Source organism: Thioalkalivibrio sp. ALE14 (assembly GCF_000376845.1).
Classification (GTDB): domain Bacteria; phylum Pseudomonadota; class Gammaproteobacteria; order Ectothiorhodospirales; family Ectothiorhodospiraceae; genus Thioalkalivibrio.
The window spans coordinates 20,001-74,592 of the sequence record NZ_AQXY01000024.1 but is presented as its reverse complement, the minus strand read 5'-3'; the positions used below and the strand labels follow the sequence as shown (position 1 = coordinate 74,592).

Here is a 54,592-nt window from a genome sequence, read left to right as displayed (position 1 = left end):
AGCCCGGGCGTTCGGCACAGGGGCGCGCGAGCACAGCCTGACTCTCGGGATAGTCATGAAGGATGGTCAGCCGGTCCGGCGGGAAGCCGGGGGCAATCACCAGACTGATCAGGGCGTCCAGCCAGCCGTCCCGGTCCAGTTCTCCGCCCACCGTGAGCCCGTGCGCCGCCGCGACCCGTTCCAGCGCCGCGACATCCGCCGCGAGCGGATCCACCCCCAGGGCGGACTGAAACAGCTCCGCGTAAGCAATCTCCTCGCAACCCCGCGGCGCGCGCCATTCGGGGGACAGCCCCGCCTGGTCCGCGATCAGCGCAACCACCTCGCGCGCCAGCGCCCGGTGGTCCAACCCGTGGCGATACCACTCCAGCAGGGTGAATTCAGGGTTATGGCGTGGTCCCGACTCACCCGCGCGGAAGACCCGGGCGATCTGATAGATGTCCGGGGCGCCATCCGCCAGCAGGCGCTTCATCGGGTATTCCGGCGAAGTCTGCAGGAAGCCCCGCGCCCCATCGGGGGCTTGCGCCTCCCAGCTCTCCAGCATCGGGTCCTGGGGCGCGCCCCGGCCGAGGACCGGGGTCTCGACCTCGAGCACCCCGCGCGCCGCGAAGAACGCCCGCAGCCCGGCCAGCAGGCGCGCACGCGCCATCCGGGCCGGCGCTGCACCCGGCCGCCAGTCGCTCATCTCGTGGAGGCCGGCAGGATCGGGATCAGACGCGCGAGACGTATTCGCCGTTGCGGGTATCCACCCGCACCGTCTCGCCTTCCTCGACGAACAGCGGGACCTTGACCACCGCACCGCTCTCCAGCGTGGCCGGCTTGGTGCCGCCCTGTGCAGTGTCGCCACGGACACCGGGGTCGCATTCGGTGATCTTCATCTCGACGAAGGACGGCGGCACCACCGACAGTGGCTCGCCATTCCACAGGGTCACGGTGCAGACATCCTGTTCCTTCAGCCACTGGCCGGCATCGCCCAGCGCGGCCTCGCCCACGGCGTACTGCTCGAAGCTGTCCGGCACCATGAAGTGCCAGAACTCGCCGTCGTTGTAGAGGTACTGCATCTCGGTGTCCATCACGTCGGCGGCCTCCACCGACTCGCCGGACTTGAAGGTCTTCTCCAGCACCCGGCCGGTGCGCAGGTTGCGCAGCTTGACTCGGTTGAAGGCCTGACCCTTACCCGGCTTGACGAACTCGTTCTCGACGATGGCCTGCGGATCGCCGTCCAGCAGGAGCTTGAGACCGGCCTTGAATTCGTTGGTACTGTAGGTTGCCATTGCGTGCTGTTCCTCGAAAAAACGTTGCGCGGGCATACGGCCCCGTCCGGAAACGATCCATGCCCACAAAGCCCGTCATGATAACGCGCGAGCCGCACGGAACCCAGCCATCCGCGCCGCGCGCAACCCCGGCCTGGCAGCAGGCGCTGGCGCGCGCGATCGACAACCCCGACGCCCTGGCCGCACGCCTGGAACTGCCGCGCGAGGCGCTGCCGGGCATGCAGGCCGGGCACCGGCTGTTCCGCACCCGCATCCCGGAGAGCTACCTGGCGCGGATCCACCCGGGCGACCCGCGCGATCCCCTGCTGCTGCAGGCCCTGCCGGACGCGCGCGAGGCGGTCGAGTCCCCGGGGTTCGTCAGCGATCCGGTCGGCGACCACGACGCCCTGGCCGCACCCGGTGTGGTGCACAAATACCACGGCCGCGTGCTGCTGCTGACGACCGGGGCCTGCGCCATCCACTGCCGTTACTGCTTCCGCCGCGAGTTCGACTACGCCGACCACAACCCGGCGCGGGACGACTGGACACCCGCACTGGAGTACATCGCGGGGAACCCGGACATCCACGAGGTCATCCTCAGCGGGGGCGACCCGCTGAGCCTGTCCGACACCCGCCTCGCCCGGCTCGCGGAGCGCCTTGCAGGGATCCCGCACCTCGAGCGCCTGCGCATCCACACACGTCTTCCGGTGGTACTGCCGGAACGGGTGGACGACCGCCTGCTCGCCTGGCTCGGCCAGGGGCGCCTGCAGCACATCCTGGTCCTGCATGCGAACCACCCTCGCGAATTCGCCGCACCCGCCGACGCCGCGTTGCAGCGCCTGCGCGCCGCAGGCGTCACCCTGCTCAACCAGGCGGTCCTGCTGGCCGGCATCAACGACGATGCCGAGACCCTGATCGAACTGCAGGAGGCCGGCTTTCGCCTGGGGGTGCTGCCCTACTACCTGCACCAGCTCGACCGCACCCGTGGCACGGCCCATTTCGAGGTATCGGACGCGCGGGCCGGCGCACTCTATCGCGACCTCCATGCCCGCCTGCCGGGCTACCTGGTCCCGCGCCTGGCACGCGAGATCCCCGGGGAACCCGGCAAGACCCTGCGGGCACCGTGGTCCGGACGTGAATGACGGTCCGGGCCACCCACACCAATTGCACGGTTTGCTGCTAAAGTACCGCCAGATCCGGGGCTGAAGCGAACAGCCCGAGGCCCCACGCAACCGGCTCAGCGACCACTGGACACGCCCATGCTGCAAGCCCTGCCCGAGCTGCCCGCCCATCCGGCCGGTCCCGACAGCTTCCCCCACCAGACGCCGCAAGCCCTGCGGGCCTGGTGCGCCGACCTGCCCGGCAGCGAACCCGAACTCGGCATCCAGCGACTCCGCGAGGCCCTCGACGGACTCAATGCGGTCGCCCTGCGCCCCGGCACGCGCGCCACGCTGGTCGCCATTCTGGAAGACCATCTCTTGCCCCTGCTGCCCGGCATGGAGCGTCTGTTACGCCAGCGCCCCCTTCCGCTGGGCCGTCGCAGTCGCGACCGCGCGGACGTCCTTGGGACGGCCTTGCGCGCGCTGCTCACCGCCGAGTTGCTGGTCGCGCGCGAGCGGCTCGACGAAGAGAGCACCCAGCACGCGGACCGCCTGACCGCCCCTCTGCAGGCCGCGGTCGCGCTACTGGGCGCGCTCGGTGTCCACCACTGGCGACTGTATCAGGGCGTGCCACCCGGCCAGTGGCAGCAACTCTATGACCTGCTGCGCCTGGCGCGCGCACAGCACATCGCCGACCAAGCCCCGGCCATCGACAAGCGCTTCGGCCCGGTCGAGCTGGACCGCATCGAGACCATGAGCGCGCGCATCATGGTGCTCGGAAGCACCGATCCGAACGCCCTCAAGATGGGCGAGATGGACTTGCTGGCCCGCTGGGCCAACTCGATTGCCGTCGCCTGCGCCGCCACACCCGATCCGAATCAGCACCCCGAAATGCCCGTGTTGCGCTGCGACCTCGAGCGCGACCATGCGCCGGGACTGGTGCTGCGTGGCAAACCCGCCACCGAACCCGCGTGCTTCGTGGAGCTGGAACCTGCCCTGGCCGCGCTGCGCGAGAACCCCGAGAACCTCGAACCCGTGCGCAACGGGGATGTTCAACCCCTGGCCGAACACTTGCTGCGCCTCTGGTCACACCTGCCCACCCGCCGCCACAGCCGCGAACGCGCAGGCGACCTCCGGCAGGTCTGCGTCATGGGCCTGGAACGCATCCACGATTTCCTGCTCGCGGAAATGGAACAGCGACGCATGGCCGACGCCCCGGACGCTGCCACCGACGCGACCTCCTCCGGTCTCGAATCCGTGCAGCAACGCGACCGCGGCGTCAGCGTCTTCGAGATGTCGCCGGCGGCGCTGCGCGGCTCCGATCTCGCGCTGGTGGACAGCCCACCCGGCCCCGGTCGCAACAGTGACCTCAGGCCGCTTGCGGACGATACCCCCGGCACCGCCGCGACCGCCTGGGAAGAGGTCGGGCGCGGCCTGGAAATCGCCGGCCACGAAGAACCCGCAGGCCCCATCACCAAGCGCAACCCTCCGGAACACTGGCAGGTCGACGACATCGGGGCCGGGGGCGTTCGCCTGTACCTGGATGCGCCCCAGCAACCCCTGCTGATCGGCGACCTGGTGGGATTGCGCGCCGTCGACGGCCACCGCTGGACGGTCGGCGTGCTGCGCTGGATTCGCTTTGAAGACCCGGACCGCGACCGCATCAGCATCGGCGTGGAGTTCCTCGCCAACCGCTGCCTGCCCATGCAGATCCAGGACTTCCGCAACGGGATCGCCGCCGGGGTCCCGCAGCCCGGCCTGTTCGCCCCGCAACGCACGGATGCCGAAGGGGCCGCGCTATTCCTGCCGGCCCAGGTCTTCGACCATGAAAAACGCGTGGTCTGCTGGCTGAACAACCGCGCCCGCGTTCTGGAACTGGACAGCGAGCGCACGGGCACTACGCTGTTCACCGAGGTCGGGTGCCGCATGACCGCGCTCGAGGTGGGCACCCCCACCGGGGACACACCCGGTACCGAGGCGGACCCCGGCCTTGCGAACGACGACGGACTGTCCTTCACTACCCGCAACCGCGACGATCAAGCCTCATGAACGAGACCATTCGCACCCTCTTCGTCACCAGCAATCCGAACCGGGCGGAAGAGGTCATCAGCAGCATCCGCACCCGCGGGAGCGCGATCCGGCCGGAACAGGTTTCGACCACGGACGCCCTCGCCGAGGCCCTCGAAAACCGGCGCTTCGACGTGATCGTGCTGATCGAGCCCGGCCTGGGCCTGACCCGAGAGCATGTCGACGAGGCGCTGCATGCCTGCGGCCGGCGCACCCCGGTCGTCGTCCTGACCGAGCGCCCGGAGGCGGAGCGCCTGGACGACTACGAGGCGGGCGCCTATGCGGTGGTGGACCACGAGCTGAATGAACTCGCCAGCCTTTTCACGATACGCGCCGCCGAGCAGTTCCAGCTGCGCCAGCGCCTGGGACGCATGGACGCCTCCCTGCAGGAGTCCGAGCGGCGCTGCCAGCTGCTGCTGGATAACTCGCGCGACGCCATCGCCTACGTCCACGAAGGCATGCACATCTACGCCAACGCCTCCTGGCGCGAACGCTTCGGTATTGGCGACCCCGAGGATGTCGACGGCCTGCCCCTGATGGACCTGGTGGCCCCGGAGAGCCGCGATGAGCTAAAGGGCCTGCTGCGCCGCTTCCAGAACGGCGAGGAAGGCGACCAGACACACCAGGCCTTCCAGCTGCAGGCCTTCGACGGCACCCCGTTCGAGGCCAACCTGCGCCTGTCCACCGCCAGCGTCGAGGGCGAGGCCTGTACCCAGGTCCTGCTGGACTCGGCCCAGGAGGACCCCGAACTGGCGGAGAAGATCGACTACCTGTCGCAGCGCGACCTGGTCACCGGTCTCTACAACCGCCAGCACTTCACCGGGATGATCGAGACCGCGCAGAGCCAGGCCGCGCAGTCGGAAAAGCCCTTCGCCCTCGTCACCCTCGCGGTGGATCGCTTTGCCGAGATCCGCGCCAACGTCGGGATGTCCGCCAGCGACCTGCTGCTGGCCGATATCGGCAAGCTGATCGAGGACCAGTTCCCCGAACCGACCATCACCGCGCGGCTGGAGGCCGAACACTTCGGGATCCTCATCCCCGACACCCGACGCAATGAGGTGGAAACCCGCATCCACGGCCTGATGGAGGCCGTTACCGGGCGGGTGTTCGAGCTCGGCAATGCCTCCACCAATTGCACCCTGTCCGCCGGCATCGTGATCGCCGACGAGACCGCAGTGGACACCGAGGAACTGCTATCGCAGGCCGACCGGGCCCTGCAGGAGGCCGTGGAAGCGGGTGGCGGCGCGCACCGTTTCTTCCGCCCCGCGGAGGGCGAGATGACCCAGGGCCAGGCCGATCAGCAATGGAAACTGCGCATCCAGGACGCCCTGGACCACGACCGCCTGGAACTGCTGTACCAGCCGATCGTGAACCTGCATGGCGCCGACCGGCCGCGCTATTCGGTCTTCGTGCGACTGCGTGATGCCGAAGGTCACATCCACGAGCCGGAGGCCTTCCTGCCCAGCGCCGAGCGCACGGAGATGGCCCAGCCAATCGACCGCTGGATCCTGAAGACCGCCCTCGGCGTGCTGGCGGAGCAGTTGAAACAGGATCCCGGTACCCAGTTCTTCCTCAAGCTGACGAACGGCTCGCTGGGCGACCCCTCGGTTGTCAGCTGGCTCCATGACGATCTGCACGCCCTGCGCATCCCGGCCGACAACGTGGTGGTGGAGCTGAAGGAACCCACCGTGGTCACTCACCTCAAGCCGGGCATCCATGTCGCCCGCGGACTGAAAGAGATGCACGGCCACCTGTGCATCGACGACTTCGGCAACGGGCTCAACCCGTTCCAGCTGCTGCAGCACCTGGAGGCCGATCACATCAAGCTGGACCCGTCCTACGTGAAGAACCTGGCGGAGAGCGAGGAGAACCAGCAGCTGATCCGCGAGCACACCGAAGCTGCGCACGCCAAGGGCAAGCAGGTCATCGTGCCGTATGTCGAGGACGCGAGCGTGCTGGCCGTGCTCTACAGCCTGAACGTAAACCTCGTCCAGGGCTACTTCCTGCAGGCCCCGATGCCGGCCCCCACCTTCGACTTCTCCTCGACCTGACCCCGGCACAGGCCGGCGCTCCATTTTTCACCACAGAGCGCACAGAGAACACGGAGAAAAGCGGTCTACAGGAAGACGGGAAGATCGGAAGAGGGATGATGTGGGCGGTCGCGTGGGCACTATCGGTGCCGTGCCACGCGGCGGTCAACGGTCCATCCCTTCACCCAAAAAATCTTCCTGTCTTCCAAACTTCCTGTAAATCGCCCTTGCCCGTTTTTTCTCCGTGGCCTCTGTGCACTCTGTGGTGCAACAAACACGAGTGGCCACCGGCACGACTATGGCGGGGTTACTTGGACCAGAAGTTGAGGTCCTCGAAGAAGCCCTTCACCCCGTCCAGCCAGGAGTGCGCCTGCGGGCTGTGCTTGGTCCCGCCGGCCTGGGTGGATTCGTCGAACTGGCGCAGAAGCTGTTTCTGTTCTTTGGTCAGGTTGATCGGCGTCTCCACCACCACGCGGCAGATCAGATCGCCGACGCCGCCGCCGTGCACCGACTTCACGCCCTTGCCGCCGACCCGGAACTGCTTGCCGGTCTGGGTCTCCGCCGGGACCTTGAGCTTGACCCGGCCATCCAGCGACGGGACCTCCAGTTCGCCCCCGAGGGCCGCGATCGCGAACGACACCGGCACCTCGCAGTGCAGGTCCGAGCCCTCGCGCCGGAACAGCTTGTGCGGCTTGACCCGCACCTGCACGTAGAGATCCCCGGGCGGACCACCGTTCATGCCGGCCTCGCCCTGGCCAGCCAGGCGGATGCGATCGCCCGAGTCCACCCCGGCCGGAATCTTCACATCCAGGGTGTTCTGCTCCTGCACCCGGCCCTTGCCGTGGCAGGACTTGCAGGGGCTGGAGACGATCTTGCCGGAGCCCTCGCAGCGCGGGCAGGTCTGCTGCACCGAGAAGAAGCCCTGCTGGATACGCACCTGCCCCACGCCGTTGCAGGTCGGGCAGGTCTCCGGCGAGGTCCCCGGCTCGGCGCCCGAGCCGTCGCAGGCCTCGCAGCTAACCGTGGTCGGGATGCGGACCTTCACCTCGGTACCGAACACCGCCTCTTCCAGGGTCAGGTCCAGGTTGTACTGCAGGTCGGAACCGCGATAGGCCCGTTGCCCGCGGCCGCCCCCGCCACCCCCGAAGATATCGCCAAAGATATCCTCGAAGATGTCACTGAAATTGGAGGCCCCGGCACCCCCGCCAAAGCCGCCGGCCGAGCCGTCGACACCGGCATGGCCATAGCGGTCGTAGGCGGCGCGCTTCTGGTCGTCACTGAGGACGTCATAGGCGGAACGGGCCTCCTTGAACTTGGCTTCGGCCTCCTCGTCCCCCGGATTGCGATCCGGGTGGTACTTCATCGCCAGGCGGCGAAAGGCCTTCTTGATATCGGCGGCCGAGGCGTCCTTGGAGACACCCAGCACCTCGTAGTAGTCGCGTTGAGACATGGTCATTCCCTGCTGATTCGTGCGCGCGAACGCGGAATGCCTTCACGCAAACGCCCGGAGTCGCCAGGGAAACACTGATTAATGTACACGCTCGCGCTCGAGTCGCTTTTGCGTGCGAACAAGGCGCGGTGACTGCCGTGCAGTCATTCTGCACAAGGGAGCCGCAACGCCGTGCGCGCGCAAAAGCGGCCGAGCCCCTGCTTTTAAATGGATTGTGGGGTTGGTACCCCAGGTTCCCCGATCCTGCGTTGCGCCGCTAGCGGGTAGAACCACTACCCGCTGCACGACGCGCCTTGTCTCGGAAAACCTGGGGTACCAACGCGAGCGTGTACATTAATCAGTGTTTCCCTAATACCCCGGGCGCGGCGTTCGAACCGATCCGGCGGGACGCGAGGTCCCGCCGGTCGTGGCATCAGCCCTGCTTCTTCTGGTCGTCGTCGACTTCCTCGAACTCGGCGTCCACGACGTCGTCACCCTGCTGGCCGCTATCGTCCTGCTCGGCGCCGGCCTCGCCCGCGCCATCAGCGCCCTGGGCATAGGCCTTCTCGGCCAGCTTGCCGGAGGCCTCGGCCAGCTTCTGCGTGGCCTGCTCGATGGCGTCGGCGTCCTCGCCTTCCATCGCGGACTTGACCTCGGCGACCGCCGACTCGATCGCGGAGCGCTCGTCGTCGGAGACCTGGTCGCCCAGATCCTTCAGCGACTTCTCGGCGGAGTGCACCAGGGCATCGGCCTGGTTGCGCGCCTGGACCAGCTGCTGGAACTTCTTGTCTTCCTCGGCATGCGCCTCTGCGTCCTTGACCATCTGTTCGACTTCGTCGTCGGACAGACCGGAGGAGGCCTTGATGACGATCTTGTTCTCCTTACCGGTGGCCTTGTCCTTGGCCGAGACGTTCAGGATGCCGTTGGAGTCGATGTCGAAGGTGACCTCGATCTGCGGCACACCGCGCGGCGCAGCCGGGATGTCCTGCAGGTCGAAGCGACCCAGCGACTTGTTGGCGCTGGCCATGTCGCGCTCGCCCTGCAGCACGTGCACGGTCACCGCGGTCTGGTTGTCCTCGGCGGTGGAGAACACCTGATTGGCCCGGGTCGGGATGGTGGTGTTCTTCTCGATCAGCTTGGTCATCACGCCGCCCATCGTCTCGATCCCGAGCGACAGCGGGGTCACGTCCAGCAGCAGCACGTCCTTGACGTCGCCGCCCAGCACACCGGCCTGCACCGCGGCGCCGACCGCAACGGCCTCGTCCGGATTCACGTCCTTGCGCGGCTCCTTGCCGAAGAACTCCTGCACGGCTTCCTGCACCTTGGGCATGCGGGTCTGGCCGCCGACCAGGATCACGTCGTCCACCTCGGAAGCCGACAGACCGGCATCCTTCAGTGCGACCTTGCACGGCTCGATGGAGCGCTTGACCAGGTCCTCGACCAGACTCTCCAGCTTGGCGCGGGTGATCTTCAGCGCCAGGTGCTTCGGCCCGGTGTTGTCGGCCGTGATGTACGGCAGGTTCACTTCCGTCTGCTGGCTGGAGGACAGCTCGATCTTGGCCTTCTCGGCGGCCTCCTTCACGCGCTGCATCGCCAGCGGATCGCCCTTGATGTCGATGCCCTGGTCCTTCTTGAATTCCTCGACCAGATAATCGATCAGGCGGTTGTCGAAGTCCTCGCCACCCAGGAAGGTGTCGCCGTTGGTCGCCAGCACCTCGAACTGGTGCTCGCCATCCACCTCGGCGATCTCGATGATCGAGATGTCGAAGGTACCGCCACCGAGGTCGTACACGGCGATCTTGCGATCCCCGCGCTTCTTGTCCATACCGTAGGCCAGCGCGGCCGCGGTCGGCTCGTTGATGATGCGCTTGACCTCGAGCCCGGCGATCTTGCCGGCGTCCTTGGTCGCCTGACGCTGGGAGTCGTTGAAGTAGGCCGGGACCGTGATCACCGCCTCGGTGACCTCTTCCCCGAGGTAGTCCTCGGCAGTCTTCTTCATCTTCTGCAGCACGCGAGCGGAGATCTCCGGCGGGGCCATCTTCTTGCCCTGCACCTCGACCCACGCGTCGCCGTTGTCGGCCTTCACGATGTTGTAAGAGACGAGCTTGATGTCCTTCTGGACCTCGCCTTCGTCAAACTTGCGGCCAATCAGGCGCTTGGCGGCGAACACGGTGTTCTGCGGGTTGGTGACCGCCTGACGCTTCGCGGACTGGCCGACCAGCACCTCGCCGTCGTCACTGAACGCAACGATGGAGGGGGTGGTGCGGGTGCCTTCCGCGTTCTCGATGACCTTGGCCTGGTCGCCTTCCATGACGGCAACGCAGGAGTTGGTGGTCCCGAGGTCGATACCGATGATCTTGCCCATGATTGAAATCTCCTGATGCGAAAAATTTTATCCGGCAGAACGTGTTCGTCTGCCAGCTTGTACGGGAATCTGGGGCCTGGGGCCGGGTTTTCAAGGGCAGCGTGTGCGATACCCCGAAACCCGCCCCGGGAAGCAGGGCGTCAGGCGCTCTCGTCGATGTTCGGCGAGGTTGGGGCCTTGGAGACCACCACCATGGCCGGGCGCAGCACGCGGTCCTGCAGCAGGAAGCCCTTCTGCATGGTGGCCACCACGGTGTTCGGCGGGTTCTCCGGGTCTTCCTGCATCGACATGGCCTGGTGACGCTCCGGGTCGAAGCGCTGGCCGGTCGGGTCCTCGGACTGAATGCCGAACTTCTCGAAGACCTTGTTCAGGTTCTTCAGGGTCAATTCGGCACCTTCGATGATGCGCTCGACATCCTTGGACTCGCGCGCCGCCTGCAGGCCCATCTCCAGCGAATCGCTGACCTCCAGCATCTCGGAGGCGAATTTTTCCATCGCGTACTTGTGGGCGTTTTCCAGCTCGCGCTCGAAGCGCCGGCGCTGGTTCTCCAGCTCCGCCTGCGCACGCAGGGCCTGGTCGCGGCGCTCGTCGGCCAGGGCCTCGAGTTCCTGCAGGCGGGCCTCTGTATCGCCCTCGCCACTGCCCTCGACATCGGCCTCCGGGGCCTCCTCGTTCCGGGTCTCGAGCTCTTCCGGCTGTTCCTGGGGTTCCCGCTGTTCGGACATGTTGGCCTCGCGAATCAATGAAAAATGAAACTGCCCGCCCGGTCACGGACCAGCAGGCAGAGTGAATTCAAGTTATCTAGCGGGAGTGTGGGGGCAACCGAGGTGGTTTCAAGGGGCCGGGTTACTTGGTGTCGTCCGCCGGGTCACCCAGCGCCGAACCCAGCAGGCGCGCGGTCACGTCCACGATCGGGATCACCCGGTCATAGGACATCCGCGTCGGGCCGATCACCCCCAGGACGCCGACCACTTCGCCGTCGACGCTGTAGGGCGCAGTCACCACCGAGCAGTTCTCGAACCAGTCGAGCCCGGACTCGCGCCCGATGAAGATCTGCACCCGGTCGCTGCGGATACACTGATCGAGGATACCCAGGATCTCCTGCTTCTCGTTGAAGGCCTCCAGCAGCTGGCGCAGGCGGTCCATGTCCGCCAGCTCCTCGTAGCCCAGCAGATGAGTCTGGCCGGCCACCACCACGTCGTCCGGGTCCTCGTCGCCCACGGCCTTCTCGCCCAGGTCGATCGCGGCCAGCATCATCGCGTCCAGGTCATCGCGCACATCACGCATCTCGCGCAGCAGCTCGGCGCGCACCGCATGCAGGCTCTTCCCGGCCAGGTGGGCGTTGAGGTAGTTCGCCATGCGCTGCAGCTCGTCCTGACCGAAGTCGCGCTCCAGCTCCAGCACGCGGTTCTGCACTTCCTTGCCGTCGATCACCAGGATCGCGAGGATGCGGCCCTCGCCGAGGCGCAGGAACTCGATCTGGCTCAGTGCCACGTTGCGATGCCGCGGCAGGCGTACCATCCCGGCCATGCGCGTGACCCGCGACAGCAGGTTGCTGGTGGTGTCCATCAAGTCCTGGGTGCTGGCGTTCGGATCGAACCCGGACTGGATCGCACGGATCTCCTCCGGCGAGGGGTCACGCACCTCCAGCAGGCTGTCAACGAACAGCCGGTAGCCGGCGGGGGTCGGGATGCGTCCGGCCGAGGTATGCGGCGAATGGATCAGCCCCATATCCTCGAGATCCGCCATCACGTTGCGCACGGTGGCCGCGCTCACGCTGAGACCGGAGGTCCGGGCCAGGGTGCGCGAACCGACGGGCTGGCCATCCCGGATATAGCTCTCGATCAGGGTCCGCAACAGGGTGCGAGCCCTGGCGTCCAGATTGATGAAAGCATTTTCCATGGGTCGTCAGCGCTCCACTCGGTCGAGTGCTACAGGGCTACAGGGCTACAGTCTTGGATGGTGCCGGAATCGGGTCAAGAAACCCCGGGTGCAGTCGCGGTCCCTTTTCCGGATAATGCCCGCATGATGCCAGACTTCAACAAGGTCGGACTGGTCGGCAAGACCAGCGATTCGCGCACCGCCCCGCTGGTCGCGACGCTCGTCGACCTGCTCCGGGAGCGCGGCCGCCAGGTCTTCATGGAGCAGGAGATCGACGGCTTCGAGCGCCCGGAGGATATCGGGCTCCTGCCGCTGGCCGAACTGGCCCATGCGGTCGACCTGCTGATCGTCATCGGCGGTGACGGGACCCTGCTGGCCACCGCACGCGAGGTGGCCGACGCCGATACGCCGCTACTGGGCATCAACCTGGGCCGGCTGGGCTTCCTGGTGGATGTCTCGCCCGACACCGCCCCCGAGGAACTGGGCGAGGTGCTGGACGGGGCCTTCGAACGCGAACCGCGCGCCATGCTGGAGGCCGAGCTGATCCGCGACGGCGTCACCATCCATCGCGGCATCGCCCTGAACGACGTGGTCCTGCACGTGCTGAGCGTGGTGCGCATCATCGAGTTCGACACCGCCATCGACGGCATGGATGTCGGGCGCCTGCGGGCCGACGGCCTGGTAGTCGCGACCCCCACCGGCTCCACCGCCTACGCACTGTCCGCCGGCGGGCCGATCCTGACCCCCCAGCTGGACGCCATGGTGCTGGTGCCGGTCTGCCCGCACAGCCTGAATCATCGGCCACTGGTCGTCAGTGGCCGTTCCACCATCGAGATCCGCCTGTCCAGCGGCAGCCGCTCGCCGGCGCAGATCGCACTGGACGGCCAGGAGAACGTGGACTTCGCCCCCGGCGACCTGCTGCGCATCCATCGCCGCGAACAGGCCCTGACCCTGATCCACCCCCGCGAACATCACTTCCTGCGCGTGCTCCGTACCAAGCTGCGCTGGGGCGAGCAGCCCTGATCCCGCCATGCTGCGACTGATCAGCATCCGCGACTTCGCCATCATCGACCAGCTGGAACTGGAGCTGGACACGGGCCTGAGCGCGCTCACCGGCGAGACCGGCGCCGGGAAATCCATCCTGATCGACGTGATCGGCCAGCTACTGGGCGATCGCGCCGACGCCGGCATGGTGCGCGAGGGCGCCGAACAGGCCGACCTGTCCGCCGAGTTCGCCCTGCCCGAACAAGGCCCGGCCGCCGCGTGGCTGGCCGAGCAGGAACTGGGCGGCGACGAAGACGACCACGTGCTGTTGCGCCGCGTACTGACCCGCCAGGGCAAGAGCCGCGCCTGGATCAATGGCCGCCCGGTCGCGGTCGGGCAGTTGCGCACCCTGGGCGAATGGCTGGTGGACATCCACGGCCAGCACGCGCACCAGCAGTTGCTGCAGCGCGAGACCCAGCGCCACTGGCTGGACGGCTTTCTCGACGGCCACCCGGTCGCCGATGTGCGCGACGCCTACCGCGCCTGGCGCGACGCAGCCCGCGCCCTGGAACAGGCCCGCGAGGCCCAGGCCGACACCTCCGACCGCCTGGATCTGCTGCGTTTCCAGACCGGCGAGCTGGCCGAACTGGCGCCGGTCGCGGACGAATACCCGCAACTGCTGACCGAACAGAACCAGCTCGCCCACGGCACCGAAGTGCTCACCGCGTTACAGACCGCCAGTCAGCAGATCGAGGACGACAGCGGGCTGGACGCGCAGCTCGGCCAGGTCCTGCACGCCCTGCAGGACGCCGCGCAGCATGACGAACGGGTCAACCCGGCGCTCGAGCTGCTGGAATCCGCGCGCATCCAGATCGACGAGGCCGGCGACACCCTGCGGCGTCTGGCCGACGGCATCGAGCTGGACCCGGAACGCCTCGCCGAGCTGGACCAGCGTGTCAGCGAATACCTGCGCCTGGGGCGCAAGCACCGGGTCGAACCCGAGACCCTGCCGGGCCTGTACGACGAGCTGCAGACCGAACTGGACGCGCTGGAGAACGGCGACCAGACGGTCGAGGCCCTGGAGGCACGCGAGCAAGAAACCCGCGCCACGTTCGATACCGCCGCCGCGGCGCTCACCCGCGCCCGCCACCAGGCGGCGGAACGCATCGGCCAGGCAGTCACCGACACCATGCAGGAACTGGGCATGGCCGGCGGCCACTTCGCGATCGGGGTGGAACCGGCCGACAAGCCACAGGCCCACGGCGTGGACCACATCGAGTTCCGCGTGGCCGCGAACCCCGGGGCCGCCCCCCAGCCGATGGCGAAGGTCGCTTCCGGCGGCGAACTCTCGCGCATCGGACTCGCGCTACAGGTGCTGGCCAGCCAGCAGCAGACCGTGCCTACCCTGATCTTCGACGAGGTCGACAGCGGCATCAGCGGCGCGGTCGCCGAGGTCGTCGGGCGCAAGCTGCGCACCCTGGGCGAGCGCCACCAAGTCCTGTGCGTGACCCATCTGGCCCAGGTCGCCGCTCAGGCGCACCACCAGCTCGAGGTGCAGAAGACCCACGCCGAGGACGGCACCCGCACCGCAATCCAGCCGCTGGACGACGAACACCGCGTCGAGGCCCTGGCCCGCCTGATCGGCGGCACTCAGCTCACCGAGACCACCCGCACCCACGCCCGCGAACTCCTCGCCGCCGCCGGCTAGCCCCATCGATACGATCCGCGGGGCTCATCGCATCCTGCGACCTAGGGTCTCCCCTTGGGCTCCATCGGCGCGGGCCATACCCCGTCCGGCAAGTGGCGCGCGCCAGGCGGAAGCTGCGGCATCCAGTACACCCAGAGGGCTCGCGGACCCTCCTCTGTGCTGGCCGGCACCAGCGCGCGGCGGTACTCGCCGCGCCCGTCGGCGCGCACACCCTCCAGGGCGTCCAGTGCCGGGAGGGTTCGGGCGGGGTCCGGCAGGCGAATCCATTCGCCATGGACTGGCTCGCGGCCTTCGCCCTCCAGTCCCGGGGCCCCGGGGTTGCGGACAAGCCGCTGGCGACCCGCATCGCGCACAGGATCGGGGCCCGCCTCCAGCAGGATGCTGTCACCCGGGACCTGCACCGCTGGATAGCCCACGGGCAGATCAAAGATCGCTCCGGCGATCGCCGCGGTGCGTATCCGGATGGCGCGCCGGCAGAACGCGCGGTGGTTGGCGCAGCCCCGCTTGAGCGTTCCATAGACAAACAGGTCCACCATCTCCGGCATGATTATTCGCGCGGCAGGCGAACCACCGGGCGCCACAGGCGCGCGGACTCCGGCACCTCGCCGGGCCAGTCCACGACGTAGTCGATCAGCGGCAGGTCCGGGGCGTCCTGCTCGCGGATCACCCGTCCGGCCACCGACACGCGGGCGCGGCGAACCGTCTCCGGGTCACCGGTCAGCAGCGGATGCCAGGCCGGCAGTGGGTGCCCCTCGAAGCGCAGCCGGTAGGCGCAAGTGGGCGGCAACCAGTGGTAGTGCGGCAGATCCTGCCGGGTCAGCTGGATGCAGTCGGGGACGAAATCCCGGCGGTTCGCATAGTCGGAGCAGTAGCCGGTCTCGCAGTCGAGCAGATCGCAGGCCAGCCAGGTAAAGGCCAGATCGCCCGAGTCTTCGTCTTCCAGCTTGTGCAGGCAGCAACGGCCGCAGCCATCGCACAGCGCCTCCCACTCTTCGTGGTTCAGGGTCTCGAGCGGGCGCTCCCAGAACGGGCGATCATCCGGCGGGGCCGACTCACTCATGATCCCCGTAATCCTCGCCCAGACGGCGCCGCCCCTCGTCGCGCAGGCGCTCCACGGTCTGCCCCCAGCGCTCCTGGGTGACGTAATGCATCAGGACGCGACCGCGCCGCGGGACCAGGATGGCCAGCCCGTCGTCGGGGTAGAGCCAGTAGCTGTGATCGGAATCCATGCGCAGGCGCTCGCGGGGCTCGCCGAAGCGCTGGGTAATCAGGTCCTCGGTCCAGTGCGCGCGCGGGATGTAGCTCATCTCGACGATCGGCACGTTGCCCAGCGAGGTCAGGGCGTCGTCGCTCAGGCCATAGCGCCGGGCCCCGCTGGGCATGGGTCGCTCGGAGGTGGTCTCCGACTCGATCCGGTCCAGCGCCGCCTCGTCCAGGTCCGGGCGCAGGATCAGATTGGCCTCGAACGGCGGGATGCGCGCGTTCACGTAGTAGGCCTCCAGCGAGCGCGTCCCATCGGCATCGACGAACAGGCGGATATCCGGCACCGGCAGGCGGTGCATCAGATCGGCCATGGTGGTCTCGCCCAGCACGACCCCCAGCACCCGCGTGCGCTGCTGGTCCCCCACCTCGATCTGCCAGGGCAGGTCGGAGAACTGCTGGCTGCGCATACCGCCCGGGTTGGAAAAGACCCACATGGCCAGGGCCAGGATAACCCCCAGCACCACCAGCCCGATGATCCAGCGTATGCGCATTCCGCCCTTCCCCTTGATACGACATTCAGCCCGCCCGTGGCGGGCACTGTGCGGCGCCTCGTATAATGCGACGCTTGCCCGACCACCGGATACCAGCCCGCCATGTTCGCACGTTTGTCTGCCTGGATCACCGCCCGCTCCGTCCCCGGCGAAAGCATCGGACGCATCCTGATCCTGGCCCCGCGGGCCACCCTCGTGACCGCCGCCGACTGGCTGCAGGAACTCGCCGCGGGCGGCGGCCCCATCGCGCTGGGCGTAACCGACTGCCGCCAGGACCGCGAGGCCGAGGGCCTGATCGAGGGCGTGCCGGCGCTGGCCATGCATCCCGAGCTGGCCACGACCCGCCTGGGCCGTCTGCAACCGCGGGCCGTCGTGGTCATCGGCCCGCTACAGGCCGGGGATCATGACTTGGGGCCGGCCCTCGATACGCTCACGGCGCCCCGCATCTGGGTCAACGCCGCGGGCGATGGCGCAACCCGCACACAGTGGGATGCCGTGTTCGCCGCGCGCGAGGGCGCCCGGGACGGCGCCGAGGTGATCGGCGATCCGATCGCCGGCGCGGTGGAACTGCCAGCCCCACCGGAAGGCGACGCCGGATTCTGCGAACGTTTTCGCGAGTACCACGAGAAGGGTCATCCGATCCTGCTGGCGCCCAATACCGGCCCCGGCGAGGAGGCCTTCGCCTTCGCCGTATTGTTCGCAGTACTTCGCAAGAGCGCGGCCATCCTGCTGCTGGCACCCGCCGACCCGGCGCGCCACGAGCCGGTCTATCGCGACGCGATCAAGTACTCGCTGCCGATCATCCGCCACAACCGCTTCATGACCTCCTTCGTGCCGCGCAAGAACCGCGTCTACTACATCGAGGACCCGGAGACCCTGCACGCCGCCTACACCTGCGCCGACATCACCCTGCCGGGTGGCACCCTGGCCGCCAGCGAGACCCCTCCGGACCTGGGTCTGCCACTGGCCTGTGGCAGCGCGGTGATCTGCGGCCCGGCGGAACACGAACGCCACCCGGATGCCGCCACCCGCCTGCGCATGGCCGCTGAACACACCGGCCTGGTCGCCCGCGGCGAGGACCCCGAGGCGGTGGCCGAGGAGGTGCTTGCGCGCCTGGCGGAGGGGATCGATCCGTCGGCACGCCGCGCACGCCTCGTGCAATGGCAGTCACGTCAGGCTGGTGCCCGCAACATCGTGCAGAGCCGCCTGACGGACCTCCTCGACACCGCCTGACCCGTGGTTCGGAGCCGGGAGGTGAAGTGCAACTATTTGATCTATAATCGGGTCAGACGCACAAGAGCGAAAGCAACACGGGCTTGAAACCATGATGGACGGAAGCGCCTCTCTCGCAGGCATCCAGAAGGGCATCACCAGCATGCGCCAGCAGGCGCATACGGTTGCCACCGAGAACGCGGGCAGCCGCGAGAGCATGGGCGCCCAGGTGGGCATGATTGCGAGCCAGAACCAGGTCGAGGCCTCGGTCAAGACCCTTCAGGCCGAAGACCGCATGATCGGCTCGCTGCTGGACGTGCGCGCCTGAGCCACCCGGCCACCATGAATTCACGAATGCTCAGGAGGCTCGACGAGTAACGCGATGGAAGTCCCGGTCACCAACCCCTCTGCTGCGGTCCCGGTCGGCACACGCCCGACCGGCAGTGACCGGCTGGGCCTGGGACAACTCGCCACGCCGGCCGATTTCGATCGCCCGCTGAACGACCCGGAGGCCGGCGAGGCCCGCCGGCCGATCGAGGACCGCGCGGAACAGGACGAGAACCGCCGCGGCGAGGCCGAGCAGGACCAGGGCCTGGCCTTCCCGCCGCGCTCGGAGCAGGAAATGGCCTCCCGCGCCCGCGTGGCGGCCCAGATCGAAGCCTTCCGCAGCGGTAACGATACCGCCGAGGCCGCCCCGGCCGACGGCGGCCCGCTGGGCGGGGGCGGTGTCGAGGCCCTGCGTCGCCGCGTCGAGCTCGCGGTCAGTCTGGCCGGCCCGGCCGAGGAGCCGCGCCGCGAACTGAACGTGGTGATCTAGCGAAACACCGTTCCCAGAGCCCTGTTGACCGCGAAGCGGGCGAAGAAGGTCAAGAACGATTCACAGAAAGGCCGGAAGATTGGAAGAAGCGCATTCTGGGGTGTGACGCCGTCCCCTGAATCCCCGCGTGATACGCCATACCCCACGCTTTCGCCATCCCGAATTCCCCCACAGCACTGACTACCTGTCATCGCGAGGCGCTCAGCGCCGTGGCGATCTGCACGAGAGATCCCGCCGCGTCCTTCAGGCTGCAGGCGGCTTGCTCGCAAGAACAACCCGCTAATCCACGTCTCCCTGACAGACGGCCGTACCGGCTACTGCAAGCGCGGCGCGGCCTGTGCCCGACTTTGCAACCATTCCTGGGCGCGCTCGCCCGCGTGCAGGCGCTCGTCGGGGGTTAGCTCCCGGGCGACGCGCTCGCGGTGGCGCGCGGCACTGGCCACGCCCATCTCGGCGGCGATGGCATACCACTTGAACGCCGATACATCGGAGCGCTCGACGCCCTCGCCCATAGCGAACAACCGCCCGAGATTGGCCGCGCCCCGGCCTTCACCCGCCTCGGCCGCGACCAGATACCACTGCGCAGCCTGTTCGGAGTCCTGTGGCAGGCCTTGCCCTTCGTCGTACTTGACCCCCAGGTTGAACATCGCCTGGGCATTGCCGCGTTCCGCCGCGATATGGAACCACCGGGCCGCCTCGTTGGGGTTGGCCGGCACGCCATCGCCTTGCTCGAACAGCACGGCCAGGTTGAAGGCGGCATCCGGAAAGCCGGCCTCGGCCGCCCGCTGGTACCACTGGGCCGCCTCCACCGGATCACGCGGGAGGAACTGCCCCTCGTCCAGCAGCACGCCCAGGTTGTAGGCGCATTGAGGATCACCGCCTTCGGCGCCCTGACGCCAGAGCGTCATCGCGGTGTCATGTTGACCCTGGGCCCAGGCGTCGCGCGCCTGATCCAGCAGGGAGTCGATCGAAGAGGATTGCGCCATCACTGCGGTCCGACATTGCCTTGAGGGCACTGTAGCGATGCCTGAGCGGGGAGTCGACAAACCTCACGGGGATCCGTGACGAGTGCCCGCCAGACAAAAAAATACCCCGGCACGCATCGCGTACCGGGGTCTCGCGCTGGAGGACACCCGGATCAGTTGCTGAAGGTATCCTCCACCTCGTCACCAGCGTCCTCCATGGCATCGCCGGCCTCATCCATGGCGTCGTCGATGTTCTCGCCGGCCTCTTCCGCCGGGCCCTGGTTGTCACAGCCCGCGAGGGTCGCGCTGCCCAGCGCCATCATCAGGGCGAGTACCAGGATCGTCAGTCGTGATTTCCACATAGGGGTCTCCTTTTGCCGTTGCGGTGCGTATCGAAGCGTTTCCTGCGAATGACTGGCCGCGGCTTCGCAGCCCATCTCGGGGGATAAGGCCGAAACCGTTGCGTTTCGTTCACCCCGGCCGGGTAGTGGGAACACGAAATGTGACGCACAGCGCGCTGGCCGCACCCACAAAAAAGGCCGCGGACACTGCCGCGGCCAATACGGAGGCACGAGCGAACCGTGCAGACCGGCCCCTAGAAGCGGTGCGTCAGGCCCACCGAGAACGTACGCGGTTCATTGGGTCGAGCCCCATCCGGAGAGCGCGAGATGATCTTTTGCTCATCCAGGACATTGCTCACGCGGGCATAGAGGTCGGTGTTGCGGCCCAGGGGGTACTGGCTCACCAGGTCGATCGTGGTCAGCGAGTCGGTGCGGTTGAACGCCCCACCCTCCTGGTTGCAGCCATCACTGCTGCAGGTCTCGTCGATGTATTTCACGATCGCGTAGTTGTTCCAGCCACTCGCATGCTCGAGCCCCCCTCGCAGGCTGAACTGGTGACGCGGAATACCCTGCAGCCGATCACCCTTCTGCTGTCCCGAGGCCGGGTTATCCGCGCTGGCCTCGGCGCTGGTGTAGGTATAGCTGGCCTCCAGAGGCGCGTGGAACGAGCCCAGGTCCAGCCCGGTAGATGCCCGCAACTCCAGACCGGAGATAACCGCCTCCCCGGTCGTGAAGGTCCCCGTGGTGGAACCGTCCGAGCAGGGCGTGGCCACCGAGCAGTTCTGCACGAAATCGGAGAAATCGCTGTAGAACCCGATCGCCTCGACAAACGCGTTGTCACCCTGGTAGCGGGTACCGAGTTCCCAGTTGGTACTGGTTTCCGGATCCTGTTCTTCGGTCGCGCCGCCCCCGAGAGGCGCAAAGCCGCGGTGAACCCCGGCGAGCACCTGCCAGCGATCGGTGAAATCGTAGGTCAGCGAGGCCCCCGGCAGCCAGACGCTGCTCGAGTTGGAGCGCCGGGAATCCACGACGTTACGCTGCGTATCGGCATACTGCGTGCGCGACGTCTCGACATCCTCGTAGCGCAGCAGGAGGTTGGCGGTCAGCCGGTCGTTGACGTACCACTCGTCGGCCACCCAGAAGCTCCACGCCTGCGCGTCTTCGAATCGGTTGTCGCCGCCGGTAGGCATGATCGTGTTCTGATACACCAGCGAGCCATTAACCTGGTCGTATTCATCCACGGGCTGGAAGCGGTCCATCTCATCCTGGTGGTAGCGGGCCCCGACGCGCAGCCAGTGATCGCCCAGGTCCATGCCCACTTCGGTCTGCACACCTTCCGAGACGTACTCGCGATTGTTGTTCTTGTACTTCAGCTCGGTCTCGTCCAGCTCGCCGCGCAGGATTCTTCGGGCCGTCGCATCTCCCTGGTTGGCGGCGTCAATATAGTCACCGCCACCGCTCAGCTTGAACCAGTTGCGCGCAAACTCGTTGCGGTAAAGCGTCGTGGTCATGCGAACCCGGTCGGTCCAGTCGATATCGTGCGTCAGTGCAAACCCGAGGTGGTCATTGTTCATCTGATCGATCTCGGACAGGCCGTAGCGCCGGTTGGGGTCCCGCGAGAAATCCTCGTCAGTCAGGCCGAGATAGGTCATGTTCGAGGTCTCCTCGGAATACTGGATCTTCGCCTCGATGCTCTGGCGCTCACCGTCCCAGCGGAGCTTGCCGACATAGTCCTGGAGGTCGAACCCGGTGTCCCGGTTGCTGCGATCGATATCCTTGAAGCCGGAATCACGGCGCTGGACGGTCTCGATCATGTAGCTCCAGTCACCGGAGCGGTCGCCGAACATCGCATGCACGTCGGTGCCGCCCCGGTCGTTCACCACCGTCTCGATGGAGCCTGCGCGTTCCTGGGGGATCGGCGTGGACACCAGATTGATCACGCCACCGGTCGTCTGCGGCCCGTGACGCAGCAGGGGAGCCCCCTTCAGGACCTCGATCTCGTTGATTCGTTTGGTGGTCGGAAAGTAGTAGGCCGCCGGGTTGGAATACGGTGCCGGGGCAATCAGCACGTTGTCCTCCATCAGGGTGACCTTGCTGCTGCGCCCCGGAGGAGCCGCGCGGATGCCAATGTTGGGCCGCAGCCCGAACCCTTCTTCTTCCTGAACGTATACGCCGGGCACGGTCTTGAGCGCCTGATGGATATCCGTGGTCCCTTCGATTTCCAGCTGCTCGCGGCCGACCACGGCCGCCGAGCCGGGCAGTCGCTGCGTCGCGGTCACATCCCCAAGGATCTGCACGGGCGCAAGCCGGGCCTCGGTTCCCGTGGTGGCCCCCGGGGCGGAGTCTTCGGCGTGGACTGCGGGAATCCCCACGATCCCCGCAATCGCGAGCACGATCGCCCGTCGTTTCCATGCCCCGGTGTCGCGCGAACGGGTCGCGCGTTGTTCGATGCGGGGGGGTGTCAGGTGGTTTCGAGCCATTTGTTGTCTCCCTTGAATAGGCCAGCATCAACACCGGCGCGGACGCCGAAGCGCCGCGGATCGGTGACGGATTGGAGGCTGGCTGAGGGAGAGGCTCCCCTGGCTGGCAGTGCCACGGTCCTCACCGTGGCGGGTGTTTCGCAGGTATTATTTAGTCAGGATCAGCTTGTCATTCGCGGTGCGGCGCAGGGTGTACCACTCGCCGCGGTGGCAGATACGGATCTGCCGCGCGGGGCCCAGCAACTGCTCGCTGGCAATCTCGCGCGGGCCCGACTCCTCGCGAGCGACAGTCTTGACCGCTTCAGGCGTTCCGGAATTCATCGTTCCCCCTCCGGTTCGGAGACGAAGGCCATGCGGCTCACGCCCGCCTGGCGCACCTCGGCCATCACCCGGGCCAGGCGCTCGTAGCGGGTGTCACGATCCGCACGCAGATAGACCGCGACGTCCGGTTGCGCATCCAGCGCCTCGCGCAGGCGCGTCGGCAGCTGCTCCAGCGCGACCGGTTCGTTGTTCCAGTAGAGATCGCCTGCCCCGTCCAGAGACAGCGTGACGCTGTCCGGCCGCTCGTCCACCGGCTCGGTGGTCGCCTGAGGCAGGTCCAGGTCCACCGAATGGGTGATCACCGGCGCAGTGATGATGAAGATCACCAGCAGCACCAGCATCACGTCCACCAGCGGGATCACGTTCATGTCCGACATCGGCTCGTTGGAATCACCCATGCGTCCGAAGGCCATGGCTCATACCCCCTGATGCAGGCCGTCGTCCGGCAATGCATGCGGATCGGTACGGCGGTCACGCGCCTGGCGCGCATTGCCCGGCGTCAGGTCCGAGTGCATCAACAGGGCATGCACGTCGTGCGCGAAGGCCTCGAAATCCTGGTGCAGCAGGCGCTGGGCGCGATTGAAGATATTGAAAAAGGCCACCGCCGGGATCGCCGCGGCCAGGCCGGCAGCGGTCGCCACCAGGGCCTCGCCGAGCGGCCCCGCGACCAGGTCCATGGACACCGACGACTCCTGCGAGATGTCGATCAGCGCGCCGTGAATACCCCAGACCGTACCCAGCAGCCCGACGAACGGTGCCAGCGCCCCGACCGACGCGAACACGATGTTGCCGGCCTGCATGCGCAGCAACTGGCGGTCCATGGCCTGGCGAATCCGGCGCACCACGTGGTCGTCCAGACGCTGTTCGGCCTTGTCCGAGCCGTCACGTACCCCACGGTAGTCGTCGAACGCCGCGAACGCCTCCTGGCCAATCGCCGCCAGCGGACCGCGCTGGTCGTGGATCGCATCGTGGAAGGCCGGCGCCGTCTGGCTGGCATCGAAGGCCGCCAACGCGGCGCGGTTGTCGCGGCGCACACCGAACAGCGTGAACAGCTTGCTCGCGGCAATCGCCCAGGTCGCCACCGACATCACCAACAGGACCAGGAAGACCACGATCAGCACCGGGTCGCCATGGCGAAACACATAGAAGACATCGAACTCGTTCATGCAGCCATCCTCGACGGCGCCCTACACAGCGCGGGCTCGCCCGTTTATCGAATCGAAAATTCCATCGGCACCAGGACCACGCCTTCCACTGCGTGGCCGCCGCGACGCGCCGGCTCGAACTCCCAGTGCTCGATCGCCGCCTGCGCGGCCTCGTCCAGACGCCGGTGGCCACTGCTCTCCTCCACCGACCAGTCCAGCGGCTGTCCCTGTGCGGAGACCCGGACCCTCAGCAGCACGACCCCCTCCTCACCTCGGCGCAAGGAGATCCGCGGGTAGTCCGGCGGCGGATTGTTCAGATACCCCGCCCCGAACCCGGGCTCCTCGAAGCGGGCATCCTCCCGCCCCGCTGGCCCGCCAGCGGGTTCATCCATGGCCCGGTCCTGGTCGTCTTCGTCCGCAATGCCGTCGCCAAAACGCGGCTCTGGCTCTGGCTCTGGCTCTGGCTCTGGCTCTGGCTCTGGCTCTGGCTCTGGCTCCGGCTCTGGCTCTGGCTCTGGCTCTGGCTCTGGCACTGGCTCTGGCACTGGCTCTGGCTCCGGCTCCGGCTCCGGCTCCGGCTCCGGCTCTACCGAATCAGTTGGCGGGGCGTCGGCGACCATCTCGTCCGGTCGGATGGCATCGAGGTCCACCCAGTGGGCCTGCATACCACCTCCGCCTCCCGTCTCCAGCAAACGGGGCTCGCTGTCACGCGCAAGCCAGAGACCTGCAAGCACCGCTCCATGCAGTGCGACACTGACCGCCACCCCCAGCACCAGGGGCCGTGACCAGCGAAGGGCCATGATGGAGTCGGAGTGTTTCGACATTGACGGAAATCACAGCCGACCTCAGCTGTTGGCGGCCCCCATGTGGCTCTGTTCGTAGTTGGCCAGTCCGACGCGGTCGATAAGCGCAATGTTGGTTTCCAGCCAGTCCACGTGCTCCTCTTCGCTGTCGAGGATCGACTGCAGGAGATCCCGCGTGACGAAATCGCGCACCGATTCGCAGTGGGCAATGGCCTCGCGGTACAGCGGGATGGCTTCAAGCTCCATTGCGAGGTCGGCCTCCAGGATCTCGCGAGTATTTTCGCCAATCCTCAGCGCCCCGAGGTCCTGCAGATTCGGCAGCCCCTCCAGGAACAGGATGCGATTGATGAGCTGATCGGCGTGCTTCATCTCGTCGATCGACTCGTTGTATTCGTACTCGTCCAGCTTGTGCAGCCCCCAGTCACGGAACATGCGCGCATGGAGAAAGTACTGATTGATCGCGGTCAGCTCGTTTTTCAGGGCCTTGTTGAGATAGCGAATAACGTCCTGGTCGCCTTTCATGTTCGGACTCCTCTTCTTGCCAGCGGATTGCGCCGGGCCTCGTCTCAGACCGCCGCCGGGGATGCCGCCGGGGCCAGTGGTTCATGCGGGGTTGTGGGACCGGCCAGGGCCGTGCCGGCCATGGCAAAGCTTTCCGCCCGTTGACGCAGCAGACACTGCGCCTTGCGCGCGCACTTCCCGCATTCCGAGCTTACGCCCAGGCGCTCCCGCAGATCACGCATGCGCAACCCGCGCTCGCTGCTCTCGACAAGTTCCAGGATCTCTCGCTCTCGAACCGCCCTGCACACACAGACAATCATCGCCATGCCTCACATCCAGTCGACAAAGCGGACGATACCGATAACGAGAATGGTTTGCAATACCATTCGTTTGTAAAAGCGGTTTTCGATCGAGATCGAGCAAACGGGAGCGGAAACGTCTCCCCCTGAACGACAAAAACCCGCCCCGGCGGCACCGGGGCGGGTCATACAGGCGAGCCTTCACGCCTGGCGGTCGGGCCGGCGCAGCGCCGACCCGATGCGATCAGTGCTGGTGACCGCCCTCGCCGTGGGCGTGGCCGTGTTCCAGCTCTTCGGCGGAGGCCTCGCGGACCTCGACGATCTCGACGTCGAAGTTCAGGGTCTCGCCGGCCAGCGGATGGTTCCCGTCGACCGTGGCGGTGTCACCCTCGACCTTGGTCACGGTGACGGTCAGCGGGCCGTTCTCGGTCTGCGCCTGGAACTGCATGCCCGGCTCGACGGATTCGACGCCCTGGAAGGCATCCATCGGGATCTCCTGGACCATGGCATCGATCTTCTCGCCATAGCCTTCTTCCGGGGTCACCTTCGCCTGGACCTTGTCGCCGGCGGCCTTGCCTTCCAGCTCCTTCTCCAGGCCCGGGACGATCTGGCCCTGCCCGTGCAGGTAGGCCAGCGGCTCGCGGCCTTCGGAGCTGTCGATTTTCTCGCCAGCGTCGTTGGTCAGGGTGTAGTGGATGGCCACCACGGCGTTCTGCGCGACTTGCATGGGCTTTGCCCTCTTAATACATGAACTTGTAAGGGTAACGCGGAACACGGCCCCACGTCAGGTCCACCCGCCGGCGATGCGGTTTCCGGCGGGTGGCAGTCCGGCTCAGGCGGCCTTCTGCAGCAGGAGCCGGTTGAGCCGTGCAACAAAACCGGTCGGATCCTCCAGCTGCCCACCCTCGGCCAGGAGCGACTGTTCGAACAGCAGCGAGGCGAGGTCGTTGAAGTCGTCGCCCTCGGCAGTCTTCAGGCGCTCGACCAGCGGGTGCCCCGGGTTGACCTCCAGCACCGGCTTGCCGGAGAAGGTCTCCTGGCCGGCCTGCTTGAGCAGTTCCTGCAGGTACAGGGCCATCTCGTGCTCGCCGAGCACAATGCAGGCCGGGGACTCCACCAGTCGCCGTGACGGCCGCACGCTGTCGACTCGGTCACCCAGCGCCGCCTGCAGGCGTTCGGGCAGATCGCCCAGGTCGTCGTCAGGCGCCTGGTCGTCGCTACCTCTCTTCTGGTCCGCGTCCTCGCCGATGATCTTGTCGAGGTCCAGATCGCCCTTGGCGACGTTCTTGATCGGCTTGCCGTCGAACTCGCGCAGGTGCGAGAGGAGCCATTCGTCGACCCGGTCGGACAGCAGCAGCACCTCGACCCCGTGCTTGCGGAACACCTCCAGGTGGGGGCTATTGCGCGCGGCGGAGGCATTGTCAGCCGTGATCACGTAGATCGCCTCCTGGCCTTCCTTCATGCGCTCGACGTAGTCCGCCAGCGCCACGTTCTGGCTGTCGTCGCTGTTGTGCGTGCTGGCAAAACGCAGCAGCTTCGCGATGGCCTCCTGGTTGGCGAAGTCCTCGCCGGGGCCTTCCTTCAGGACGCGGCCGAAGTTCTTCCAGATCTCGGCGTACTTGTCGGGTTCGTTGTCGGCGATCGACTGCAGCAGCCCGAGGATCTTCTTCACCGAACCGGAGCGGATCGAGTCGACCAGGCGATTGTCCTGCAGGATCTCGCGCGAGACGTTCAACGGCAGGTCGGCCGAGTCCACCACCCCGCGCACGAAACGCAGGTAGTTGGGCAGCAGCTTCTCGGCGTCGTCCATGATGAACACGCGCTTCACGTAGAGCTTGACCCCGTGGCGGGCGTCACGGTCCCACAGGTCGAACGGGGCCCGCTTGGGGATGTAGAACAGCGTAGTGTATTCCTGCCGCCCCTCGACGTGATTGTGGGTCCACGCGATCGGATCCTCGAAGTCGTGCGCGACGTGCTTGTAGAACTCGCGGTACTCCTCGTCGCTGATCTCGCTCTTCGAACGGGTCCACAGCGCGCTGGCGCGGTTGACCGTCTCCCATTCATCGGTCGGGTTGCCCTCGTCATCCGACTTGCGCATGCGGATCGGGAATGCCACATGATCCGAATACCGCCCGATGATGTGGCGCAGACGCATGGGTTCGAGGAACTCGTCGGCGTCCTCCTTCAGCGTCAGCGTGATCTCGGTGCCGGCCTCGGCGCGCTCGCAGGGCGTGAGGGTGTATTCGCCATCCCCGCGCGACTCCCAGCGGGTGCCCTCGCCGGGCTCGCTGCCGGCCCGACGCGTCTCCAGGCGCACCTGATCCGCCACGATGAACGACGAATAGAATCCGACCCCGAACTGCCCGATCAGCTGCGAATCCTTTTTCTGGTCGCCGGTCAGCTTCTCCAGGAAGGACTTCGTGCCGGAACGCGCAATGGTGCCGATGTGTTCGACCACCTCGTCGCGCGACATACCGATGCCGTTGTCGCGGACTGTCACGGTCCTCGCCTCGGGGTCCACTTCAACATCGATCGCCAGTTCGGCCGGCTGCGGGATCGCATCCGGCTGGGCCAGGGCCTCGAAGCGCAGCTTGTCGCAGGCATCGGCACCGTTGGAAATCAGCTCGCGCAAGAAGATCTCGCGATTGGAATACAGCGAGTGGATCATCAGCTGCAGGAGCTGGCTGACCTCGGTCTCGAAGCGGCGGGTCTCGGGTTTCGGTTCGGTCTGGGTTTCGCTCATGGCCTGCTCGTCCCTTGATTGGTGTCGACACGTCGCAAGGTAGGGTCGCCCACGCCGTTTTCAAGGACTGCGGCCTGGTACAACCCGCCCGCACCTTCCGGATCCAGCACCTGCCAGACCGGGGCCAGCAATTCGGGCAGGCGCACCTCCAACTGCCACGGCGGGCGCAGCACCAGCATCCCGGAGCCCGCCAGCCCGAGGTAGCGTTCGGGGTCGGCCGCGATACGCAGCTCGCTGACCAGCCAAGGCTCATCGAGCTCCGCGCGCAGCTGCTCCCGCATCGCGTGGTCCGGGCGTCCAGCGAGGATTGGGTACCAGACCAGGATGATCCCGGTGTTCCAGCGCCGACGAATGGTCGTCACCATCTCGGCCACTTCGCGGTATTCCGCCTTCCGCTCGTAGGACGGATCCAGCAAGGCCAAACCGCGTCGCGGTTCCGGCGGAAACAGCGCACGCGCCGCCTCGCGCGCATCCCGCTTGTGCACATGGCAGCGCGGATCGCCCGCGAGTCGTCCCTGCAGCCGTTCACAGGCCTCGGGATGAAGCTCGCAGGCGATCAGGCGGTCACGCTCGCGCAAGCGTGCCTGGATCAACAACGGGGAGCCCGGATACTCCGTCAGGCGCGGGGGCCGCGGCTGCATCGCGCGCAGCGTATCCAGGAAATCGCGGACCGATGGCGGTAGCTTGGCCACCGCACCCCACAGGCGCGCGATGCCGGCGGCAGCCTCGTCGGTCTTGCGTGCACGCGCGCCGGTCAGATCGTACCCGCCGGCGCCGGCGTGCAGGTCCAGCGCCACGAAAGGCTTGTCGCGCCCCCGCAGGGATTCCAGCACCTGCCAGAGGATCAGGTGCTTGTGCACGTCGGCGAAATTGCCCGCGTGATAATCGTGTTGGTAGCTGAGCATGTGTCCCTCAAACAAAAAGCCACCGCGAGCGTACCCGCGGTGGCTCAAGAAGGGCAGCCGACTGGACTACCCTCGACCGTGTGACCGGATTACTGGTTGACGGGGGACTCCGGATCCAGCAGATACGCCATCACATGCGCGATCTGCTCTTCCGTCAGGAAGTTGTTGTGTCCGAAGCGCGGCATCTTCGTGCACGGGAAGTACTGGTGGGGATTCGAGACCACCTGGTGCACATAGTTCACTACCGAGCTGTCGTTCCCCCGAGTCGTCCCATAGCCTGCCAGACTCGGGCCCAGCGTACCGTAGAGTTCCTCGTTCGGATCCATCTGGTGGCAGGCGTAGCAGTTGCCACCGGGCTCGCGCTGACCGTGGTCGTCGTTGCGATGCCCGATACGGTAACCGTAGCCGGAACGTGCCAGTTCGGCCCCGCGTCGCCAGTTCCCCAGACGCGGGCCCCCAGGCGGTGCCTCGTAGCTCTCGCGGGCCATGGCGATCACCTCGCCGGCTGTTTCCGCATCGGGATCACCCTTGATCGAGCAGGCCGCCTGAATGCCGTCCTGCACCATGCGTTCACGGGCCGACCCGCCTTCCTGCGCCTCCTGATCGAAACGGTAGCTGTCCGTCTCGAGCACCAGGTAATCCGCATATTCTTCGGCGCTCATCGCCGACACGTCGACTTCGCCGCTGCTCTGGTCCATCCAGCCATCGCAACCTGCAATCAGCACCGTGGACGCCACAATGGCCAAGCCTGCCCCAACTGTCTTGTTCCTGAGCATCCCTGAAATCTCCTCTTGCGTCGGCTGTTGCCGCTTCTTCCCCCGGCGACCACATCGCCGTGTTCAAGCCTCTCCGCCCAGCGGGCTTGAAACCTTTCAGGCCCCGCGCAGGCCGGGACGAGCGGCCGGTGTGACCGCAGATTCGCGCATGGGACCCTTTTTTGAACCACCGCGAGCGATCAGGTGGTGATTCAAAAAAGGGCAGTCCGTCAGGACTGCCCCCAATCCAGCAAGTGGCTTACTGGTTGTTGACCGGCGACTCCGGATCGAGCAGGTAGGCCATGATATGGCTGATCTGCTCGTCACTCAGGAGCTGGTGACGGTCGGAGTTGAAGCGCGGCATCTGCGTGCACGGGAAGTACTGGTGAGGATTGGAAATCACCTCGTGCACATAGCGCAGAACCGCTTCGCTGGTACCGCGGTTGGCACCGTAGTTCTGCAGGCTCGGGCCAACCGTGCCCTGGTCGGACACCCGCGGGTCGAACACGTGGCAGTTGTAGCAGTTGCCACCCGCCTCGCGCTGGCTGTGGTCGTCCGTACGATGACCCTGGCGGTAGCCATAACCGGAGTCGGCCAGCTCGGCCCCCTTGCGCCAGTCACCCAGCTCGATGCTCTCCGGCGCCTCGTAGGAGGCACGGGCCATCGCGACGACCTGGCCGGCGGTTTCGCCATCCGGATCGCCCTTCAACGAGCAGGCCTTCTGCAGATCGTCCTGGGTCATACGGTCACGCCAGTCACCGCCTTCCTGCATCTCCTGATCACGGAAGCTGTCCGTCTCGAAGATGAGGTGCTCGGCGAGTTCATCGGCGCTCATCGCGGTGATGTCGACATCCGAACCCTTGCTTCCATCGGCAACGGCGCAACCTGCGGTCAGGGCGACGGATGCGAACGCGGCCATGCCGGCCGCAACAGCATTCTTCTTAAACATACTTGGTGTCTCCTATTGCGTCCGTAGGTTACCGCTTCAGGTCAGGCAGGATGGCCGGTTCGCCGCGCGCCTGATCGTTCCAGTACGAGATCAGGGCGGTGTTGACCGGGGTATCGGCCTTGATACCGGCGTGGCGCATCTGCCACACGCAACCACGGATACGGTGGTTCTGGCTGCGCACGTTGTCGTGACCGGCACGGTGCGCGGGCCAGGAGACAGCCTTGGACCACTCGGGACCGGCGCCCACATGCGGGAGCACCGAGGCGCGGATCTGCTTGCCGACATCGCCGTGGCAGGAGGCGCAGTTGAAGTCCATCGCGCCACCGCGACGATAGAACAGCTTCTCGCCCGCGTCACGCATGGCCTGTTCCTGCGGATGATCCAGCGGCGGGTTCCACGCCATGCCGGAGGACTGGTGGGCGATAAAGGTGGTCAGCTTCATGATGTCGGAGCCGCTGCCGTGACGACGTGCGACCGCGGCGTCATCGCTGGTGAAGCCCTGTAGTTCCTTCATGCAGTGCACCAGGCGCATCTCGAAGTCCATCACCTTGCCGGTGTCTTCGAAGTAGCGCGGCAGCTCGACGTACGCACCGTCCAGCTCGCCCGGGCCCTTGCCGAAGTCGCAGCCTTCCAGGGAGACGTTGTTCGGGCCGCGCTGGGCGTAGAACAGGTCCTCGCCTTCGTCGACCAGCCACAGGGCGGGGTTGTCCGGCATCATCATGATGTTCATTTCACTCTGATGCAGGTAGGCGGAATCGGGGTTTTCCTGCAGGAACTGCTGCAGGACATCGTTGGGGTCCTGCCATTCGCCGGCCTGAGCCGTAGCCCCAACAGCCATTGCTACGGGCAACGCAAGCAATGCTTTCTTGAACATGGAAACCTCCATCACACGGGTTTTTTTCGATTGAGCCCGGGACTCTTGTGGCCCGGACCTGTGTAGCAGAGTGCTGAACCCGAGTCCGTGCTGTCAACACAAAAGACTATATTAGCGTTTCCTAAAAGTCTGTTTTTGAAAGGTTCTTGGGCATCAGCACCGAGAGTCAGACGAGACAGCCACGGGTTCTATTCCCGGTTGTGGGGATTTTTTTCAGACGCCGCCCGGGGCACGCCAGCCCCCCCCCCAAATTGCTGAAAGCCGGAAGGAAGATTTCGGGGATGACGCCGAGCTCAAACCTGCCCAACCAGAACAGGTTTGGCAGATTCATAAAAAGGGAAGAGAAACAGGAAGGCGGAGAGGCCAGGGGCGGCCTCCGAATTCAGTCACGCTGGAGGACCCCCTCGTGGACCAGCAGCAGGCGCTTCACCTGGGCCAGCTCGCCCACCTGATCGCCAGCGTAGCCGCCAACGTCGCGGGTGCTGCGAAAACGCGAGGACACCACTCGGTGGCAGGGGATGAACAGCGGCCAGGGGTTGGCACGGCAGGCCTGCCCCACCGCGCGGGGGGCAGACCCCACGCGGGCGGCGATCTCGGAGTAGGTACGGACCTCGCCGACGGGGATCTCCGACAGCGCGGCCCAGACCCGACGTGCATGGGCAGTCCCGGGCGGCACCGCAGCGGTCGGGCGCCAGGCGCCGGCATCCTTGCCGTAGGCCGCCGGGTCAAACTGCGGGGGCTGCAGGTCAGCCCCGGGGATATCCGCGAGCGGTGACAGGTCCTCAGGGTCGTCAGGGTCCTGCCAGCCACAGGCCAGGAGCTCGCCATTGGGGGATTCCAGCCACACAAAAGCCAGCGCCACTCCGGGGAGGAGGCAGCGCTGGCTTCGGGTCGTCGATCCAGCCGGCATCGAATAGCGAAACGCACGGGGTGACGGGGTCACGGCCGTTTGCCGCGCCCCGCCGGCCGGCGCTACTTCGCCGCCTTGACGTCTTCCTTGATACGGGCGGCCTTGCCGGTGCGGTCGCGCAGGTAGTACAGCTTGGAGCGACGCACCTTGCCGCGGCGCTTCACCTTGATCTCGGCGATCTGCGGGCTGTGGGTCTGGAACGTACGCTCCACACCATTACCGTAGGACACCTTGCGCAGCGTGAAGGCGGAGTTGAGGCCACGGTTGCGCACGGCAATCACCGCACCTTCGAAGGCCTGCAGGCGCTCGCGTTCGCCTTCGCGCACCTTTACCTGCACCACCACGGTATCGCCGGGCCCGAAGTCGGGCACGTCCGACTTCATCTGCTCGGCTTCCAGTTCCTGAATGACGTTATTCATTGCTCGACCTCAATCATCGCTTTCGGTGCGCGAGCCGCCGTTATGGCCACTCACACGGTATTCATCCAACAGGGCCGCATCCTCGGCCCCGAGTTCCAGCCGGGCCAGCAGGTCCGGCCGCCGGCTCCAGGTCCTGCCCAGTGCCTCGCGGCGGCGCCAGCGCCGAATCGCGCCGTGGTCACCCCCCAGCAGCACTGGCGGTACGGCCCGCCCGGCGACCGTCTCCGGACGGGTGTAGTGCGGGCAATCCAGCAGCCCCGCACTGAAGGAATCCTGGTCGGCGGAATCCGCGTGCCCGAGAACCCCGGGAAGCAGCCGGGCACAGCCATCAATCACCGCCATCGCCGCGAGTTCGCCGCCCGAGAGCACGAAGTCGCCGAGCGACCATTCCTCGTCGACCTGCGCCTCGATGAAGCGCTCGTCGATGCCCTCGTAGCGCCCGCAGACCAGCGCCACGCGCGGCCGTGCGGACAGCTCCTGCAGCATCGCCTGGCGGATCGGCCGCCCCTGCGGGGTCAGCGCGATCACGTACAGCGGCGTTGCCGCATCCGCCCGCGCCGCGTACAGCGCGGCCGCCAGCGGTGCGTATTGCATCACCATGCCGGGGCCCCCGCCGTACGGGCGATCGTCCACGGCCTGGTGGAAACCGGCGCCCCAGGCGCGCGGGTTCCAGGATTTCAGCTCCAGGCGGCCGCGCTCAACGGCCCGCCCGGTCACGCCGGATTCGCCAACCGCCGCGACCAGTTCCGGGAACAGCGAGATAACGTCGAAACGCACCGGCGCCGCTTCAGAAATCCGGATCCCAGTCGACCCGCACGCGGCGGGCCTCCAGATCCACGTCCAGCACGTACTGCTCGCGCACCCACGGAACCAGGCGTTCGCGATCGCCCCGGACCACCAGCACATCGTTGGCACCGGTCTCGATGAAGCCCGAGATGGTCCCCAGCGGCGTGCCGTCCTGATTCTCCACCGCCATGCCCAGCAGGTCGGCCCAGTAATAGGCCCCATCCTCGGCCGGCGGCAGCCAGTCGCGCTCGATCGCGAGCTCGGAACCGATCAGACCGTAGGCCGAATCGCGGTCCGCGGCTTCGCGGAACTTCATCACGACCCCTTGCCCGTGGGCGCGCCCACCCTCGATCTCGACCAGGCGCCAGTCGTTCCCGTAGTGCATCCACAACTGCGGGAACTCGGTGATCGCGGCGCGGGGCTCGGTCTCGGAAAAGACCCGGACCCAGCCCTTGACGCCATAGACCCCGGAGACACGTCCGACGCGGATGCGCTCACCCGCCTCGTTCATGACCGCAGCCAAGCGTCAGTACAGCGACCGGACGACCTCAGGCCGCCGCGGACTGCTGCTGCTTACGGTAGCCCTTGACCAGGTGGTTCACGCGCTCGGACATGCCGGCGCCGTGACCCAGCCAGTAGTCCACGCGCTCGAGATCGATGCGCAGCGGTTCTTCCTGACCGCGGGCCACCGGATTAAAGAACCCGATCTGCTCCTTGTAGCCGCTATCGCGACGAGCGCGGGAATCGGTAACCACGATCGAATAAAACGGGCGCTTCTTGGCGCCGCGGCGTAGCAGGCGAATCGTAACCATGTAGTGTTGAACCCCGTGAGTCCGTTTTCTCGAGAAAACGCGCGATTATAACGAATCCGGCCAGTAACACAAGGGAAGCCCCGGGCCTCCCTCGCGTAACGGACCGTCGTTCGCGCGCACATTAATCACTAGCGGAACGGCATCCCGCCGCCGGGGCCACCCATGCCCCCCATACCGCCCATCTTGCCCCCCAGGGCCCGCATCATCTTCGATGCACCGCCCTTGGAGAATTTCTTCATTGCCTTGCTCATCTGCGTGTGCTGCTTGAGCAGGCGATTCACATCCTGGATCTGGGTGCCGGAACCGGCCGCGATGCGGCGCTTGCGCGAACCCTTGATGACATCCGGGTGGCGCCTTTCGTGCTCCGTCATCGACGAGATCACGGCCATCATGCGGCCGATCTCCTTGTCGTTGGCCTGATTCTTTACCGCATCCGGCAGCTTGCCGCCACCGGGGAGCTTCTCGAGCATGGAGCTCATGCCGCCCATCTTCTGCATCTGCCCCAGTTGGTCGCGCAGGTCGTTCAGGTCAAACCCGCGGCCCTTCTTCAACTTGCGGGTCAGCTTCTCGGCCTGATCCTGGTCGACCTGGCGGCTGGCCTCCTCGACCAGCGACAATACATCGCCCTTGCCCAGGATACGCGAGGCGATGCGCTCGGGGTGGAATGGTTCCAGGGCGTCCGGGCGCTCGCCCATGCCGATGAACTTGATCGGCACGCCCGTGATCTGGCGCACCGAAAGGGCCGCGCCCCCGCGGGCATCACCATCCGCCTTGGTCAGCACCACGCCGGTCAGTGGCAGCGCCTCGCCGAAGGCGCGCGCGGTGTTCGCGGCGTCCTGCCCGGTCATGGAATCGACCACGAACAGGGTCTCGATCGGGTCGATCGCCTGATGCAGGGCCTTGACCTCGGCCATCATGTCCTCATCGACATGCAGGCGACCGGCGGTGTCCACCAGCAGCACCTCGACGCCCTCGCGGCGGGCGCGGGCAACCGCGTCGCTGGCGATCGCCTCGGGCTTCTGGCTGGTATCGCTGGGATAGAACGTGACTTCGACCTGACCGGCCAGGGTCTCCAGCTGCTGAATCGCCGCGGGACGGTAGACGTCGCAGCTGACGACTGCGACCTTTTTCTTTTCGCGCTCGCGCAGCAGGCGCGCGAGCTTGCCGATACTGGTGGTCTTGCCCGCGCCCTGGAGACCGGCCACCAGCACCACCGCAGGCGGCTGATGGGCGAGATTCAGCGAGGCGTTCTCGCCCCCCATGGTCGCGATCAGTTCATCGTGGACGACCTTGATCAGGGCCTGGCCCGGCGTCAGGCTGCCGATGACCTCCTTGCCCAGCGCCTTTTCCTTGACGTCCTTGATGAACTCGCGCACTACCGGCAGGGCCACGTCGGCCTCCAGCAGCGCCATGCGCACCTCGCGCAGGGCGTCCTGGATGTTGTCCTCGGTGAGCCGCGCCTGACCCTTCAGGCGCTTCATGGTCTCCTGCAGGCGGCTGGAAAGGCCGTCGAACATCGTCTGTCCTCGTCTGGATCGTCGGTGACCGGCGGTCTGCACCGGCCACGGGACCGAACAGTATACCGGTCTCGCACCCTTGCATGCAGGCCCGCGGGAGAGAGCGGCCGACGCGCGCCCCGGAACGACCGCCGGCATGTGCAATCCGCCCGCGTAGCAGCGATAATCCGGCGTCATGAGCATTGCCATCGGACTCCTCGCCGTCGCGCTGTATCTCGTCACCGCGGGCTACCTGGCTGTCACCGCCCGGCGCCAGCCGCTGACAGCCGGCCAGCCGCGAGCGGCCCTGGGCCTGTGGGGACTGGCCCTTGTGGCCCATCTGGGTGCACTGCTGCCGATGGTGCTGACCGAGGCCGGGCTCAACCTGTGCCTGGGCAACGCCCTCTCGGCCTCGCTGTGGCTGGTGGCCGCACTGCTGTGGCTGACGAGCTGGCGCCACCCCCTTGCCATCCTCGGGGTCGTGATCCTGCCGCTGACCGCGCTGGCCGTCCTCACCGCCCTTTTGTGTGACGGCGATACGCGCTACGCCACCTCGGCCGGGATCGACCTGCACATCCTGTTCTCGGCACTGGGCTGGGCGTTCCTCGCGCTGTCCACCGCACAGGCCGCGGTGATGGCCGCCCAGCATCGTGCGCTGCACAATCACCATGCCTCGGGTTTCGTGCGCGCCCTGCCGCCCTTGTTCTCGATGGAGGTCTGGCTGTTCCGGATGATCTTTATTGGCTGGCTGTTCCTCGGGCTCAGCCTGCTGTCCGGTCTGGTATTCGTGGACAACCTGTTCGCCCAGCACCTGGTCCACAAGACCACGCTGTCAATCCTGGCCTGGCTGATCTTCTCGACCCTGCTGATCGGGCGCTGGCGCCTGGGCTGGCGCGGCACCCGCGCGCTGGCCTGGACCACCGGCGGCTTCGTGGTGCTGGTGCTGGCCTATTTCGGCTCCAAGCTGGTGCTGGAAGTGATCCTCGGGCGCGTCTGAACGCAGCGGGGGCGGCTTGACACCCCGGCGGCCCTTGCCTGAAATGAACCCGACCATGGCATCCCGCCCGCTCGATCAACCCTGACCGCAGGCCGCGCCGTTGCAAGAGATCCCGCTGTACGTCCTGTTCGGCGCCCTGGTGGTGCTGTTCCTGCTGTCGGCTTTCTTCTCCGGGTCGGAGACGGCGCTGATGGCGCTCAACCGCTACCGCATGCGGCACCGCGCGCAGACCGGACATCGGGGCGCCCAGCGGGCTGCGCAGCTACTGGACAAGCCGGATCGGCTGATCGGCCTGATCCTGCTGGGCAACAACTTCGTCAATATCCTCATCGCCCAGATCGCCACCTTCATCGGCTGGCGCCTGTTTGGCGATACCGGGGTGGCCATCGCCACGGGCGTCCTGACCCTGACCCTGCTGATCTTCGCCGAGACTGCGCCAAAGACCCTCGCAGCCCTGCACAGTGAACGCATCGCCTACCCGGCCGCCTGGGTCTACTCCGGGCTGATCAAGTTCATGTGGCCGGTGGTCTGGCTGATCAACCTGATGGCGAACGGTGTACTGCGCCTGTTCGGCGTCCACATGAATGCCGGCCAGCGCGCCGCCCTGAACACCGACGAGTTGCGCAGCGTGGTCTCCGAGGCCGGCGCGCTGATCCCGGCCAACCACCAGCGCATGCTGCTGAACCTGCTGGACCTGGAACGCACCACCGTCGAGGACATCATGATCCCGCGCAACGAGATCGTGGTGATCGACCTGAACGAGCCCTGGAACGAGGTCGAGGATCAGCTGATCCACGGCAGCTTTACCCGCCTGCCGGTGGTGCAAGGCGAGCTGGACCACATCGTCGGCTTCATTCACCGCCGCGACGTGCTGCCGCTGGTCGAGCGTGACGCGTTCGGTCCCGACGACCTGCGCCAGATCGTGACCCCGCCCTATTTCATCCCGGAGGGCACGGCGCTCAACCGCCAGCTGATCAACTTCCAGCAGCAGAAAAAGCGCATCGGCCTGGTGGTGGACGAATACGGCGACATCGAAGGCCTGATCACGCTGGAGGATCTGCTGGAGGAAATCGTGGGCGAGTTCACCACCGACTCCCCGGCGATGAGCGACGACGTGCTGCGCCAGGAGGACGGCTCCGCCATGGTCGACGGCGGCATCCACCTGCGCGAACTCAACCGCGCCCTCGGCCTGGACCTGCCGCAGGACGGCCCCAAGACCCTCAGCGGCCTGATCGTCGAGCACCTGGAGAGCATCCCCGAGGCCCCGGTGAGCGTGAAGATCAACGGCGTGGTGATGGACATCGCCCAGATCAAGAACAACACCATCCGCACCGTGCGCGTTGTCGCGCCCGACCTGCCGGAAGCCCCGACAACCCGGACCCCCTGATGGCCAAGAACAAAACCCAGTACGTCTGCCAGGCCTGCGGCGCAATCAGCCCCAAGTGGGCCGGTCAGTGCGGCGACTGCGGCGCCTGGAACACCCTGGAAGAAGCCGCACCGGCCGCCAGCGCCGGGCCGCGCGGCGGCTATGCGGGCGAGGTCGCGGGCATCACCCGGCTCGGCGAGGTCGAGATGGCCGAGGTGCCGCGCACCAGCACCGGACTGTCGGAACTGGACCGCGCCCTGGGTGGCGGCCTGGTGCATGGTTCCGTGGTCCTGCTGGGCGGCGACCCGGGCATCGGCAAGTCCACCCTGCTGCTGCAGACCCTGGCGATGCTGCCCGTCGGCGACACCCTCTACGTGACCGGCGAGGAATCGGCCCAGCAGATCGGCATGCGTGCCCGGCGACTCGGGCTGGAGGTCGACGGGCTCCGCCTGCTGACCGAGACCCAGGTGGAGAACGTGATCGCCACCTGCGAACGCGAACGCCCGCGCGTGCTGGTGATCGACTCCATCCAGACGCTCTACACCGCCGCGCTGCAATCCGCCCCCGGCTCGGTCGGCCAGGTTCGCGAAAGCGCCGCGGCCCTGGTGCGCATGGCCAAGCAGCGCGGCATTACCGTGATTCTGGTCGGGCATGTGACCAAGGACGGCCAGCTCGCCGGCCCCCGCGTGCTCGAGCACATGGTCGACACCGTGCTGTATTTCGAGGGGGACCCGGACGGGCGCTACCGCATGCTGCGCGCGGTCAAGAACCGTTTCGGCGCCGTCAACGAGCTGGGTGTGTTCGCCATGCTGGAGAACGGTCTGAAGGCGGTCTCCAACCCTTCCGCGATCTTCCTGTCGCGACACCAGGGCCCGGTGCCCGGCAGCGTGGTCATGGTGACCCGCGAGGGCACGCGCCCGCTGCTGGTCGAGGTGCAGGCCCTGGTCGCCGAGAGCCATGCCTCGCAGCCGCGGCGCATCACTGTCGGGCTGGAGCAGAACCGGCTGACCATGCTGCTGGCCGTGCTCCACCGGCACGGGGGCGTGGCCCTGTTCGACCAGGACGTATTCATCAATGTGGTCGGGGGCGTGCGCGTGACCGAGACCGCCGCCGACCTGCCGATGCTGGCGGCCGCGCTGTCCAGCTTCCGCGACCGCGCCCTGCCGCAGGAGCTGCTGGCGTTCGGCGAGGTCGGCCTGGCCGGCGAGATCCGGCCGGTCCCGAACGGCGAGGAACGCCTGCGCGAGGCGGCCAAGCATGGCTATACCCGCGCCATCGCGCCGGCGGCGAACGCGCCGCGCAAGCCGATCAAGGGGATGGAGGTCATCCCCGTCTCGCGCCTCTCCGAAGTCCTCGACGCCCTGTAGCGCTTTCCGCCTGCCGCTGTGAGGCTGGCCTTGGTTCATCATCCGGTGTTTACGTGCCTTCGGTCCGCCGCCTGCCTGGCGCTGACTCGCCAGCGCGCCGCGAGGTCCTTTCTTGCTTGCCCAAGAAAGGACCCAAAGAAGGGCACCCGGATTCCGCCCGGGAACCTTGCTCCAGGGCCCTCGGGCCGGCGGCGCTGAACTCGCGACGCTGCGCTTCGCTCAGACATCCAGCGCCCCGAATTTGTATAAAACGGGCCGGCCCGAGCACCCTTCCGCAAGGGGCTCCATACGGGAGGAGTAGGTCAAAACCGACCGTATCCCTACGCTTCTGCCTAACCATAGGCATCGCCACCCGAAAGCCCCCGGCGCCCGCTTCGCGGGCGCGGCACGCAACGGCCGAAGGCCGAGCGTGCCCAGATGTCCGAAGACCTAGCCTTCGTCTACTCGCAATATCGTCGGGACGGCCGTTGTTTTGACCTGCCTCCCCGTTGTCGTCGCGCCGAGCGGAGAGGGTTTTCGCGGGATCAGAGGCGCTGGATGTCTGAGCGGAGCCGAAGGCGCAGCGAGTTCAGCGCCGCCCGCGAAAAGCCTCGGAGCGAGGGAAACCCCGGCCCGCGCAGCGGGCCGGGGTCGCGGCAGTCGGGCGTGTTTCTTGGGTACTTCTTTGCACGAGCAAAGAAGTACCTCGCGGCGCGCTGGCGAGTCAGCGCTCGGCAGTATGCGGACCGAAACCACCGTAAACACCAAACGATGGACCAGGACCAGCCTAACCCGGCAGGCGGCCGGACGAAGGCACGCAAACACCGGATGCCGGGCCACGGCCAGCCTGTTGGCCGGCATCATGGAGACACAAAAAAGGCGCCCGGAGGCGCCTTTGCGATGCGCGGGAACGCGCGGCGTTAGTTGACGGCGTCGAGGTCGGCCACCAGCGATTCGCGGGTGCCTTCGGCGACCGCGTCCAGCCGATGGTTGTAGTTCTCGTGCTCCACCCCGATGGCGATCGCCGCCCCCGACTTGGCCGCGGAGACCATCTCCGGCGTCAGCTCGAAGCGCAGGAAGTGCACCGAGGAGGTCTTGTCGTCGGTCTCGCGATCGAGGTCCTCGTTCGCAATCGGGTAGACCTTGTCATGGCCCGCGACCTGCACGTAGGTCTTGCGCTCGATGCCAATCAGCTTGGACAACTGCACCTTGCGCTCGTCCACGTCCGGGTACTCGACCATCATGGTCGCCTTCCAGTTGGAACCATCCGGGATCAGCGGGTTGTAGGCGTCCAGCTCGTCCTGGATGCCCTCGGCATCGAAGATCTTCTCGACCCGCAGCATCTCCTGGATCTGGTACTGCATGGTGGTGCGATCCTCGAAGTGCAGGGTCACGGCCGGGCCCACCTGCACGACGCGGTTGCGCTTGTGCTGCATTACTTCGCTACGGAACTGGGACCGCACCTCGTGGTACTTCTCCAGCGTATACAGGTCGTCACGACTCAGCTTGTCCACACTTGCCTCCATCTGCATCTCGATACCTCCGTCTCGTCGGACAGGTCCGCCAGGACCGGCACCCCTCAGTGATCGTGGTGCCCCGTCTTCGTATAGTCCTTGTCGGACCAGAGGTTGTCTTTCAATTCGTGGTCGAACACCGGGTTATGGCGGCGGATCCACTCCAGCACCATCGCGGCATGCTCGATCTCCTCGTCACGGTTGTGCGCGAGGATCGCCTTGAGTTCTTCGTCCTTGCAGCCGTCGATGCGCTGCTGGTACCAGTCCACCGCTTCGAGCTCTTCCATCAGCGAGACGATCGCGCGGTGCATTTCGCGCGACTCGTCGCTCAGTTCCTCGACCGGTTCGTGGTAGCTGTCACTGGCCATGTGTTCTCTCCGTTCATGGGCGCTTGTTCACGCCCTTGCCTGATCCTGTGTGCCGTTCGAAACGGCGCTTACAGCCCGTAGGCCTGGCGCAACAGGGTCAGCGGGTGCTCGGGCGCCTTGTCCTCGCCCTTGCCCTGCAGCCCGTTCTCGATCATGTGGCCGGCCATCGGGCAGTCGCTCGAGTAGTGATCCGACTCGGCCTTCTGCACCCGGCTGACCACCGGCCGGCAGATCTTGCTGGCCGTCTCGTAGAACTCGCTCTTCACGCCGTAGGTCCCGTCGTGCCCCGAGCAGCGCTCGATCACGTCAATCTCGGTATCCGGTACCAGCTTGAGCAGGTCGCGGGTCTTGAGCCCCATGTTCTGCACCCGCAGGTGGCAGGCGGCGTGGTAGGCGATCTTGCCCAGCTTCTCGGGGAAGTCGGTGTTGAGCTTGCCGTCCTTGTGCCGTTCCATCAGGTACTCGAACGGATCGAAGATACGGTCGCGAACGGTGATCACGTCGGCGTCGTCCGGGAACATCAACGGCAGTTCCTGCTTGAACATCAGCACACAGGACGGCACCGGGGCGACGATGTCGTAGCCCTGGTCGATCATCCGCTTCATCGCCGGGATGTTCGCGTCCTTGGAGGCCTCCACCGACTCCAGGTCGCCCAGCTCGAGCTTGGGCATGCCGCAGCACTGTTCCTTGTCGACCAGGGTGACCTCGATACCGTTGTGCTCGAAGACCTTGACCAGATCCTCGACCAGGTGCGGTTCGTTGTAGTTGCCATAGCAGGTCGCGTAGAGGGCCACCTTGCCCTGCGTGGCACCAGCCGGCTCGGGATTGCTGACGCCCTTCGCCGTCTTGGCCAAGCGCGAGCGGCCCTTGCTGGAGTGGTATTCGGGGACCGGGGCATCGGGATGCACGCCCATGGTCTTGTCCAGCATCTTGCGCACCGCGCCGTTCTTGTTCGCGGCGTTGACCGCGCCGGCCACCACCGGGATGCCGGCCAGCTTGCCGACCATGTCCGTGCTGGACATCAGCTTGTGCGAGGTCTTGGCGCCCTCGTTCTGGTAGCGGAAGGCCTTGGCCCGCAGCATCAGGTGCGGGAAGTCCACGTTCCACTCGTGCGGCGGCACGTAGGGGCACTTGGTCAGGTAGCACAGATCACACAGGTAGCAGTGATCGACCACCTGCCAGTAGTCCTTCTTGTCGACCCCGTCGACCTCCAGGGTCTCGGACTCATCGACCAGGTCGAACAGGGTCGGGAAGGAGTTGCACAGGCTTACGCAGCGACGGCAGCCGTGACAGATATCAAAGACCCGCTCGAGTTCGCTGAACAGCGATTCCTCGTTGTAGAACTCGGGGTTCTTCCAGTCCAGCGGATGACGGGTCGGGGCTTCGAGACTTCCTTCACGTTGGTGCGTCGGCGCAGACATGCATCCCTCCGGTGTCCGTATCAGTACGATGCTTCGGGGGAAACACGGAACAACATGCGGGCCCGGCCTTCAGGTACCGCCCACAGGCTGTTCCGTGTCTCCCGGAAAACGGGGCCGGTAACCGGCCCCGCATACTTCCCAGGCAGGAGACGATCAGTCGTCCAGCTGGTCCAGCGCCTTCTGGAAGCGGTTGGCGTGGGAACGCTCCGCCTTGGCCAGGGTTTCGAACCAGTCGGCGACTTCGTCGAAGCCTTCGTCGCGCGCGGTCTTGGCCATGCCCGGGTACATGTCGGTGTACTCGTGGGTCTCGCCGGCCACGGCGGTCTTCAGGTTCGCGGAGGTGGAACCGAATTCCAGGCCGGTGGCCGGGTCGCCGCAGCTCTCGAGGTACTCGAGATGGCCGTGGGCGTGGCCGGTTTCGCCTTCCGCGGTGGAACGGAACACGGTGGCCACGTCGTTGTAGCCTTCGACGTCCGCCTTGGAAGCGAAGTACAGGTAACGGCGATTGGCCATCGATTCGCCGGCAAAGGCCTCTTTCAGGGCTTCTTCGGTCTTGCTGCCTTTCAGATCCATGGTGCTCTCCTTCTCTCTATGGGTTCTACACAACCACAGGAATGCCTGTGCAGACGGCGGTTTAGACTGGGTCTAAACTGTACGAAAACTCTAGTCCGCGCCCGGTTCAGTGTCAACCGGAAGCCCTCCGCATCATGGGGGCGTCTGTCCCATAATCAAGGGCGGACCGGCGGTACGTCTTTCCTCGCCGCAGCGGATCGGATACTTTCTCACCTTTTCGACCCGGTGATCCATCATGACCGACCCTTCCAGCGCCGACAGCCCGGCGGAATTCGAAGCCAGCCTGGAAGCCCTGGAGGCCCTGGTTGCCCGGATGGAGTCCGGCGAGCTGGGCCTGGAGCAGTCGCTGGGCGAATTCCAGCGCGGCATGGAACTCGTCAACCGCTGTCAGCGCGCCCTCGACGATGCTCAGCGCCGCATCGAGGCCCTGGCACAAGAGACACCGGCGGACGCCTCTGCCCAGAATGACCACGGCGGGAACACGAACGTTCCCCGGACAGCGGAGCCGAACGACAGCACGGATCCCGATGTCCCGTTCTAGCGAAATGCCGTTGACCGCCATCGATGCCGAACAGGCCCTGTCCCACTACCAGCAGCGCATCGAGGCCGTTCTCGACCGCCACCTGGCCGTAGACGGCGCCCCGGACCCGCGCCTGATCGAGGCCATGCGCTACGCCACGCTGTCCGGTGGCAAACGCCTGCGCCCGGTACTGGTGTACGCGGCCGGACGGACCACCGCCGCCCCGGACGCGGCCCTGGACGCAATGGCCGCGGCCGTGGAGATGATCCACGTCTACTCCCTGATCCACGACGACCTGCCGGCGATGGACGATGACGACCTGCGCCGCGGCCGCCCCACCTGCCACAAGGCCTTCGACGAGGCCACGGCCATTCTGGCCGGGGACGCCCTGCAGGCGCTGGCCTTCGACGTGCTGACCGGCGGCGTGGCGGAACTGCCCGGGGCGACAGGGCTGCACGCCGTGCGCGAACTGGCGGGGGCGGCCGGCCTGCACGGCATGGCCGGCGGTCAGGCGATCGACCTCGGCGCCTGCGGCCAGCCCATCGACCTGCCGGAGCTGGAGCGCATGCACCGGCTCAAGACGGGTGCCCTGATCCGCGCCTCGGTCCGGCTGGGCGCCCTGGCGGGCACACCGGACCCCGAGGCGCTGGGGCGTCTGACACGCTATGCCGAATGCATCGGCCTGGCGTTCCAGATCCGCGACGACGTCCTCGACGTCGAAGGCGATCCCGAGGTCCTGGGCAAGGCCTGCGGCGCCGATGCACGCCTGCACAAGCCCACCTTCCCCTCGCTGCAGGGCCTGGAGGCGTCGCGCGAGCGGGCGGTGGCGCTGATCGACGAGGCGCTCGCCGAACTGCAACCCTTCGGCCAGGAGGCGGACTTGCTTCGCTTCCTGGCGCGTTACATCGTCGACCGCATGAATTGAACCGGCCTCTGCGATGACCCCCACTCCCCTGCTGGATGCAATCGAATGGCCCGCCGACCTGCGGGAACGCCCGGCCTCGGACCTCGCCGCGGTGGCCGGCGAGCTGCGGCAGTTCCTGATCGAGAGTGTCTCGCGCACCGGCGGGCATCTGGCCGCGAACCTGGGAACCGTGGAGCTCGCCATCGCGCTGCACTACGCCTTCGACACTCCCGATGACCGCATCGTCTGGGACGTCGGCCATCAGGCCTACGCCCACAAGATTCTGACCGGACGCCGGGAGGGGATGGCCAGCCTGCGCCAGTACGGCGGTCTGGCCGGCTTCCCCAAGCGCGCGGAGAGCGAGTACGACGCCTTCGGGGCCGGCCACTCCAGCACCTCGATCAGTGCCGCCGCCGGCATGGCCCTGGCGGCGAAGCACGCGGGACTGGACCGGCGCCACGTCGCGGTGATCGGCGACGGGGCGATGACCGCAGGCATGGCGTTCGAGGCGTTGAACCATATCGGGGATCTCGACTGCAATCTGCTGGTGATCCTGAACGACAACGACATGTCGATCTCGCCCAACGTCGGCGCGCTGAACCAGTACTTCACCCGGTTGCTGTCCGGCCCGCTGTACAGCTCGGTGCGCGAGGGCTCCAAGCGCATGCTGGAATTCGTGCCGCCAATGAAGGCCTTCGCCCAGCGCGCCGAGGAACACATGAAGGGCATGTTCGTGCCCGGGACGCTGTTCGAGGAACTGGGCTTTCGCTACTTCGGCCCGGTGGACGGGCACGACGTCAACGGGCTGACCTCGATCCTGAAGAACCTGCGCACCACCCAGGGCCCCCAGCTGCTGCACGTGGTCACGCGCAAGGGCCAGGGCTACGCGCCGGCCGAGGAAGACCCCTGCCGCTACCACGGCGTGTCCAAGTTCGAGCCGGAAAATGGTCTTGCCCCGTCCGGTCCGAAGGCCCCCAGCTATACCGACATCTTCAGCCAGTGGCTGTGCGACCAGGCCACGGCCGACGAGCGCCTGCTGGGCATCACGCCGGCGATGCGCGAGGGCTCCGGCCTGGTAACATTCTCGGAGCAGTTCCCCGGGCGCTATTTCGACGTCGGCATCGCCGAACAGCACGCGGTCACACTCGCCGCCGGAATGGCCTGCGAGGGCCAGAAGCCCGTCGTCGCGATCTACTCGACGTTCCTGCAGCGGGCGATGGACCAGGTGATCCATGACGTCGCGCTGCAGAATCTGCCCGTACTGTTCGCGGTGGACCGCGCCGGGATTGTGGGCGCCGACGGCCCGACCCATGCCGGCACCTTCGATACCGCGCTGCTGCGCACGGTCCCGAACATGCTCTTGATGGCACCGGCCAGCGAGCGCGAGTGCCGCCAGATGCTCTCCACCGGATACGCCCACAACGGCCCGGCAGCGGTACGCTACCCGCGCGGCGGCGGGCCCGGCGAGCTGCCGGAAGGCGGCCCCGAAGACCTGGAGACCCTGCCGGTCGGCCGCGCCGAAGTGGTTCGCGAGGGCCGGGGCCTGGCCATCCTCAGCTTTGGCGCACTGCTGGAGACCGCCCTGGAGGCCGGCGAGGCGCTGGATGCCACCGTGGTCAACATGCGCTTCATCAAGCCCTTGGACACGGGGCTGCTGGCGCAGCTGGCCGCCAGCCACGAGGGCTTCGTCACGCTCGAGGACCACGCCCGCGCCGGGGGCGCCGGCAGCGCCGTGCTGGAATGGCTCTCCGCCGAGGGCGTGACGCTCCCCTGCCAGGTGCTGGGCATCCCGGACCAGTTCACCGAGCACGGCTCGCGCGAGCAGATCCTGGCCGACTGCGGCCTCGATACCGCGGGTGTCCTGGCCGCGATTCGCCACGCCTTCGGGCAGGAGAATTGCGCGGACGACGGCGGCCGGCTAGGCTTCGCGGGCTGAACATCCCCGCGGCCGCGACGGTCGCGCTAGCCGGAATCGATCCATGAGTGCCCGTTATACCCTCCGCGTCCTGACCGACTTTGCCTCCGCGCATACCCTGCGCGACTACCCGGGGCAATGCGCGAACATGCACGGGCACAACTGGAAGGTGGAGGCCGAGGTCCAGGCCGAGACCCTGGACGATTCCGGCATGGCGGTGGACTTCAAGGTGGTCAAGACCGCCGCGCGCGAGATCGCCGGGCAGCTGGACCACCGCTACCTGAACGACGTCCCGCCGTTCGACACGGTCAACCCGACGGCCGAGAACATCGCCCAGTGGTTCTTCCGCGAGATGGCCGGGCGCCTCAACCGCCCGGGCCTGCGCATGCACGCCCTGACCCTGTGGGAGACCGACCGCGCCTGCGTGCGCTACAGCGAGGACGGCTGACGCCCCATTCGCCCCCCCGCGCCCCGCCAATAGCACCGTCATTGCGAGGAACGCAGCGACGCGGCAATCTCCCGAAGCTGGCAACGAGCTAGGGCCTGGTGGTTCCGGATGGAGGTTGCCGCGTCGCCTTCGGCTCCTCGCAATGACGGGGGGAAACCCGAACCCTACAAGTGATTCGAGGCGTAATCCGCGAGCCGCGAGCGCTCCCCGCGGGTCAGCGTGATGTGTCCGCTGTGGGTCCAGTTGCGGAACCGGTCCACTACATAGGTTAGCCCGCTGGAAGTCTCGGTCAGATACGGGGTGTCGATCTGCGCGATGTTGCCCAGCGCCACCACCTTGGTCCCCGGCCCGGCGCGGGTGATCAGGGTCTTCATCTGCTTGGAGGTCAGGTTCTGGGCCTCGTCGAGGATGATGTAGCGGTTGAGGAAAGTGCGCCCGCGCATGAAGTTCAGCGAGCGGATCTTGATGCGGCTGGTCAGCACGTCGTTGGTCGCCGCGCGCCCCCAGTCACCGGCGCCCTCGGACTTGGCCAGCACCTCGAGGTTGTCCATCAGGGCCCCCATCCACGGGGTCATCTTTTCCTCTTCGGTCCCGGGCAGGAAGCCGATGTCCTCGCCCACCGGGACCGTGACCCGGGTCATGATGATCTCCTTGTAGGTATTGTCTTCCAGAGTCTGCGCCAACCCGGCGGCCAGGGTCAGCAGCGTCTTGCCGGTGCCGGCGGCGCCCAGCAGCGAGACGAAATCCACCTCCGGGTCCATCAGCAGGTTCAGGGCGTAATTCTGTTCGCGGTTGCGAGCATTGATGCCCCAGACGCTGTGGCGGGGGGTCATGTAGTCGTCGACCAGCTCGATCACCGCCGACTCGTTCGGCTGGTCAATCTCCAGCACGATCGCGGATAGCGGGTTCTCGCCCTCTCGGTAGACGAACTGGTTCGGCTGCCACTCGCCGACCAGCGGGCCGGTCACGCGATAATACGTGCGGCCGGATTCCTGCCAGGAGTCCATCCTGGACCCGTGCGTCTCCCAGAAGTCCTCCGGCAATTCGGTCATGCCGGAGAACAGCAGGCTGACGTCGTCCAGCACCTGGTCGTTGTAGTAGTCCTCCGCGTGCAGGCCGATCACCGCGGCCTTGATGCGCAGATTGATGTCCTTGGACACCAGCGTGACCGGGGTGTCGGGGTATTCTGTCTTCAGGGCCTGGGCGGTGGCGAGGATGTCGTTGTCGGCCGAGGAGCCTGGTAGCGAGGACGGCAGGGTGGAGGCGAGGTTGCGCGTCTGGAAGAACAGGCGCCCGGTGGGGGCGAAGGTCGACTCGCTGAGGGAGTCCGCCTGCAGCGGCAGCCCGGCGGCGATCTGCTCGTGCAGGGCGCCGGTGGTCAGTTCATCGATGAAGCGCGAGACCTGGCGCACATTGCGCGCGACCTCGGAAACCCCCTTCTTGCCCCGGTCGAGCTCCTCGAGCACGACCATCGGCAGGAAGATGTCGTGTTCCTTGAAGCGGAACAGCGCCGTCGGGTCGTGCATCAGGACGTTGGTGTCCAGGACAAGCAGGCGTTTCGGATCCTGGTCGGTCGCGGTCATGGCGCCTCCGGAACGGGGATAGGGAAAGGGGTCAGCTCCCGGCGAGTTCGCGCACCGTGGCGAGGACCTCGTCCACGTGCCCCGGCACCTTCACCTTGCGCCACTCCTTGCGCAGCACGCCGTCGGCATCGATCAGGAATGTGGAGCGCTCGATGCCTCGTACCTGCTTGCCATACATGTTTTTCATCTTGATGACATCGAAGGCGTTGCACAGCGTCTCGTCGCCATCGCTCAACAGGTCGAATGGCAGTTCCTGCTTGGTGCGGAAATTCTCGTGACTCTTCACGCTGTCGCGCGACACGCCAAGGATCACGGCCCCGGCCGCATCGAAGGCATCCAGGTTGGCGGCGAAGTCACGGCTCTCGTTGGTACAGCCCGGCGTGCTGTCCTTGGGGTAGAAGTACAGGACCACGATACGGCCCTTGAAGTCGGCCGGCCCCAGAGTCTGGTCGCTGGTCGCCGGGACGCACAGGTCGGCGGGAACGGGCTGGTCGATTGCGATGCTCATCAGGCGTTTCTCCTCGAATCGTGAAACTTAAGGTGGCAATGCGTGGACTGCGACGCGAAAGGCCCGGCCACATCAGGCCTTGATCGGGTCCAGCACACCATCCACGTTCAGTTCGTCACAAAAATCCATGAATTCGCCACGCAGACTGGCAAGGTGCTGTCCCGCGGGGATGTCCACCACCATGTTGGCCGCGAACATGCGCGCCCCGGTCTGCTGGGCGATATAGACCCGGGTCTGGACGTCACGCAGATTGACGCCGCGACTGGTGAAGAAGTCGGCCAGGGCATTCAGCAGGCCCGGGGCGTCCAGCGCCACCGCGTCCACGGCATAGGGCATGGCCGCCTCGGGGCGCTCCTCGAGGGGGCCACGACGGGCCACCACGACCAGGCCCATCTCCGCCTCCAGGCGCTCCAGGCGCGATTCCAGCGTGCCCAGGGTCTTCCAGTTGCCGCTGGCACTGAGGGCCATGCAGCAATAGCCGCCCACGACCGTGATCCGGCTGGATTCGAGATTGCAGCCGGTATCGACGATTACGCGCGTCACACTGGAGACCAGACCGGGTTGGTCCGGTCCGATCAGGTTGAGGATCAGGTGGGTGTGAGCACCCGCGCCAACCACTTCAGCCATACGCCACCTGCCGGCTGCTCGCGGGGCCGGGGGCGGGCAGTCGCCCGATGGGGCTTGGCATGAAAGCGGCAACAGGCATGATGGCTCGCAACATACCACCTTGCCCCGGCGGCGCCAACGGCGGCATGGCGCCCGAAACCGGCGGTCAGTACGACCGCGGGGCCGGGAATCTTGAATGCCTTGTCACCCGCCCGTTAGACTGCACCATTCCCGTTGTTGGAGGAGTCGATGTTTCAAGGCAGCATGGTCGCACTGGCGACCCCGATGCACGCGGACGGCAGCCTGGACTGGCCCGCGCTGGATCGGCTCCTGGAATTCCACATCGAGGCCGGCACCGATGCCATTGTCGCGGTCGGCACGACCGGCGAATCCGCGACCCTCGATTTCGACGAGCACTGCGAGGCCATCGCCCATACGGTGAAGACCGTGGGCGGGCGACTCCCCGTGATCGCGGGCACCGGCGCGAATTCCACCCGCGAGGCCATCGCCCTGACCCGCTGCGCGAAGGAAGGCGGCGCAGATGCCTGCCTGCTGGTGTCGCCGTACTACAACAAGCCGACCCAGGAAGGCCTTTATCTGCATCACAAGGCCATCGCCGAGGCGGTCGACATCCCGCAGATCCTGTACAACGTACCCGGCCGGACCGCGGTGGATCTGCTCCCCGAGACGGTGGAACGCCTGGCCGACATCCCGAACATCATCGGGATCAAGGAAGCCACCGCCAGCAACGAGCGCACCGCCGAGCTGGTCGCCCGGGTCGGCAATCGGATGGACCTGTACAGCGGCGATGACGGCAACGGACTCGCCTTCCTGCTCGCGGGTGGCCACGGGATCATCTCCGTCACCGCGAACGTGGCCCCCCGGCTGATGGCGGCCATGTGCCGCGCCGTGCGCGAGGGCCGCTCCGACGAGGCGCGCGAGATCAACCGTCAGCTGGACGGCCTGCACTCGGCCCTGTTCCTCGAGGCCAATCCGATCCCGGTCAAATGGGCACTGCATCGCATGGGGCTCATGGAGGAAGGCATCCGCCTGCCTCTGACTCCGCTGTCCGAACCCTTCCATGCGCCGGTCCTGGACGCCATGCGTCAGGCCGGCATAGAGGTCTGAACCCCGACATGAAACAGTCTGCCAAGCTCCATCGCCACGCGACCCGCACTGCCCTTGCCCTGGCCACGGGGCTGGCCATCGCCGGGTGTTCGACCTCGGGCGATCGCCAGTCCGGCCCCGAGTACGAGATGAGCCGGCAGATGGACAACCTCGAGGTCCCGCCGGACCTGATCGCGCCCGACAGCGAGCGCGCCTACCGCATCCCGGATGCACCGGGCGAACGGGTCAGCGCCCGCGAGATGCAACAGGATTCCGCCGCCCGCCAGCAGCAGCGCCAGCCCGCGGGCACCACCGCCCCGGTCCGCAGCGACGCACGAGTGCTTCCGGAGACCGCCGAGGTCGAGCTGATGCGGGAGGGCAGCGTCCGCTGGCTGAGCGTCGAGGCCACCCCCGAGGAGCTCTGGGATCGCCTGACGGCCTTCTGGGACAGCCAGAACCTTCGTCTGGAGCGGAACGAGCCGCAGGTCGGCATCATGGAAACCGAATGGGCCGAAGACCGCGCCGGGATCCCGCTGCGTGGGACGCAGAACATCTTCGCCCGCGCCCTGGGCAACGTCTACGACGCCAACACTCGCGACAGGTACCGCCTGCGCGTGGAACGTGAAAACGGTCGCTCCGCGATCTACATCTCCCACCGGGGCGCATCGGAAGAACCCGAGGGCGAGACCTGGCGCTGGGCGATGCGGCCGTCCGACCCGGAACTCGAGGCCGAGATGCTCAATCGCCTGCGGGTCTTCCTCGCCACCGGCGAGATGCCCGAAGGCGGCACCCGGGTCGCTGAAACGCCAGGCGACCGCCCCACCGAACTGCACCAGACGGACCACGAAGGCCAGCCGGTGCTGGTCATAGGCAGCGATTTCGATCGTATGTGGTCCCGGATGGGTACCCTCCTCGATCGCGCCGGCCTGCTGGTTGACGAACAGGACCGCAATACCGGGACATTCGAAGTCACCTATCGGCCCGACGTGGTGGGCGAAGGCGAACGCGGCGGGTTCTTCAGCCGCATCTTCGGCCGCGGTGGCGACCGGCGCGAGAACGAGCGCTATCAGGTGCGGCTAAGCGATATCGGGGACGGTGACCTGCGCATCGAGGCGCGCGACATTGAAGGCGACTCCCTGCGCCGCCGCGATGCCGAGTTCGTCCTGGAGCGGATCGAGCAGCAGATCCTCCGCTAAGCGCGCAGCCGGGCGACCCACACCATGATCCGCTTCTGCTCCCTTGGCAGCGGCAGTTCGGGCAATGCCCTGATCGTGGAGATCGGCTCCACCCGTCTACTGGTGGACTGCGGCTTCTCCATACAGGAACTCGAGCGCCGCATGGCCCGGGTCGATCTGGCGCCAAGCGACCTCACAGCGGTCCTGGTCACCCATGAACATGCCGACCACATTGGTGCGGCCGCCCCGTTATCCCGGCGCTACGACCTGACCGTCTTTACCAGCCCCGGTACCCGGCTCGCCGCCCGCGACGACGGCTTCGCCCACGTCCAGGAAATCACGGCGGATGCGCCGCTGGACATCGACGACGCATGGATCCAGCCGTTCACGGTGCCGCATGACTCGCGAGAGCCAACCCAGTTCGCGTTTTCGGACGGCGACCACCGGCTGGTCCTGATGACCGACGCGGGTCACATCTCGCCGCACATGGTCGAAATAGCCAACGGCGCGGATGCGCTGTTGCTCGAGTGCAACCACGACCCGGCGATGCTGGCCGCAGGACGCTACCCGGCCTCACTCAAACGGCGCATTGGTGGCGGGTACGGCCACCTTCCAAACCACGCCGCCACCAGCCTCCTGAACCAGATCGACCGCGCGCGACTCCGGCACGTCGTGGGCATGCACCTCTCCAGCGACAACAACCACGAGGAACTCGCACGCCAGGCGCTTGCGGCCGGTCTGAACTGCGATCCGGCCGAGACCACGATCGCCACCCAAGACACAGGCTTTGACTGGCGCACCACGGCACCCTGTTGAGCCTCGCGATCGTCTCCCCACGCCCAGCCTCTTCTTCGCTGGCACTCCTCAGTCCTGCCCACTCCCAAGCACACTATCTTGCATCACCAGCCTGGCCCTCTTGGGGATCGCATCCCCGAGGTTCCAGCCTACCGCCGGGATTCGCGCAGGAAGTACAGACCACCAATGACGAACGCGACGCCGATGATCGTCGCCAGAGGCCCCCCAAAGCCCGCACCCTCGCGCGGCGCAATCGGGGTAAAGGCCAGTTGCCCGCCGAAGATCGCATACAGCCCAATCCCCAGTAGAACAAGACCCACAATCACCAGCCCGCCATCTGTTCGCTTGCCTCGCACAGAAGCTCCTTCACCTTGACCCTCAAAACGCATGTGCCCCTCCCGTGGGGGCACCATGCGCGAACAGGTTGCCCGACCACCAGGCATAAAAAAAGCCCGACCCCCAAATTGGGAGCCGGGCTTCGGATCAATGCCTGGCGGTGACCTACTCTCACATGGGGAGGCCCCACACTACCATCGGCGCAGAGCAGTTTCACTTCCGAGTTCGGGATGGGATCGGGTGGTTCCTACTCGCTATTGCCGCCAGACAAACTGGCCAGATCACACGGTTGCGACCATGTCATCTGAATTCGGAATGCATTCTAGGCTTGTGTACTTCGTGATGTGTCAGACGAGACCACCAACACTTTGGGTGTTATATGGTCAAGCCGCACGGGCAATTAGTACTGGTTAGCTACACGCGTTACCGCGCTTCAACACCCAGCCTATCAACGTTGTAGTCTTCAACGGCCCTACAGGGACCTCAAGGGTCCAGGGAGATCTCATCTTCAGGTGGGTTTCCCGCTTAGATGCTTTCAGCGGTTATCCCTTCCGCACTTAGCTACCCGGCAGTGCCACTGGCGTGACAACCGGAACACCAGAGGTGCGTCCATCCCGGTCCTCTCGTACTAAGGACAGATCCTGTCAAATCTCCGACGCCCACGGCAGATAGGGACCGAACTGTCTCACGACGTTCTAAACCCAGCTCGCGTACCACTTTAAATGGCGAACAGCCATACCCTTGGGACCTGCTTCAGCCCCAGGATGTGATGAGCCGACATCGAGGTGCCAAACACTGCCGTCGATATGGACTCTTGGGCAGTATCAGCCTGTTATCCCCGGAGTACCTTTTATCCGTTGAGCGATGGCCCTTCCATACAGAACCACCGGATCACTAAGACCTGCTTTCGCACCTGCTCGACGTGTCTGTCTCGCAGTTAAGCACCCTTATGCCTTTGCACTCGTCGCGCGATTTCCGACCGCGCTGAGGGTACCTTCGCACTCCTCCG

The 54,592-nt window shown here is 66.5% G+C and carries 57 protein-coding genes and 2 rRNA genes (2 of these 59 only partly in view); 18 read left to right on the top strand and 41 right to left on the bottom strand.

Annotation, left to right across the window (positions count from 1 at the left end):
- On the bottom strand, positions 1–682 hold the 5' portion of the coding sequence (epmA, locus tag F572_RS0104775; protein WP_017940649.1) for an EF-P lysine aminoacylase EpmA. 284 nt of this gene lie to the left of the window's left edge; the window shows 682 of its 966 coding nt (coding positions 1–682); its start codon is at positions 680–682; the stop codon falls past the left edge of the window.
- Positions 683–707: 25 nt separating this feature from the next.
- Positions 708–1,271, bottom strand: coding sequence for an elongation factor P (gene efp, locus F572_RS0104770; protein ID WP_026142888.1), 564 nt, complete (start codon positions 1,269–1,271; stop codon positions 708–710).
- Between the two features lie 77 nt (positions 1,272–1,348).
- Here efp and epmB point away from each other — a divergent pair, with 77 nt between their 5' ends.
- The 3 genes from epmB (at position 1,349) to F572_RS0104755 (ending at position 6,468) form a co-directional block, all read left to right on the top strand.
- Entirely contained in the window at positions 1,349–2,392 is a 1,044-nt protein-coding gene (gene epmB, locus F572_RS0104765) for an EF-P beta-lysylation protein EpmB (protein WP_017940651.1), read from the top strand.
- A gap of 117 nt (positions 2,393–2,509) precedes the next feature.
- Complete coding sequence (locus F572_RS0104760) at positions 2,510–4,399, top strand: hypothetical protein (protein ID WP_017940652.1); 1,890 nt, start codon at positions 2,510–2,512, stop codon at positions 4,397–4,399.
- Positions 4,396–6,468 carry an EAL domain-containing protein gene (locus F572_RS0104755; protein WP_017940653.1) on the top strand — a complete coding sequence of 691 codons (2,073 nt, stop codon included), beginning with the start codon at positions 4,396–4,398 and terminating at the stop codon, positions 6,466–6,468. The genes F572_RS0104760 and F572_RS0104755 overlap by 4 nt, the downstream gene beginning before the upstream one ends.
- A 286-nt stretch (positions 6,469–6,754) precedes the next feature.
- Here F572_RS0104755 and dnaJ read toward each other — a convergent pair whose 3' ends face one another.
- The 4 genes from dnaJ to hrcA form a co-directional block, all read right to left on the bottom strand.
- Positions 6,755–7,903, bottom strand: coding sequence for a molecular chaperone DnaJ (gene dnaJ / locus F572_RS0104750; protein WP_017940654.1), 1,149 nt, complete (start codon positions 7,901–7,903; stop codon positions 6,755–6,757).
- Positions 7,904–8,309: 406 nt separating this feature from the next.
- A complete protein-coding gene (gene dnaK, locus F572_RS0104745; RefSeq protein WP_017940488.1) occupies positions 8,310–10,241 on the bottom strand; it encodes a molecular chaperone DnaK in 1,932 nt (643 codons plus the stop codon).
- A gap of 140 nt (positions 10,242–10,381) precedes the next feature.
- The gene (grpE, locus tag F572_RS0104740) at positions 10,382–10,966 is read right to left on the bottom strand and encodes a nucleotide exchange factor GrpE (protein ID WP_017940489.1); all 585 of its coding nucleotides are present in this window, start codon (positions 10,964–10,966) and stop codon (positions 10,382–10,384) included.
- A gap of 121 nt (positions 10,967–11,087) precedes the next feature.
- Entirely contained in the window at positions 11,088–12,143 is a 1,056-nt protein-coding gene (gene hrcA / locus F572_RS0104735) for a heat-inducible transcriptional repressor HrcA (protein WP_017940490.1), read from the bottom strand.
- 123 nt (positions 12,144–12,266) lie between these two features.
- On the opposite strand from hrcA, the gene F572_RS0104730 reads away from it, so the two are divergent.
- Together F572_RS0104730 and recN are read left to right on the top strand one after the other, a co-directional pair.
- On the top strand, positions 12,267–13,145 hold the full coding sequence (locus F572_RS0104730; protein ID WP_017940491.1) for an NAD(+) kinase: 879 nt from the start codon (positions 12,267–12,269) through the stop codon (positions 13,143–13,145).
- 7 nt (positions 13,146–13,152) lie between these two features.
- On the top strand, positions 13,153–14,814 hold the full coding sequence (recN, locus tag F572_RS0104725; protein WP_017940492.1) for a DNA repair protein RecN: 1,662 nt from the start codon (positions 13,153–13,155) through the stop codon (positions 14,812–14,814).
- Between the two features lie 41 nt (positions 14,815–14,855).
- On the opposite strand, the gene F572_RS0104720 is transcribed toward recN, so the two are convergent.
- Genes F572_RS0104720 through F572_RS0104710 form a run of 3 tightly spaced genes read right to left on the bottom strand, consistent with a single transcriptional unit; the run spans position 14,856 to position 16,568 of the window.
- The gene (locus F572_RS0104720; protein WP_017940493.1) at positions 14,856–15,359 is read right to left on the bottom strand and encodes a gamma-glutamylcyclotransferase; all 504 of its coding nucleotides are present in this window, start codon (positions 15,357–15,359) and stop codon (positions 14,856–14,858) included.
- Positions 15,360–15,361: 2 nt separating this feature from the next.
- Positions 15,362–15,874: a YcgN family cysteine cluster protein gene (locus tag F572_RS0104715; RefSeq protein WP_017940494.1), complete on the bottom strand. Its 513-nt coding sequence runs from the start codon at positions 15,872–15,874 to the stop codon at positions 15,362–15,364.
- Positions 15,867–16,568, bottom strand: a complete 702-nt coding sequence (locus tag F572_RS0104710) for a hypothetical protein (RefSeq protein WP_017940495.1) — start codon at positions 16,566–16,568, stop codon at positions 15,867–15,869. The genes F572_RS0104715 and F572_RS0104710 overlap by 8 nt, the downstream gene beginning before the upstream one ends.
- Before the next feature lie 102 nt (positions 16,569–16,670).
- On the opposite strand from F572_RS0104710, the gene F572_RS0104705 reads away from it, so the two are divergent.
- The 3 genes from F572_RS0104705 (at position 16,671) to F572_RS0104695 (ending at position 18,597) form a co-directional block, all read left to right on the top strand.
- Positions 16,671–17,801 (top strand): hypothetical protein, encoded by a 1,131-nt coding sequence (locus tag F572_RS0104705; protein WP_017940496.1) that lies wholly within the window; start codon positions 16,671–16,673, stop codon positions 17,799–17,801.
- Positions 17,802–17,892: 91 nt separating this feature from the next.
- The gene (locus tag F572_RS0104700; protein WP_026142872.1) at positions 17,893–18,108 is read left to right on the top strand and encodes a hypothetical protein; all 216 of its coding nucleotides are present in this window, start codon (positions 17,893–17,895) and stop codon (positions 18,106–18,108) included.
- Positions 18,109–18,162: 54 nt separating this feature from the next.
- Positions 18,163–18,597, top strand: coding sequence for a hypothetical protein (locus F572_RS0104695; RefSeq protein WP_017940498.1), 435 nt, complete (start codon positions 18,163–18,165; stop codon positions 18,595–18,597).
- Positions 18,598–18,911: 314 nt separating this feature from the next.
- On the opposite strand, the gene F572_RS0104690 is transcribed toward F572_RS0104695, so the two are convergent.
- The 21 genes from F572_RS0104690 to ffh all read right to left on the bottom strand — a co-directional run bounded on the left by F572_RS0104690 (position 18,912) and on the right by ffh (position 36,122).
- Complete coding sequence (locus F572_RS0104690) at positions 18,912–19,583, bottom strand: tetratricopeptide repeat protein (protein WP_017940499.1); 672 nt, start codon at positions 19,581–19,583, stop codon at positions 18,912–18,914.
- Between the two features lie 152 nt (positions 19,584–19,735).
- A complete protein-coding gene (locus F572_RS0104685; protein ID WP_017940500.1) occupies positions 19,736–19,924 on the bottom strand; it encodes a hypothetical protein in 189 nt (62 codons plus the stop codon).
- Positions 19,925–20,157: 233 nt separating this feature from the next.
- Entirely contained in the window at positions 20,158–22,275 is a 2,118-nt protein-coding gene (locus tag F572_RS0104680) for a TonB-dependent receptor domain-containing protein (protein WP_038034086.1), read from the bottom strand.
- Between the two features lie 255 nt (positions 22,276–22,530).
- Positions 22,531–22,704 (bottom strand): hemin uptake protein HemP, encoded by a 174-nt coding sequence (gene hemP / locus F572_RS15085; protein WP_017940502.1) that lies wholly within the window; start codon positions 22,702–22,704, stop codon positions 22,531–22,533.
- Complete coding sequence (locus F572_RS0104670; protein ID WP_017940503.1) at positions 22,701–23,117, bottom strand: biopolymer transporter ExbD; 417 nt, start codon at positions 23,115–23,117, stop codon at positions 22,701–22,703. Before F572_RS0104670 ends, hemP begins: the two co-directional genes overlap by 4 nt.
- Before the next feature lie 3 nt (positions 23,118–23,120).
- Positions 23,121–23,870, bottom strand: a complete 750-nt coding sequence (locus tag F572_RS0104665; RefSeq protein ID WP_017940504.1) for a MotA/TolQ/ExbB proton channel family protein — start codon at positions 23,868–23,870, stop codon at positions 23,121–23,123.
- A gap of 44 nt (positions 23,871–23,914) precedes the next feature.
- Positions 23,915–24,673, bottom strand: coding sequence for an energy transducer TonB (locus tag F572_RS15900; RefSeq protein WP_231410890.1), 759 nt, complete (start codon positions 24,671–24,673; stop codon positions 23,915–23,917).
- A 21-nt stretch (positions 24,674–24,694) separates the two neighbouring features.
- Positions 24,695–25,174, bottom strand: a complete 480-nt coding sequence (gene bfr, locus F572_RS0104650; RefSeq protein WP_017940471.1) for a bacterioferritin — start codon at positions 25,172–25,174, stop codon at positions 24,695–24,697.
- A gap of 44 nt (positions 25,175–25,218) precedes the next feature.
- The gene (locus F572_RS0104645; protein WP_026142869.1) at positions 25,219–25,473 is read right to left on the bottom strand and encodes a bacterioferritin-associated ferredoxin; all 255 of its coding nucleotides are present in this window, start codon (positions 25,471–25,473) and stop codon (positions 25,219–25,221) included.
- A gap of 223 nt (positions 25,474–25,696) precedes the next feature.
- The gene (locus tag F572_RS0104640) at positions 25,697–26,179 is read right to left on the bottom strand and encodes a peptidylprolyl isomerase (protein ID WP_017940473.1); all 483 of its coding nucleotides are present in this window, start codon (positions 26,177–26,179) and stop codon (positions 25,697–25,699) included.
- A gap of 105 nt (positions 26,180–26,284) precedes the next feature.
- A complete protein-coding gene (htpG, locus tag F572_RS0104635) occupies positions 26,285–28,195 on the bottom strand; it encodes a molecular chaperone HtpG (protein WP_017940474.1) in 1,911 nt (636 codons plus the stop codon).
- A complete protein-coding gene (locus F572_RS0104630) occupies positions 28,192–29,100 on the bottom strand; it encodes a 23S rRNA (adenine(2030)-N(6))-methyltransferase RlmJ (protein WP_017940475.1) in 909 nt (302 codons plus the stop codon). Before F572_RS0104630 ends, htpG begins: the two co-directional genes overlap by 4 nt.
- Before the next feature lie 89 nt (positions 29,101–29,189).
- Positions 29,190–29,876, bottom strand: a complete 687-nt coding sequence (soxX, locus tag F572_RS0104625; RefSeq protein ID WP_026142870.1) for a sulfur oxidation c-type cytochrome SoxX — start codon at positions 29,874–29,876, stop codon at positions 29,190–29,192.
- 238 nt (positions 29,877–30,114) lie between these two features.
- A complete protein-coding gene (gene soxX / locus F572_RS0104620; protein ID WP_017940477.1) occupies positions 30,115–30,804 on the bottom strand; it encodes a sulfur oxidation c-type cytochrome SoxX in 690 nt (229 codons plus the stop codon).
- A 28-nt stretch (positions 30,805–30,832) separates the two neighbouring features.
- On the bottom strand, positions 30,833–31,642 hold the full coding sequence (gene soxA, locus F572_RS0104615; RefSeq protein ID WP_017940478.1) for a sulfur oxidation c-type cytochrome SoxA: 810 nt from the start codon (positions 31,640–31,642) through the stop codon (positions 30,833–30,835).
- Positions 31,643–32,060: 418 nt separating this feature from the next.
- The gene (locus F572_RS0104610; RefSeq protein WP_081601972.1) at positions 32,061–32,588 is read right to left on the bottom strand and encodes a methylated-DNA--[protein]-cysteine S-methyltransferase; all 528 of its coding nucleotides are present in this window, start codon (positions 32,586–32,588) and stop codon (positions 32,061–32,063) included.
- Positions 32,589–32,650: 62 nt separating this feature from the next.
- Entirely contained in the window at positions 32,651–33,007 is a 357-nt protein-coding gene (gene rplS / locus F572_RS0104605) for a 50S ribosomal protein L19 (RefSeq protein ID WP_017940480.1), read from the bottom strand.
- Positions 33,008–33,016: 9 nt separating this feature from the next.
- On the bottom strand, positions 33,017–33,784 hold the full coding sequence (gene trmD / locus F572_RS0104600) for a tRNA (guanosine(37)-N1)-methyltransferase TrmD (protein ID WP_017940481.1): 768 nt from the start codon (positions 33,782–33,784) through the stop codon (positions 33,017–33,019).
- Positions 33,785–33,794: 10 nt separating this feature from the next.
- Complete coding sequence (gene rimM / locus F572_RS0104595) at positions 33,795–34,304, bottom strand: ribosome maturation factor RimM (protein ID WP_017940482.1); 510 nt, start codon at positions 34,302–34,304, stop codon at positions 33,795–33,797.
- A 37-nt stretch (positions 34,305–34,341) separates the two neighbouring features.
- The gene (gene rpsP / locus F572_RS0104590; RefSeq protein WP_017940483.1) at positions 34,342–34,605 is read right to left on the bottom strand and encodes a 30S ribosomal protein S16; all 264 of its coding nucleotides are present in this window, start codon (positions 34,603–34,605) and stop codon (positions 34,342–34,344) included.
- A 128-nt stretch (positions 34,606–34,733) separates the two neighbouring features.
- Positions 34,734–36,122, bottom strand: a complete 1,389-nt coding sequence (gene ffh, locus F572_RS0104585; RefSeq protein WP_017940484.1) for a signal recognition particle protein — start codon at positions 36,120–36,122, stop codon at positions 34,734–34,736.
- 175 nt (positions 36,123–36,297) lie between these two features.
- Here ffh and F572_RS0104580 point away from each other — a divergent pair, with 175 nt between their 5' ends.
- The 3 genes from F572_RS0104580 (at position 36,298) to radA (ending at position 39,831) form a co-directional block, all read left to right on the top strand.
- On the top strand, positions 36,298–37,098 hold the full coding sequence (locus F572_RS0104580) for an inner membrane protein YpjD (protein ID WP_017940485.1): 801 nt from the start codon (positions 36,298–36,300) through the stop codon (positions 37,096–37,098).
- 100 nt (positions 37,099–37,198) lie between these two features.
- Positions 37,199–38,485: an HlyC/CorC family transporter gene (locus F572_RS0104575; RefSeq protein WP_017940486.1), complete on the top strand. Its 1,287-nt coding sequence runs from the start codon at positions 37,199–37,201 to the stop codon at positions 38,483–38,485.
- Positions 38,485–39,831 (top strand): DNA repair protein RadA, encoded by a 1,347-nt coding sequence (gene radA, locus F572_RS0104570; protein WP_017940487.1) that lies wholly within the window; start codon positions 38,485–38,487, stop codon positions 39,829–39,831. The genes F572_RS0104575 and radA overlap by 1 nt, the downstream gene beginning before the upstream one ends.
- Positions 39,832–40,050: 219 nt before the next feature.
- On the opposite strand, the gene F572_RS15895 is transcribed toward radA, so the two are convergent.
- The 5 genes from F572_RS15895 to F572_RS0104550 all read right to left on the bottom strand — a co-directional run bounded on the left by F572_RS15895 (position 40,051) and on the right by F572_RS0104550 (position 43,686).
- Entirely contained in the window at positions 40,051–40,248 is a 198-nt protein-coding gene (locus F572_RS15895) for a hypothetical protein (protein WP_081601973.1), read from the bottom strand.
- A gap of 482 nt (positions 40,249–40,730) precedes the next feature.
- Entirely contained in the window at positions 40,731–41,342 is a 612-nt protein-coding gene (locus F572_RS0104565) for a DUF3501 family protein (protein WP_017940766.1), read from the bottom strand.
- Between the two features lie 47 nt (positions 41,343–41,389).
- Positions 41,390–41,692: an encapsulin-associated ferritin-like protein gene (locus F572_RS0104560; protein WP_017940767.1), complete on the bottom strand. Its 303-nt coding sequence runs from the start codon at positions 41,690–41,692 to the stop codon at positions 41,390–41,392.
- Between the two features lie 68 nt (positions 41,693–41,760).
- The gene (locus F572_RS0104555) at positions 41,761–43,113 is read right to left on the bottom strand and encodes a heterodisulfide reductase-related iron-sulfur binding cluster (RefSeq protein ID WP_017940768.1); all 1,353 of its coding nucleotides are present in this window, start codon (positions 43,111–43,113) and stop codon (positions 41,761–41,763) included.
- A gap of 153 nt (positions 43,114–43,266) precedes the next feature.
- The gene (locus tag F572_RS0104550; protein WP_017940769.1) at positions 43,267–43,686 is read right to left on the bottom strand and encodes a rubrerythrin family protein; all 420 of its coding nucleotides are present in this window, start codon (positions 43,684–43,686) and stop codon (positions 43,267–43,269) included.
- Positions 43,687–43,921: 235 nt separating this feature from the next.
- On the opposite strand from F572_RS0104550, the gene F572_RS0104545 reads away from it, so the two are divergent.
- Genes F572_RS0104545 through queD form a run of 4 tightly spaced genes read left to right on the top strand, consistent with a single transcriptional unit; the run spans position 43,922 to position 47,473 of the window.
- Positions 43,922–44,227, top strand: a complete 306-nt coding sequence (locus F572_RS0104545; RefSeq protein WP_017940770.1) for an exodeoxyribonuclease VII small subunit — start codon at positions 43,922–43,924, stop codon at positions 44,225–44,227.
- A 10-nt stretch (positions 44,228–44,237) separates the two neighbouring features.
- On the top strand, positions 44,238–45,131 hold the full coding sequence (gene ispA, locus F572_RS0104540) for a (2E,6E)-farnesyl diphosphate synthase (protein WP_026142901.1): 894 nt from the start codon (positions 44,238–44,240) through the stop codon (positions 45,129–45,131).
- Between the two features lie 13 nt (positions 45,132–45,144).
- Positions 45,145–47,046, top strand: coding sequence for a 1-deoxy-D-xylulose-5-phosphate synthase (gene dxs, locus F572_RS0104535; RefSeq protein ID WP_017940772.1), 1,902 nt, complete (start codon positions 45,145–45,147; stop codon positions 47,044–47,046).
- A 43-nt stretch (positions 47,047–47,089) separates the two neighbouring features.
- Positions 47,090–47,473 (top strand): 6-carboxytetrahydropterin synthase QueD, encoded by a 384-nt coding sequence (gene queD / locus F572_RS0104530; RefSeq protein ID WP_017940773.1) that lies wholly within the window; start codon positions 47,090–47,092, stop codon positions 47,471–47,473.
- A gap of 164 nt (positions 47,474–47,637) precedes the next feature.
- On the opposite strand, the gene F572_RS0104525 is transcribed toward queD, so the two are convergent.
- The 3 genes from F572_RS0104525 to F572_RS0104515 form a co-directional block, all read right to left on the bottom strand.
- Positions 47,638–49,056 (bottom strand): PhoH family protein, encoded by a 1,419-nt coding sequence (locus tag F572_RS0104525; protein ID WP_017940774.1) that lies wholly within the window; start codon positions 49,054–49,056, stop codon positions 47,638–47,640.
- A gap of 31 nt (positions 49,057–49,087) precedes the next feature.
- Positions 49,088–49,564: a peroxiredoxin gene (locus tag F572_RS0104520; RefSeq protein ID WP_017940775.1), complete on the bottom strand. Its 477-nt coding sequence runs from the start codon at positions 49,562–49,564 to the stop codon at positions 49,088–49,090.
- Between the two features lie 72 nt (positions 49,565–49,636).
- A complete protein-coding gene (locus tag F572_RS0104515) occupies positions 49,637–50,191 on the bottom strand; it encodes a glycine cleavage system protein R (RefSeq protein WP_017940776.1) in 555 nt (184 codons plus the stop codon).
- A gap of 228 nt (positions 50,192–50,419) precedes the next feature.
- Between F572_RS0104515 and dapA the strand changes: the two genes are divergently transcribed.
- From dapA to F572_RS0104500, 3 genes are read left to right on the top strand one after another with little or no spacing between them, the layout of a single operon-like run.
- On the top strand, positions 50,420–51,298 hold the full coding sequence (dapA, locus tag F572_RS0104510; protein ID WP_017940777.1) for a 4-hydroxy-tetrahydrodipicolinate synthase: 879 nt from the start codon (positions 50,420–50,422) through the stop codon (positions 51,296–51,298).
- Positions 51,299–51,306: 8 nt separating this feature from the next.
- Complete coding sequence (bamC, locus tag F572_RS0104505; protein WP_017940778.1) at positions 51,307–52,473, top strand: outer membrane protein assembly factor BamC; 1,167 nt, start codon at positions 51,307–51,309, stop codon at positions 52,471–52,473.
- 24 nt (positions 52,474–52,497) lie between these two features.
- Entirely contained in the window at positions 52,498–53,268 is a 771-nt protein-coding gene (locus F572_RS0104500; protein WP_017940779.1) for an MBL fold metallo-hydrolase, read from the top strand.
- 128 nt (positions 53,269–53,396) lie between these two features.
- Here the strand turns inward: F572_RS0104500 and F572_RS0104495 are convergent, their stop codons facing one another.
- From F572_RS0104495 to F572_RS0104485, 3 genes are all read right to left on the bottom strand, one after another.
- Positions 53,397–53,603, bottom strand: a complete 207-nt coding sequence (locus tag F572_RS0104495) for a hypothetical protein (protein WP_017940780.1) — start codon at positions 53,601–53,603, stop codon at positions 53,397–53,399.
- Positions 53,604–53,735: 132 nt separating this feature from the next.
- Positions 53,736–53,851 (bottom strand): 5S ribosomal RNA (gene rrf / locus F572_RS0104490).
- Between the two features lie 111 nt (positions 53,852–53,962).
- Positions 53,963–54,592, bottom strand: a 23S ribosomal RNA gene (locus F572_RS0104485); it runs 2,249 nt beyond the window's last position.

Excerpts from the sequence above, each read along its gene's own strand:
- efp (WP_026142888.1), bottom strand. The coding sequence starts at position 1,271 with ATGGCAACCTACAGTACCAACGAATTCAAGGCCGGTCTCAAGCTCCTG.
- epmB (WP_017940651.1), top strand. The coding sequence starts at position 1,349 with ATGATAACGCGCGAGCCGCACGGAACCCAGCCATCCGCGCCGCGCGCA.
- F572_RS0104760 (WP_017940652.1), top strand. The coding sequence starts at position 2,510 with ATGCTGCAAGCCCTGCCCGAGCTGCCCGCCCATCCGGCCGGTCCCGAC.
- F572_RS0104755 (WP_017940653.1), top strand. The coding sequence starts at position 4,396 with ATGAACGAGACCATTCGCACCCTCTTCGTCACCAGCAATCCGAACCGG.
- dnaJ (WP_017940654.1), bottom strand. The coding sequence starts at position 7,903 with ATGACCATGTCTCAACGCGACTACTACGAGGTGCTGGGTGTCTCCAAG.
- dnaK (WP_017940488.1), bottom strand. The coding sequence starts at position 10,241 with ATGGGCAAGATCATCGGTATCGACCTCGGGACCACCAACTCCTGCGTT.
- grpE (WP_017940489.1), bottom strand. The coding sequence starts at position 10,966 with ATGTCCGAACAGCGGGAACCCCAGGAACAGCCGGAAGAGCTCGAGACC.
- hrcA (WP_017940490.1), bottom strand. The coding sequence starts at position 12,143 with ATGGAAAATGCTTTCATCAATCTGGACGCCAGGGCTCGCACCCTGTTG.
- F572_RS0104730 (WP_017940491.1), top strand. The coding sequence starts at position 12,267 with ATGATGCCAGACTTCAACAAGGTCGGACTGGTCGGCAAGACCAGCGAT.
- recN (WP_017940492.1), top strand. The coding sequence starts at position 13,153 with ATGCTGCGACTGATCAGCATCCGCGACTTCGCCATCATCGACCAGCTG.
- F572_RS0104720 (WP_017940493.1), bottom strand. The coding sequence starts at position 15,359 with ATGCCGGAGATGGTGGACCTGTTTGTCTATGGAACGCTCAAGCGGGGC.
- F572_RS0104715 (WP_017940494.1), bottom strand. The coding sequence starts at position 15,874 with ATGAGTGAGTCGGCCCCGCCGGATGATCGCCCGTTCTGGGAGCGCCCG.
- F572_RS0104710 (WP_017940495.1), bottom strand. The coding sequence starts at position 16,568 with ATGCGCATACGCTGGATCATCGGGCTGGTGGTGCTGGGGGTTATCCTG.
- F572_RS0104705 (WP_017940496.1), top strand. The coding sequence starts at position 16,671 with ATGTTCGCACGTTTGTCTGCCTGGATCACCGCCCGCTCCGTCCCCGGC.
- F572_RS0104700 (WP_026142872.1), top strand. The coding sequence starts at position 17,893 with ATGATGGACGGAAGCGCCTCTCTCGCAGGCATCCAGAAGGGCATCACC.
- F572_RS0104695 (WP_017940498.1), top strand. The coding sequence starts at position 18,163 with ATGGAAGTCCCGGTCACCAACCCCTCTGCTGCGGTCCCGGTCGGCACA.
- F572_RS0104690 (WP_017940499.1), bottom strand. The coding sequence starts at position 19,583 with ATGGCGCAATCCTCTTCGATCGACTCCCTGCTGGATCAGGCGCGCGAC.
- F572_RS0104685 (WP_017940500.1), bottom strand. The coding sequence starts at position 19,924 with ATGTGGAAATCACGACTGACGATCCTGGTACTCGCCCTGATGATGGCG.
- hemP (WP_017940502.1), bottom strand. The coding sequence starts at position 22,704 with ATGAATTCCGGAACGCCTGAAGCGGTCAAGACTGTCGCTCGCGAGGAG.
- F572_RS0104670 (WP_017940503.1), bottom strand. The coding sequence starts at position 23,117 with ATGGCCTTCGGACGCATGGGTGATTCCAACGAGCCGATGTCGGACATG.
- F572_RS0104665 (WP_017940504.1), bottom strand. The coding sequence starts at position 23,870 with ATGAACGAGTTCGATGTCTTCTATGTGTTTCGCCATGGCGACCCGGTG.
- F572_RS15900 (WP_231410890.1), bottom strand. The coding sequence starts at position 24,673 with ATGTCGAAACACTCCGACTCCATCATGGCCCTTCGCTGGTCACGGCCC.
- bfr (WP_017940471.1), bottom strand. The coding sequence starts at position 25,174 with ATGAAAGGCGACCAGGACGTTATTCGCTATCTCAACAAGGCCCTGAAA.
- F572_RS0104645 (WP_026142869.1), bottom strand. The coding sequence starts at position 25,473 with ATGATTGTCTGTGTGTGCAGGGCGGTTCGAGAGCGAGAGATCCTGGAA.
- F572_RS0104640 (WP_017940473.1), bottom strand. The coding sequence starts at position 26,179 with ATGCAAGTCGCGCAGAACGCCGTGGTGGCCATCCACTACACCCTGACC.
- htpG (WP_017940474.1), bottom strand. The coding sequence starts at position 28,195 with ATGAGCGAAACCCAGACCGAACCGAAACCCGAGACCCGCCGCTTCGAG.
- F572_RS0104630 (WP_017940475.1), bottom strand. The coding sequence starts at position 29,100 with ATGCTCAGCTACCAACACGATTATCACGCGGGCAATTTCGCCGACGTG.
- soxX (WP_026142870.1), bottom strand. The coding sequence starts at position 29,876 with ATGCTCAGGAACAAGACAGTTGGGGCAGGCTTGGCCATTGTGGCGTCC.
- soxX (WP_017940477.1), bottom strand. The coding sequence starts at position 30,804 with ATGTTTAAGAAGAATGCTGTTGCGGCCGGCATGGCCGCGTTCGCATCC.
- soxA (WP_017940478.1), bottom strand. The coding sequence starts at position 31,642 with ATGGCTGTTGGGGCTACGGCTCAGGCCGGCGAATGGCAGGACCCCAAC.
- F572_RS0104610 (WP_081601972.1), bottom strand. The coding sequence starts at position 32,588 with ATGCCGGCTGGATCGACGACCCGAAGCCAGCGCTGCCTCCTCCCCGGA.
- rplS (WP_017940480.1), bottom strand. The coding sequence starts at position 33,007 with ATGAATAACGTCATTCAGGAACTGGAAGCCGAGCAGATGAAGTCGGAC.
- rimM (WP_017940482.1), bottom strand. The coding sequence starts at position 34,304 with ATGAACGAGGCGGGTGAGCGCATCCGCGTCGGACGTGTCTCCGGGGTC.
- rpsP (WP_017940483.1), bottom strand. The coding sequence starts at position 34,605 with ATGGTTACGATTCGCCTGCTACGCCGCGGCGCCAAGAAGCGCCCGTTT.
- ffh (WP_017940484.1), bottom strand. The coding sequence starts at position 36,122 with ATGTTCGACGGCCTTTCCAGCCGCCTGCAGGAGACCATGAAGCGCCTG.
- F572_RS0104580 (WP_017940485.1), top strand. The coding sequence starts at position 36,298 with ATGAGCATTGCCATCGGACTCCTCGCCGTCGCGCTGTATCTCGTCACC.
- radA (WP_017940487.1), top strand. The coding sequence starts at position 38,485 with ATGGCCAAGAACAAAACCCAGTACGTCTGCCAGGCCTGCGGCGCAATC.
- F572_RS0104565 (WP_017940766.1), bottom strand. The coding sequence starts at position 41,342 with ATGCAGATGGAGGCAAGTGTGGACAAGCTGAGTCGTGACGACCTGTAT.
- F572_RS0104560 (WP_017940767.1), bottom strand. The coding sequence starts at position 41,692 with ATGGCCAGTGACAGCTACCACGAACCGGTCGAGGAACTGAGCGACGAG.
- F572_RS0104555 (WP_017940768.1), bottom strand. The coding sequence starts at position 43,113 with ATGTCTGCGCCGACGCACCAACGTGAAGGAAGTCTCGAAGCCCCGACC.
- F572_RS0104550 (WP_017940769.1), bottom strand. The coding sequence starts at position 43,686 with ATGGATCTGAAAGGCAGCAAGACCGAAGAAGCCCTGAAAGAGGCCTTT.
- F572_RS0104545 (WP_017940770.1), top strand. The coding sequence starts at position 43,922 with ATGACCGACCCTTCCAGCGCCGACAGCCCGGCGGAATTCGAAGCCAGC.
- dxs (WP_017940772.1), top strand. The coding sequence starts at position 45,145 with ATGACCCCCACTCCCCTGCTGGATGCAATCGAATGGCCCGCCGACCTG.
- queD (WP_017940773.1), top strand. The coding sequence starts at position 47,090 with ATGAGTGCCCGTTATACCCTCCGCGTCCTGACCGACTTTGCCTCCGCG.
- F572_RS0104525 (WP_017940774.1), bottom strand. The coding sequence starts at position 49,056 with ATGACCGCGACCGACCAGGATCCGAAACGCCTGCTTGTCCTGGACACC.
- F572_RS0104520 (WP_017940775.1), bottom strand. The coding sequence starts at position 49,564 with ATGAGCATCGCAATCGACCAGCCCGTTCCCGCCGACCTGTGCGTCCCG.
- F572_RS0104515 (WP_017940776.1), bottom strand. The coding sequence starts at position 50,191 with ATGGCTGAAGTGGTTGGCGCGGGTGCTCACACCCACCTGATCCTCAAC.
- dapA (WP_017940777.1), top strand. The coding sequence starts at position 50,420 with ATGTTTCAAGGCAGCATGGTCGCACTGGCGACCCCGATGCACGCGGAC.
- bamC (WP_017940778.1), top strand. The coding sequence starts at position 51,307 with ATGAAACAGTCTGCCAAGCTCCATCGCCACGCGACCCGCACTGCCCTT.
- F572_RS0104500 (WP_017940779.1), top strand. The coding sequence starts at position 52,498 with ATGATCCGCTTCTGCTCCCTTGGCAGCGGCAGTTCGGGCAATGCCCTG.